Raw genomic sequence first — 47,188 nt, 5'->3', positions numbered from 1 at the left:
GTTAGCCATAAAAGTCTATCATAACATTTTTACAAATAGTTTGGGTTAATAATTTTATATTGTGGTTTTTACCATCGACAGATCATTGTATGACCCGAAGAATAGTGTTTTTTTTATCCGCAATAGGGGTAATTATTATTGGATTAGTTGCTTATCGCCTATTAGAAAATAGTAAGAATAGAAAGTTAGAGACAGCTCGTAAGGAAAGAGGTGCGGCTACGGTGTATGCAACGGTCGCCAAAGGACGGCCTTTTTCAGATTATTTATCGTTGACCGGTGCGATAGAACCGAATGAAGTGGTTGAACTTCGATCAGAAATCTCAGGTATTGTTGAGACGTTAAATTTCACGGAAGGGTCGGAAGTTAGTGCTGGCCAAGTCTTATTGAAAATTAATGATTCAGAGCTACGTGCTCAATTGGGCGAAGCAAATACCAGAAAATCGTTAACAGCCGAAAACGAACGAAGAGCGAGGTTATTGTTGGAAAAAGAAGCTATTAGCCAGGAAGAATATGATTTAGCGAAGGCGGAGTATCAGACTGCACAGTCTCAAATTCAGCTTATAGAAGCACAGCTTAGCAAGACCGTACTGAAAGCTCCTTTTTCGGGAACAATAGGATTGCGAAACATATCGAAAGGCAGTTATATTACACCGACGACCGAAATTGCTCAATTGGTGAATACAAGTAAGTTGAAAGTTGATTTCTCAGTTCCCGAGAAATATGCCACAAAGGTAAAGACAAATACCTTTATCCAGGTTTCTATCCAAGGTGACTCTACGGTCTATGAGGCTCGGATCTACGCGATAGAACCGAAGATCGAGTCCAATACACGGACACTACGTGTCCGGGCTATAGTGGATAATGCGAAACATAATTTGATACCGGGATTGTTTGTCAATATCAATTTTCCATTGGAAACATTAGAAAATGCGATACTTATCCCTACTGAAGCGTTGATTCCTATTCAGAACGGAAAGAAGGTGTTTATCCTCGACTCGGGACGTGCAAGAGAAATCGTCGTTGAATCCGGGGCCAGAACAAATGAAGATGTTTTGATAACCAAAGGATTAAATATCGGAGATACGGTGTTGACATCGGGGATGATGTCATTACGTGACGGTAGTCCAATTCAAGTTTCATTACGCTAATCTACGAGGAATGAGTTTATCTACACTTAGTGTCAAAAGACCTGTATTAGCGATAGTGATGAATCTTATGCTCATCCTATTTGGTATAATAGGATATACATTTTTGGGTGTTCGTGAGTTTCCTTCTATAGATCCAGCTCAGATTTCAGTGCGTACAAACTATACGGGAGCGAATGCAGAGATTATCGAATCCCAGATTACAGAACCGCTCGAGAAGTCTATCAATTCCATAGATGGTATCCGGAATATTTCTTCGTCCAGTAATCAAGGTAGCAGTAGTATTAGCATTGAATTCAATCTGGAAAAAGACTTGGAGGAAGCTGCCAACGATGTGCGGGATAAAGTGTCACAAGCCTTACGTAGACTTCCGCAAGATATTGACGCGCCACCTGTTGTCTCCAAGGCTGATGCTGATTCGGAACCCATCATTACGATGACTGTACAAAGCTCGACCAAAGATGTTCTGGAGCTCTCAGACTATGGGGAAAATGTAATCGCCCAACGTTTGCAGACTATTCCGGGGGTTAGTTCGATACGGATATGGGGGCTGCGTAATTATGCGATGCGGCTATGGATAGATCCGGTGAAATTAGCTTCTTATGGTTTGACGATCTTGGATGTTCGAACGGCCTTAAATGCACAAAATGTTGAACTTCCTTCCGGAAAGTTAACGGGGGCAAATACAGAGTTAGCTGTAAAAACCATGGGTAACCTAGAATCGGAAGAGCAGTTTAATAATATTATCATTCTAACCGAAGGAGAAAAGATTGTCCGGCTTAAGGATGTGGGAAATGCAGCGCTTGAAGCGGAAAATTTTGAGACAAAAATGTCCGATTCGGGTTATCCGATGATTGCTTTGAATATTATACCCCAACCCGGAACAAATTATTTAGATATTGCTAAGCGCTTTTATCAGGAATATGAACGTTTGGAGAAAGAGATACCAAAAGGTTTTGAGCTAAACGTGGCCTTGGATAATACGATGTTCGTCAAGAGATCCGTATTGGAGGTTGTTGAAACGCTTATTATAGCCATTATACTGGTTGTCCTCATCATCTATGTGTTTTTTAGGAATTGGTCCATCGCTTTTCGACCACTTATAGATATCCCCGTATCGTTGATTGCTACATTTTTTATCATGTATTTATGTGGTTTTTCCATTAATGTATTGACCCTCTTGGCAATCGTTCTGGCGACAGGGTTGGTGGTCGACGACGGTATTGTGGTAACAGAAAATATCTTTAAAAAAGTGGAACAGGGGATGTCTCCGATTGAGGCCGCCATTAAGGGATCCAATGAAATTTTCTTTGCGGTCATTTCGATCTCCATTACACTGGCTGCCGTATTTTTGCCTGTTATTTTTCTGGAAGGCTTCGTTGGACGTTTATTTCGAGAATTCGGCGTTGTCATCGGTTCGGCTGTATTGATATCCGCCTTTGTGTCTTTATCTCTTACCCCTATGCTAAATGCGTATCTCATGAAAGGTGGAGAACAACATAAATCGACATTTTACAGCCGGACGGAAAAGTATTTTGAGATTATGAATAAGGAGTATGAAGGGTCACTTAAGAGCTTTTTAAAATTCAAGTGGTTAGCCGTGTTCATCATTCTCTTTTGTTTTGGTTTGACGTATTTGTTTTACCAGATTTTACCGAAAGAGACCGCACCGTATGATGATCGGAGTTTTGTTTCCTTACGTGCCACTGCACCTGAAGGCGTTTCATACGATTATATGGACCGCTTTATGACGGATCTGACGATGCTTATTAACGATTCGATCCCCGAGAAGAAAGTAAGTTTGGTTATTACATCACCTAGCTTTGGATCAGCATCGGTCAATACGGGTATGGTCCGTATGGGCTTGGTTGAACCGGGTGAAAGAGATCGTTCACAAGCTGAGGTTGCCCATTCTTTGTCGCGACTCACCAGACGCTATTCGGAGGCACATATAACGGTTTCCCAACAGCCTACTATCTCTGTCAATAGGCGAGGGGGGCTACCCATACAATATATTATTCAGGCACAGAATTTTGATAAATTAGAGGAGAAGGTTCCGGAATTCATGGAGGAGTTATCCAAAGACAGGACATTCTCGGTGGTCGACGTCAATTTGAAGTTTAACAAGCCTGAAGTATATGTCATGATTGATCGTGAGAAGGCACAAACTTTAGGGGTGTCGGTGATGGACATCGCTCAAACTTTGCAGATGTCACTTTCAGGACAGCGTTTTGGCTACTATATGATGAACGGAAGGCAATATCAGGTTATGGGACAATTTGATAAGCAGGATCGTGCGACGCCAATGGACTTGGCATCGATTTATGTGAAGAATAAGTCCGGTGACCTTATACAATTGGATAATATTGTGAAAGTCGAAGAGCACAGTAGTCCTCCGCAACTGTTTCATAACAACCGGTATATGTCGGCGACAGTTTCGGCTGGCTTAGCGCCGGGGGTTAGTTTGGGAGATGGTATACAAGCAATGGACGCTATCCGGGATCGCGTGTTGGACGATACATTTTCCACAGATCTTGGCGGAGAAGCCCGCGATTTCGTTGAAAGTAGTTCCAATACCATGTTTGCATTCGGACTGGCTGTTTTACTTATATTTTTGATTCTTGCAGGACAATTTGAAAGTTTTGTCGATCCAGTAATTATTTTATTGACCGTACCTATGGCTGTCGGAGGAGCTATGTTTTCATTGTGGTTATTTGGGCAGTCATGGAATATTTTCAGTCAGATCGGTACCATTATGTTGATCGGTTTAGTTACAAAAAATGGAATTTTGATCGTGGAATTTGCCAATCAGCTTCGTGATAGCGGATATGAAAAATATGAGGCTGTTGTTAAAGCTGCAGAGGCCCGGCTCCGGCCGATTTTGATGACATCTTTTGCCATCGCTTTAGGTGCTCTTCCGATTGCATTGTCTTTAGGAGCAGCATCGGTTAGCCGTATAGGTATGGGGGTGGTTATTGTTGGCGGTACAGTCTTCTCGTTGATACTGACGCTGTATGTTATTCCCGCATTTTACTTGATGTTGTCTAGAAAGAGAGTACATAGGCCAGAGTTCGATAATATAGAGGAATGATGAAATTAAAAATTTTAGGAGTTATTTTTTTTGGCTTATATATCGGCATAGGGTATGGCCAAGAAATGCTGACTGTTCGACAAGCTGTTGAAATTGCTTTAGCGAATAACTATGATATCAGGTTAGCGAAAAATGATTTGTTGATTGTCCAAGAAAACGTGACTTATGGAAATGCTGGTATGCTACCGAACGTAACGGGTGATTTTTCGCAAAATAATAATCTCCAAAACTCAACGCAGACCCAAAATACGGGTGTTGTGCGGGCGTTGGATAATGCAAGAAATAACAGTATGACATATGGTGTCAGTGTGGGATGGACGATATTTGATGGGCTCGGTATGTTTTCAAGGTATGAAACATTAAAGGAACTGGAAAAACAGGGCGATATACAGCTTAAGAAGGCTGTTCTGACGCAAGTGTCCGATGTGATAAGTACGTATTATACTATAGTGGAGCAAAACAACCTGTTGCTGGCGCTGGACTCCAGTATAACGATTTCAAAGGAACGGCTACAAACGGCGGAGAATAGGTATATGATCGGTAAAGCATCAAAACTGGAGGTTTTGAACGTTCAGGTGAATTTGAATACAGATCAGACCGCTCGGATTAAACAGGAGGAGATTGTTAAAAATTTAAAGATAACATTGAACAATCTGTTGGCTCGAGACCTCGATATCGAATTTGACGTTGTAGCAGATGTAGATGTGGACGAAAAGCTCATTTTTGCCGAGTTATTGGAGAAATCGAAAAAACACAATCCGGACTTATTGGCCATAGGTATATCGAAACGATTAGCGGAGTTAGAACTTAAAACAATAAAGGCCAATCGTTATCCTACGGTTCGCCTTCGTGGGGGATATAATTTTTCGGAAACGGAATCAAGTTTAGGCTTTGTGGCACAATCCAGCTCCAGGGGCCTTAACTATGGCGTTACAGCTTCGATAAATATTTTTGATGGATTTAACCAAAGGAGGAGCGAGCGTATTGCCAAGTTACGGATCGACAATGCGGATCTGCTTGCATCACAACAGCAAAATTTTGTGGAGACATCCTTAATGCAGGCTTTCCAAAGTTATCAGACCCATGTGGCTCTGTATAAATTGGAAAGGAAAAATGTTCAGATTGCAAAGCAGAACCTCGCGATTACGATGGATAAATTTCGGATAGGAACAATCAGCTCGGTCGAATTTAGAGATGCACAAGAGAATTATCTTAATGCAGTTACACGCTATAATTCATCCAAACTGCAGGCTAAATTATCTGAAACCTATCTCAAGGAAATCGTGGGTGCCATAAGGTTTGGGGCTTAAAGAGGGGTAATGGCCGTTTTTGTTGAAGTCAAACGATTTCGTTTTTAGAACAAACGTTTGCGTTTGTTTTTTATTTTTTTTTATCCCTGATATCGATTAATATTGTGATAGATAAGCGGATGAGTACCGCTATATCGGTAGCCAATAAGCCTTGAAAGTCCAGATTGGTTATATGTAGTGAGAACTGTTTAGTTTGTTTTAAAATAGGTGATTTTAGAGGGGGCTTCATGTCCCCTTTAATTTTTTTGTTACAAGTATTTAAATCTATATTATATTAATAAATTCACCGTATGAATTCCGATAGAAGAGATTTCCTAAAAAAAGTATCGTTGCTATCCGCAACGGCTGTCACTTTGCCAACATTGAATGCAGAAGCAAAGGCAAGTCCAAGGTTTAACATGTCCGGGTATCGGGCCCCGAAATTGGATAAGGTCCGGGTCGCGATCGTAGGGTTAGGAAATAGAGGGTCTGGGGCTGTCGATCGGTATACCTATATCGAAGGAGCAGAAATCGTTGCGTTATGCGATCGGCACGAAGATCGTGCGTTAAAACAGCAGAACCTAGTAACGGGAAGAGGATTGTCGAAACCTGTGATCTATTCGGGAGATAACGGATGGCAGCAGATGCTAAAAGATGTACAGATCGACTTACTATATATCTGTACGCCGTGGGATTGGCATACACCAATGAGTATCGCGGGCATGAAAGCGGGTGCGCATGTGGCCTGTGAAGTTCCTATCGGCCTATCAGTAAAAGATTGCTGGGAAGTCGTAAAAGTATCCGAGCAGACCAAAAAGCACTGTATGATGTTGGAAAATTGTTGTTATGACTTTTTTGAGATGCTGACTTTAAAAATGGCCCGTGAAGGCGTTTTTGGAGAGATAATTCATGCAGAAGGAGCTTACATCCATGACTTATTGGATTTAAACTTCAGTAAGACGTATTACGATGATTTTTGGCGGTTGAAGGAAAATATTAAATACAATGGCAACCTCTATCCGACACATGGTATAGGTCCTGTTGCTCAATGTATGAACGTTAACCGTGGTGATGTAATGACTTCGTTGGTTGCTATGCAGACCGATGATTTTCATATGGCGGAGGAAGCGGAACGGTTGGCCAAAGAGGATGATGTATATGCGCCGTTTGTGGGCAAAAAATACAGGGGTAATATGAATACAACGTTGATTCGTACCCAAAAAGGAAAGACCATCATGATTCAGCATGATGTTACTTCTCCCCGCCCATATTCGCGGATACATTTGTTGAGCGGCACCAAAGGATTTGCCGAAAAGTACCCGAAGCAGGGTATATCATTGAAAAGCTATAAACATGGACATAGTTTCCTGACCGATGACATGGTGGAAGAACTACGCGAGAAATATACACCGGAATTAGTAAAATTTATTGGCCAAGAAGCGAAGAAAGTCGGTGGCCACGGAGGTATGGACTTTATGATGGACTGGCGACTGATCGATTGCTTAAGAAACGGTCTTCCGTTGGATCAGGATGTATATGATGCGGCAGCATGGAGTGCTATTGTGCCATTGAGTGTCGAATCAGTAGGCAAGAACAGTAAGTTGGTTAGCTTTCCGGATTTTACCAAAGGTGCATGGAAGACAAATACACCGGTTGACCTGACTTTGAATGGAGGGGGTAATACCAAAATACGTCCTAAGGTAGATAATAAGGGTAAACAATTGAATGTTTAACCGTTTTGTTTCTGTTTTATTAAAACAAGACCCGGTCTTTCTTGAGGCTGGGTCTTGTTTTTTTTGATACCGGTAATTGTTTTTATATATTTATTGCATGTTAGTGAGATTTTTAGGTTTTCTGTTTCCGTTCTTTTTGGTGTTAGGGTGTACCAATACACAACGACAAGGTGCACACTTGGCGGAAGCGGATTCGGCTGCGAGCTGTGCAATGTCGAGTATTCCAAGTAGATTTAGTCGTGTTGCGAAGTCTGATTCGCTTCACCGCCAGACCGGAGAGGATGAGGCACCCATGGTTTATATTGAAGGAGGAACATTTGTTATGGGATCTAAGAATTTCCCTGATGCGCTTCCTCTTCATGAAGTTGAGGTGTCGTCTTTTTATATGGATGAGCACGAAGTGACCAATGCACAATTTGAAATGTTCGTGAAAGCAACAGGATACATAACAGTAGCTGAAAAAGAGTTAGATCCGAACGAATTTCCAGGAGCTGATCCAGCATTATTGGTGCCGGGATCTGCTGTGTTTTCGGCTCCGGATAATGTGCATGGGCTCCATAACCATTTGCAGTGGTGGAAATATGTACCGGGAGCAAACTGGCGATATCCCGAAGGTCCCGGCAGTTCTATAAAAGGACGGGAAAACCACCCAGTAACACAAGTAGCCTATCAAGATGCCGAAGCATATGCGAAATGGGCAGGTAAGCGTTTGCCAACCGAAGCCGAATGGGAATATGCAGCAAAAGCGGGTAAGCATACTTCGGAAACCTATTATTGGGGCGATCAAAAAACTGAAAAAGGAAAATGGTTGGCCAATATCTATCAGGGAGAGTTTCCACGGCAAAATACAAAAGAAGACGGGTTCGAAACGACATCGCCTGTGAAGTCTTTCCCTGCGAATGCATACGGTTTGTATGATATGGAAGGGAATGTGTGGGAGTGGTGTTCAGATCTTTATACCCCCGATTATTACAACCATAGCCCGAAGGAGAATCCAAAAGGACCTACAACCTCGCATGATCCACAAGAGCCAGGGTTGGTAAAACGAGTGCAACGAGGTGGATCTTTTTTATGTAATGATCAATATTGTGAACGCTATAAAGCAGGTAGCCGTGGGAAAGGTGAAATCAATAGCCCTACGAATAATGTTGGTTTCCGATGTGTGAAGGATATTTAAGTAAAATAAAGGCTTGCCGAAATAAAATGGCAAGCCTTTTCTTATGTAAAAGATAACTTTATTACTGTGCATTCAGGAACATCGATTTCTTCGAAACGAGTTCTCTGAAAAATGGATCCTGAAGATCTTTAATAAAGCGTATCGCCTCACCTGTAGATTTCATCTCTGGGCCCAGCTGCTTGTCTACTTCGGGGAATTTTGAGAACGAGAATACAGGTTCTTTGATTGCCCATCCTTCCAGCTTACGCTCGATTTTAAAATCTTTTAATGTATTGGCACCTAACATTACCTTTGTTGCAATGTTGATATAAGGTACATCGTAAGCCTTCGCGATGAAAGGAACAGTACGTGAGGCACGTGGATTGGCCTCGATTACGTATACCTTCTCATCTTTTATCGCAAATTGAATATTAAGCAAGCCTTTTACATTCAATGCTTTTGCCAACTTGATCGAATACTCCTCCATTTTATCTTGTACGTGTTGGGATAAACTGAAAGGAGGTAATACTGCGGAGGAATCTCCGGAGTGTATACCCGCAGGCTCAATATGCTCCATCATACCGATGATATGTACGTCTTCGCCATCACAGATAGAGTCGGATTCAGCTTCTTCGGCTCTATCAAGGAAGTGGTCGATCAGGATATGGTTGCCTGGCAGCGCGTGTAGTAGATTGACGACTGCTTTCTCCAGATCTTCATCGTTGATAACGATACTCATACCTTGTCCGCCCAATACGTAGGAAGGACGAACTAATACGGGATATCCTACTTCGCTAGCCACTTTAATCGCTTCTTCTGCAGAAGTTGCAACGCCGTATTTCGGATAAGGGATATCTAATTCTTTCAACAAATCGGAGAAGCTCCCGCGGTCTTCTGCAAGATCCATATCATGGAATGACGTTCCGATAATTTTGACACCTAACTGCTCCAGACGTTCGGCCATTTTCAATGCGGTCTGACCGCCTAGTTGTACAATAACACCTTCCGGTTTTTCCAGTTCGATAATCTCACGCACATGTTCCCAAAAAACAGGCTCAAAGTAAAGTTTGTCAGCCATGTTGAAATCTGTAGAAACAGTTTCGGGGTTACAATTGACCATAATCGCTTCGTAGCCACATTCTTTAGCTGCTAATAGTCCGTGTACACAAGAGTAGTCAAACTCTATACCCTGACCGATACGATTAGGCCCAGAGCCTAATACAATAACTTTCTTTTTATCCGATGCGATAGACTCATTTTCGTCTTCAAAAGTAGAGTAATAATAGGGCGTATGTGCAGGGAATTCGGCCGCACAGGTATCAACCATTTTATATACACGGTGAATGCCTAATTCTTTACGACGGTCATAAACTTCGTCTTCCGTTACATTACCGAGTAACCAAGCAATTTGTTGATCTGAATATCCCTTTTGCTTTAATGTCATGAAAAAGTCGCGCGGAATATTCGATAGTTGATAGCGGCGAAGCTCCTGTTCCAGCTGTACCAATTCCTGGATCTGTATCAAGAACCATTTATCAATAAGGGTCGCTTTGCGAATGGATTCCAGGGGAACACCTAATTCAAAAGCATCTTTGATATGGAAAAGTCGGTCTGCACTTGGATGTTCCAGACTATGCATGATTTCCTCGAGGTTACGCAATTGACGACCGTCAGCTCCAAGCCCTGCACGACCGGTTTCTAAGGACTGTGCAGCTTTTTGTAAAGCTTCAATGAATGTGCGGCCGATAGCCATGACTTCACCAACAGCTTTCATCTGTAATCCTAATTCCTTATTGGCACCTTTGAACTTATCAAAATTAAAGCGAGGAACTTTGACAATGACATAATCCAAGGTAGGCTCAAAATAGGCTGAAGTTGTTTTAGTGATCTGGTTCTGTAGTTCATCCAAATTATAACCGATAGCTAATTTAGCGGCGATCTTGGCGATGGGGTACCCTGTGGCTTTGGATGCCAGCGCTGAAGAACGGGATACACGCGGATTGATTTCAATCGCGATGATCTCTTCGTTTTCAGGATTTACAGAGAACTGTACGTTACATCCTCCGGCAAAAGTACCTATAGAGCGCATCATGCGGATAGCTTGGTTACGCATATCCTGATAGCATTTATCCGATAATGTCATCCCAGGTGCTACCGTAATTGAATCTCCGGTATGAATACCCATGGGATCAAAGTTCTCAATGGTACAGATAATGATGACATTGTCATTTGCATCACGTAATAGCTCTAATTCAAATTCTTTCCAACCTAATACGGCTTGTTCGACGAGTACTTCGTGTGTAGGAGAGGCGTGTAAACCCCGATTTAGAGCGGCATCGAATTCATCCTTGTGATGTACAAACCCACCTCCAGTTCCTCCCAATGTATAGGAAGGGCGTATGACTAAGGGATACCCAATTTCTTGGGCTGCTTCCTTGCCTTCCAGAAATGAATTGGCAATTTTGGATTTTGCTACACCGATGCCAATATCTACCATTAATTTACGAAATTCTTCACGATTTTCTGTCTTCTCAATGGCTGCAACGTCTACCCCGATAACCTGGATATTGTATTTTTCCCAAATACCACGGTTAGAAGCTTCAATACATAGATTTAAAGCCGTCTGCCCACCCATGGTAGGTAATACAGCATCAATTTGTTGCTCCTGAAGAATTTGTTCAATACTCTCACAGGTGAGTGGGAGAAGGTAGACATGATCCGCGACAACTTTGTCTGTCATGATCGTTGCGGGATTTGAGTTGATAATGGAAACCTCTATGCCTTCCTCTTTTAGAGATAAGGCAGCTTGAGAACCCGAATAATCAAACTCACATGCTTGTCCGATAATAATAGGGCCGGAGCCGATGATTAAAACGGAATTGATGGAAGAATTTCTAGGCATTATTTTTTTAATTCAAAAAGTTAAAATACTAGATTGTAGTTTGCAAAGCGGGGGAAATGCTTTTTTACGAAGTGATATTCCGACTGCTTTGTCGGAGTGCAAAGTTATAATTTTTATTTCGAAAAATAAAACAAAACATATAGGAGCGTACGTTAAAAACGGGTGAAATTTTAGAAAAAGCTTGAGATAGTAATTTATTGGCCTTTTTTTATAGATTTGTATTATATAAAACTAAACATACATGATGAAAAAATCTACTGGCCTATTTATTGTATTGGGCGCAATGGTTAGCATGACTCAAATTTCGTGCGACGGTGTCAATGATGGTAAGCAAAAAGATGGTAAGCAAAAAGAAGAGATTCATAACCCTGCTTCACAAACAATTCCAGAGGAGGCAAAAGGGCTAATCGGCCGTTGGGATATTACAGTTGATAAAAACGGTAAGCAAGCACCGTCATGGTTGGAGGTTAAGCTTTCAGGCTTTAATGTTTTGGTAGGAGCTTTTGTTTCTGATGCTGGAAGTAGTAGACCTGTATCACACATTAAATTGAACCAGGGAAAGTTTTCTTTTGATATCCCGCCACAATGGGAAGGTGGAGAAGGAGTGTTTACTATCCAAGGAGAACTTGTCGGTGAGGAGATTAAAGGAACTATCCAAACGAATAAAGGAAATACTTTTGCCTTTACCGGGGTAAAGGCACCTTACTTAGTAAGGACTGGTGATGTGGAGTGGGGTGAACCTATAGAACTTTTTAATGGTAACGATTTGACGGGATGGACAACTTCATCCAATGATAATCAATGGATAGTGAAAGATGGTATTTTGATTAACCAGAAAGCTGGAGCTAATCTGATCACAGAGCAAAAGTTCGAAGATTTTAAACTTATGGCCGAATTCCGTTATGCAGAAGGTGGCAACTCGGGAATTTACCTGCGGGGACGTTATGAAGTGCAGATTGAGGATTCGCCGAAGGATAGACATCCAGGCTCCCTCTATTTTGGAGGTGTTTATGGCTTTTTGTCACCGAGTGAGCTGGCTACCTTAGGTGTCAATGAGTGGAACACGTATGAAATTACATTACGGGGGCGTATGGTTACTATAGTTGCTAATGGAAAGACAATTATCAATAACCAGGAAATTCCTGGTATTACAGGTGGGGCTTTAGATAGTAACGAAGGAGAACCGGGACCAATTTACTTGCAAGGAGACCATACAGGTGTCGAATTTAGGAAAATCACCATTGTTCCTGCAAAATAAAAGGATATTTAGTCTGAATTGTGAGGTTATTTGTGTCTTCACAATTCAGACATTTTTTATAATCCAATGACTACAACAACGATATCCTGATTTTGATGAGAAGGGTAGTATCGGACAATCAAACCGCTTTCTTTATAATAGCCTAACTCTTCGTATACAGCTTCGCGGAGTATTCCTTTTCCCTTGCCGTGTATATATCTTATTTCTTGAAATTCCCAATATATAGCAGCATCTAATGTTTCCCGAAGTCGGGTTATTGACTCAGCAAGTAGCTCATTACTATCGTAATCTTCCCAGTCATCCAGAAAGGCATCTGCATGTAAATCTACTGTCTTCGGTGGCTTAGGGAGGGTTCTATTCATACGAAATCTTGCTGGGTTAGTGCAAAGATAGTTAAAACGTGAATATTGTTTTTATTTGTAGTTGACAAAAATGGTTTATATATTTGTGGCCACAAAAAAGGTGATACCTTTCGGGGTGTAGCGTAGCCCGGTATCGCGCCACATTTGGGATGTGGAGGTCGTAGGTTCGAATCCTGCCACCCCGACAAAAAAAGTCTGACGAAAGTCGGACTTTTTTTGTTTGTGGCGGGATGAGAACCGTGGTTCGATCCGCAGGAGCTTTAGGGGGCGAGTCTGGGGCCAGCGGGGCTAAAGCAATCCTGCCACCCCGATCAACAAAAATGAAGCTCTCCGTCCATGACGGAGAGCTTCATTTTTGTTTTCCGATGCGTCGAGTTTACTCGGGCGAAAACATTTATTTTCTTGGGCTGTTTTATGAATAAAGATGTTCTTCTGAAAGGGCCTGACAAACATATATAAACTATATTCTGTCAGGTAGCATTACATCTATAGGTTGCTTTTTAAAATTTTAAAATAATGAATATTATACCTCCCCGTAGCGGAACGGCATTTATCCTGAAAAAAAACGAACGTCTAAAAGTGTACGATATAAAAGGTGAACAGGTCTCGGATTTCATATGCTTTAATCATGCTAATCCGTTAGAATATTTATCTAGTGGGCGGACGATTGATTATGAAGAGACCATTTTTCTAACGCAAGGCAATAAGTTTTATTCTAATTTAAGCAATGTCATGTTTACTATGGAAGAAGATACTGTTGGTAAACATGATTTTTTACTTACTCCTTGTAGCGCGGATACTTTTCGAATTATTTATGGGCATGCCAATCCACATAGGGGTTGTTTCGGTAATCTTAGTGAGGCATTACACCCGTTTGGAATCATGCCAGACCAGATTCCGATCTGCTTTAACATTTTTATGAATGTGTCGGTTGATGGTCTTACGGGCAAAATAGGTGTTCATCCGCCAAGGAGCAAAGCTAATGATTACGTGATATTGCACGCACAGATGGATCTAATTGTAGGAATAACTGCATGTTCGGCCGAAATGTCCAATAACAATTCATTTAAGCCAATAGGTTATGAAATTTTAAATAACGGCGAATAGGAACTGCGCTGCGAATTGGTGCAAAAAATAAGGAAATTATGGCAGATGTGATAAACGCTTTCAAAGAAATGATATCCGATAAAACATTTCCATGTGTGGCCGCTAAAGATGCGCTGAACAAAGATAATATTAAATTTCTAAGTGCAGGGCATATCGCTTGTCCGAAAGATGATGAAAGAATCTTAGAATTTATATATAATTTCACAAGACAATTTCGTAATCGTGAAAAGGGTTTCCACAGTGCGGTCGTTTTATTCCCCTTCACGGAGCCCCTCGACGAGAAACAGTTTGAAATCTTTTTGTTTCAGCGTTTGAAAGCTCTCCGTGCTTTGGACGCTAAGAATTTTGCACACGATAAAAGAGTCAGCGAAGATCCGCAGTCAGAAAACTTTAGTTTTAGTCTGATGCAGGAGGCTTTCTTTATCATCGGCTTACATCCCGGTAGTAGCCGCCCCGCACGTCAGTTTCCCGCTCCCGCAATAGTCTTCAATCCGCATGTTCAGTTTGAAGATTTGAGAAAAAAAGGTCTCTACGACAAGCTGAAGGCCATTGTAAGAAAAAGAGATATGAATTTTTCTGGATCTGTCAACACTATGCTTGCTGATTTCGGCGACCGCTCTGAAATATTTCAGTATAGTGGAAGAGTTTACACCACTGAGGAAAAATGCCCATTTAGCGGGTTATCATTAAAATAAGCTTAACCGCTGGTGGAAAATAGAAAATATTAATAACAAAATAGGTAGCTTTACGGCTGATCTATATAAAGCGGTATGATACGGATAGACCACAACCATTCTTTTTTCCTTGAAAATGTGCTATTTACCTTTGCTTTAGCATCCGAAGCTGCGGATATATTCACAGCATATAACCATTTGATCTGTGGAATTGGTAAGGTTAGTGCAACATACGAGCTGATGAAAGCGATCAGACAGGAAAGACCGCAGCTGATTGTAAATTTAGGCTCGGCAGGAAGCAGCCAATTTCAAAAAGGCGATGTGGTCTGCTGTACCAAATTTATCCAACGGGACATGGACGTGAGAGCCTTAGGGTTTGAACTCTACGAGACGCCCCTTTCCGGTATTCCTACCCTCCTTGAGTATGGTTTACACATGGAAGCACTGCCTGCAGCTATCTGCGGGACAGGGGATAATTTCGAAATGGCCCATGCTGTGCAACATTATAATATCGTGGACATGGAGGCTTACGCCTTGGCTTTGGTGGCCAGTAAAGAAAATATTCCATTTCTCTGCCTCAAATATATTTCGGACGGTGCCGATGACGGCGCAGCAGAAGACTGGACAGTACAAGTGCATAATGCGGCAAATGCCTTTGCGAAAGTGTTGAACTTGCCCGATAAAAATAATATACAATTAGAAACGACCCCTGCTAAGGTTAATATCCCTTCATAGATAGACTAAATGTTGATGTAATAGGAGATGTCATACGAATTTTACATACATATCTCCTACAAAAGCTCTATTATTGCAGGATATGTCGAGACATAACCATACATATAGATTACGGGGCGTGCGAACCTTAACGCGTGTCGTCGCAATGTTGTGTTTGTTGTTATCGTCCTGTGCGGTGAAAGCAAGTATAAAGCAGTTATTGGCTCTACATACCACCGAACAATCGTCAAGTCCACATAAGCAAAACGGAAAACAATATGTTTCCCAAATATGGAATAGCTGCCAATATGAGCAGGTAGTGGATAGCGTAACGATACAAAAAGGCGGCTTTGAGTTTTCCCAAAACATATTAGCTGTATTTTTCTTTCCAGCGTTTCTCTTTTTTCTGTTGAGTTTCCGCTGGGAAAACAAAGAAAACAATCATCCCCTTTATCAGGACAGTAAAAGAATTCCTAAGCCCATTCCTCTCTTCTTGGAATATCGCAAATTGATCATCCCCTTCTACGCCTAGTCTTTTTTCTATGGATGCCGAGAATAAGGGCATCCTCTCAATTGTCAATTAAGATAATCGCAGGTCTAATGACCTTAAAACTTTATTGTAATCATGGTAAAAAAGACTATGGTAAACACGTCTATATGGTTTGCCATGGCTGTTACATCCACATTATACGGACAACAGCCAAAAGAGAATACTTTGGGCTCTCTATGGCCCAAAGTCGAAGAGAACTATCCGGGTATCGGTGTAAAGATGACTGCGATGGATGCCGCAAAGCTCAATGAGCAGGTAGTCAAGAGCAATATGCTCCCACAGGTAAAAGCACAGGCACAGAATACCTATGGTACTTACGAAGGGAGTGCAGGAGCTTTTTTTTCGCAGGCAGGTTTTTTCAATGTAAGCGGTTTATCGGTAGCCATAGACGGCAGTTCTACGGCAGCCAATACCTTTGGTTCTACCATCATTGAATGGGAATTATTTTCTTTCGGGAAGCTGCGCAAGCAAATCGAAGCCGCCGGAGCTTTGTACGATAAATCGGTCAGCGATAAAGATGCCTATATACTCAATCTGAAAAAGACATTATCAGAACGGTATATTACGCTTTTATATAATGATGCCAAACTGATCTGGACGGAAAAGAATGCAGAGCGTTTGGATGATATTCGCAAAATCACTTCGGGCCTATCCGCATCAGGACTTAGACCCGCAGCCGACAGTCTGCTCGCCTCATCGTCCTATATGCAAGCGATGGGCGAAAATAATAAATGGAGTGGCTTTAGAGCGGCTGCTTTGATCAAATTATTGGAGTTGTTCGGCGATGAAACGCTTAATTATACGGCTTCTGCAGAAAGGTTCACTAATCCGTCCGCTATTTATCAAAATACGGAGAACTCCGTTGGTTCTTCGCATCCCATTTTGGATGCACTGGATAAACAATCCGAATATTACACGTTAAGCGGTCAGGCAAAAAAAAGAGCCTCGTTACCTACCATCAGCCTATTGGGAGGTTATGCCCACCGGGGTACGGGCATTGGTCCGAACGGGACGGTATCTGGGGCGTGGAAAGACGGTTTTAGTAATATGACCAACAACTTTTTGGCAGGTATCGGTATCACATGGAATATCACCAGTCTGCATACCACTCGGCTAAAAAGCGAACAGCTTTTTAAAGAAGCTGAAAGTGCCAAATTACTCAAAACGCAGTATAAACAGGCAATGCAGGCAGACTTATCCGCATCACAGACCAAGATCGGGCAACAGTACCAGCAGCTCCGGAAAACAAGGCTTTCCGTAAGGCAGTCTGAAGACGCATACAAGATGTATCTGGCAAGATATAAAAGCGGGCTGATCGGACTGAGCGAACTCTTACAGATCCGCATCTTGCTGGAACAGGCAGAAAATGCCCATATAGAAGCCTCTCGTGATTATTGGATGCTCCTTGCTTACGAGGCGGAACTGACCGCCGATTTTGGTTTTTTGTTTAACAACCTTTAATGATTATCTATGAACCTGATAAGATTTGCGTTAAGAAGGCCAATTGCAATTATGGTTGCCGTATTGGCAATTGGCTTCTTTTCCTATAATACCGTAAAAAAAATAAACGTAGATATATTCCCCGAAGTGGAATTACCTGTGATGTATATCGCCATGCCCTACGGAGGGCTTTCTCCGGCATATATGGACGGGTTTATGGCGAACGAGTTCCAAAAAGTACTCCTGTTCGTCAGTGGTGTGCAAAACATCGATTTCAAAAGTGTACAAGGATTGACCCTGATGAAACTGACCTTTTATCCCGGAACCGATATGGCACAAGCTGCCGGCGAGGTGTCGACGTCAGTTTCCCGAGCAATGGGCTTTCTGCCGCCCGGTGCTGTGCCGCCGATGGTGGTGCGTTTTGATGGGAGCTCGCTTCCCGTCGGACAATTGGTTTTCGAAAGTGACCAGCGATCCGTCAATGAACTGCAGACGTTGGCTATTACGAGGATAAGGCCGATGTTTGTCGAGGTTCCCGGTATTACGGCTCCGGCTCCTTTTGGCGGAAATATACGTTCGATAATCGTGAACATTGACCCTGAGGCGATGCAGGCGAATGGATTAAGTCCGGAAGAGATTACGGTAGCCATTACCAAAAACAGTCTTCCATCCCCTGCGGGAAATATCCGTATAGGAGATGAGAACCTGATGGCACCGATTAATTCGATTGCAAAAGGTCCGGAAGAATTATTGAAAACCCCTATAAAAACAAACGATAACCGTACCGTATATGTGGGCGATGTGGCCCGTGTGGAAGACGGAGCCGACCAGACTGTGGGATATGCCCTTGTCAATGGGAAAAGATCGGTTTATTTGCCTATCATTAAAAAGGCGGATGCGTCTACACTGGAAGCTGTTGAAAACCTGAAAGCCTCCATACCAAAATTGAAAAGCCAATTGCCCGAGGATGTACAGGTCAGTTATGCGTTTGACCAATCGACTTATATCGAACGGGCCCTTTCCAATCTGATTTTGGAGGGTATTTTAGGAGCGGTCTTCACGGGCTTGGTCATATTTTTATTTTTAGGTGATACCCGTGGGGCAATCATTGTTGTATTTACCATTCCGATAGCGATTTTGTCGGCTGTTTCGGTATTGCACCTTTTAGGGCAGACTATCAATATTATGACCCTGAGCGGCCTGGCGCTGTCCATCGGTATCCTGGTGGATGAAGCCACGGTTACGATAGAGAATATCCATCAGCACATGGAGATGGGTAAATCCAAATCACGGGCCATCATTGATGCACTGTATGAAATTTCTATTCCTAAGCTATTGATATTGCTTTGCATCCTTGCAGTGCTGACTCCCGCCTTTATCATGACAGGCATTCCGAAAGATATGTTTATGCCTTTGTCGTTGGCGGTGGCATTTGCCATGATCGCATCTTTTTTAGCCTCACAGACCTTTGTTCCGATTTTAGCAAACTGGATGATGAAGAGCAAGCATAACAAAGAAGCCAATACACCGAGAAAACGGGCATTCTTTGAAAAATTCCGGATAAATTATTCCTACCGTATGCGTACATGGTCAACGAAAGCACTGCCGCTTTTTGCTATCTATATCTTGATTGCGGGTGGCATCGTTGCATTATTGCTGAACGTCGTGGGCACGGATGTTATGCCTGTTTCGAATAATGGCGACTTTCAGATACGTATTCAGGCTCCGCAAGGAAGCCGGATCGAAAAAACCGAGCAGATCGTCAAAGATATTACGGAGGATATCAAAGCAGAACTTCCTGAAAATGGTCTGAACATTACTTCTGCTTTTGTGGGTATGCACCCAGCGGGCTCACCCATCAACCCCATTTTTCTTTTCAGTAACTCTTCCCATGAAGCGGTCTTACAGGTATCCGTCAACCAGGAAGTGTATGAAGGATCGATAGAAGACTTTAAGGAACTGATCCGGAAGAAGATCAATGAGAATCATCCCGAAGTCGCTTTTAATTTTGAAGCGATGGAGCTGACCGAGAAGATCATGGGGCAGGGGGCAATGACGCCCATTGAGGTCAAAGTAGGCTCCAGACAGGTCAAAGGGGCTTATGCGCACGCATCCAAGATTGAGGCCAACCTAAAAAACGTTCCCTATTTACGGGATGTCCGCATTGCGGAACCCATTGATTACCCTACGTTGGAAATCGAGGTCAACCGTGACCTTGCCGGACAGTTTGGGCTGACGATGCAGGATATTACCCGGAGCTTGGTTACGGCCACATCATCCACTCGTTTTACGGACAAGAACCTCTGGATCGATCCGGTATCGGGATTGGTGTTCCAGGTACAGGTGCAGATACCCGAACGGATTATGCAATCCGAAGAAAGACTGCGTTCTTTACCCTTGAAAGCGGGGAGTCTTCGTCCGGTTCTTGAAGATGTGGCGACCATAAGCCGAACAACGGCTCCTGCACAGGTCAACCGTAAAGGACCAAATCGGTACGTTACTGTTGTTGCCAATGTGTATGGGAAAGATCTGGGAACTGCTTCGGCAGCCGTTAATCAGGCCATTGCCGACGCAGGAGAACCACCCCGGGGTACTACGGTCTGGACAGAAGGTACTTTACAGTTATTGGACGATACATTAAGTAGTCTTTTAGCTGGCTTGGGCGTTGCTATTGTTGTTATATTTTTGATGTTGTCCGCATACTATCAGTCCTTTAAAGTGCCATTAGTGATCTTATCTGTATTGCCTGCTGTGGTTGCGGGAAGTCTTACCCTGCTTTTCCTAACGGGAAGCACGTTAAATCTCCAGTCCTATATGGGTATTATTATGTCGCTCGGTGTATCGGTATCGAATGCCGTACTGCTGGTCAATCAGGCAGAATACTACCGCAAACAATTGGCACTTAAGCCTGCGAACGCTTCACGTCTGGCGGCATCCTCCCGAATGAGACCCGTGTTGATGACTGCTGCCGCCATGTTTGCCGGAATGTTGCCAATGGCATTAGGCTTAGGTGACGGAGGGGAGCAGGTGGCACCACTGGGCAGAGCCGTTATCGGTGGGTTGGTCGCTTCCACAGTGACCATACTGCTGTTGGTTCCGCATTTTTTCTCATCTCTAATGTCGAGAACTTCCATTATCAGCCCGTCATTGGATCCGGATGACAACGAAAGCAAGCATTATGTAGAGCATTCAAATAAACAAATGATATTATAAACATTAAAACAATAAGACAATGTATCACAACATTTCAATACATAAAAAATCAGTAGCACTATTGGCTATGGCAGCCTCGTTGGTATTGGTCCTTTCGGCTTGTTCGCAAAAAGCGACCGAAAAAAAACAGCTGCAGACCGAAAAGGTAAAATCGGTTAGTTACCCGACGGCTCCCGTACAGTTCATCAATCCGGAATACGAAATATCGGTTCCGGCAGAACTGAAACCTTATGAGCAGTTATCGGTATATGCAAAGGTGAGTGGATTTGTACAGCGATTGTACGTGGATAGAGGCGACCATGTTCGCAAAGGACAGCTCTTGGCAGTATTGGAAGCTCCCGAAATGGAACAGCAATACCTTTCGAGCAAATCATCGGAACAAAAGGTTTATAACGATTATCTCTACGCCAAGCAGGCTTATGACAGATTGGTTGATGCTTCCAAAACCACGGGAGCAGTTGCGGACATTGAATTGGACAGAGCCAAAAGTGCAATGGAAAGTGCAAAATCGGCTTATGACGCTTCCAAAGCAGGGACGGCACACTCTTCACAGTTACAGCAATATTTGCGTATCACGGCACCGTTTGACGGTGTGATAACGCAGAGGAATGTTTCTGTTGGTGCATTGGTGGGAACGGGAAACAACACGCTTTTGTTTACGATGGCACAGGGCAATAAGCTGCGTCTGACCTTATCCCTGCCTGAAAAACACGCATCATCGGTAAATGAGGATATGATAGCCACTTTTACGGTCAGCTCACAGCCCGGAAAGACATTCGATGCCGCACTTTCACGTACATCGGGCTTGCTCGACCAACAGGACCGCTCTCTTATCTTGGAGTTTGATGTGAACAATCCGAGGGGTGAATTGCAAGGCGGCGATTACGCACAGGTTAAATTGAAATTACAACGTAAAAGCCCCTCGCATTGGGTACAGAGTAGGTCTGTCTTAAATACTCAATCGGGAACGTATGTTTTAACGATGAATAATAGCGAAGTAAAACGGATAGCGGTCAATGAGGGTATACGCCTAGATACCTTAACCGAAGTATTTGGCAATCTCTCACCGGAAGATAACGTTATTTTAAAACCATCAGAGGAAATTAAAGCAGTGATCGTGAGTAAATAAACCTTGCATTTATGAGATGCCCTCCATTCAAAAGCTCAAGGAAACCACCACAGATTATAAAAGCTCTGCGTAAATTGGTAGACGATAAAAAAACTCATGAAAAGAAGCAGAAGAAATAAAAAGTTATGAACAACAACAAAGAAAACTCAAAAGGGAAAATAGCGACAGTTCGACAATACCTTCGGAAAAACGGAACTTCTATACTCATTGGACTTGCCCTCATCGTAATATTGGTCAGTCCGGATGCAAAGTCATGGGCGCTCCGTCAACTTATGAATACGGGGTTTTTCAATGCAAAAATAGAAACAAACAATCTGAAAACCGACAGGTTATCGACCGTGGCTTTTGATTTTGTCGATAGCGAAGGTAATATTCGAAATACGGTATCGCTAAGAGGTAAGGTCGTGTTTATCAATTTTTGGGCGTCTTGGTGCCCACCGTGCCGGGCGGAGTTTCCATCGATTGAAAAGTTGTACGGTAAATTTAAGGATCATCCGGATATTTTCTTTTTAATGATCAACGAAGACAATGACATGGCTATCGCACATCGCTATCTCCAAAAAGAGAAGTATACAGTACCTTTATATCAGACAAAAGGCAAGGTTCCGAGCGAAATTTACACCGGCGTGTTGCCTACGACGGTTGTACTGGATAAGGGTGGTACTGTCAGGTACCACCATACAGGTTTTGCTAATTATGGTTCGGAAAAATTTATGAAGCAAATAAATGAGTTGATAATGGAATAAAAATTTTGTATTTTTTAATAAAACTTTTCGTTAATTTTATAGCTGTTATAAACTTTTGTACACAGTCCACGTAAAATATTACAGTTATGAAAAAGCAGGGTAAAATGATAGGGATGTTCTTATTGGCAACCTTTAGTCTGTATTTTACTTACGGCCAAAAGAAAGCGGAACGCTTCCCTTATAAACAAAGTGGATTGAGTAAAGAACAGGCGGCTATTCACCTGTTGAGTCGATTTACTTATGGATACAACAGTAATGATGTGCGGGATGTGCAGAAGGAAGGATTGGAAAAATGGTTTTTCAAACAGCTGCGTGCTGAACAAACGGACGAAAAATTGGAGCTCTTATTGGAACCCTATGCGGATGTGTTGATGGATAACCAATCCATTGTGCAAAAATATCCGAGGGGGCCGCGTGTACGTCGCATGATGATTAATGATGGATTTATCCCCAAAGATTCAGTGGATAACCGGAGTAAATTTTATAAAGCGGCCTATAAGCAATACATGGAAGAAAAAGGCTACCGGCCAGAAGGGGAGCTGTTTAGAAAATTTATAGCTACAAAGGTATTGCGTGCGGCATTCTCTGCCAATCAGCTACAGGAAGTTATGACAGATTTCTGGTTTAATCATTTTAATGTTTCCTTTACAAAGCCTCAGTCTGCACCCTATATTCCATCCTACGAGAACCACGTTATACGCCCCTATGCATTAGGTAAGTTTGAAAGTCTTTTATTGGCTACGGCAAAATCGCCGGCTATGTTGTTTTATCTGGATAATGCCTCCAGTACAGTAGAGAGACCAAAGTCCAAAAATAAAAAGGGGATCAACGAAAATTATGCGAGAGAGTTGATGGAATTGCATACGCTTGGCGTGGACGGAGGTTATACCCAGAAAGATGTGTCGGAAGCTGCCCGGATATTTACGGGCTGGACGGTTTATCCAATGAACGGATATGGAAATCCGAATATGCTTAAGAGTATGACGGCAACGAATAATAAGATGAAAAATCAGAACATCGTGGATGGAGATTTTATATTCGTCGCTAACAGACATGATAAAGGACGAAAAGTAGTATTAGGACAACAGTTTAACAATGATGGCTATAATGAAGGAGCGGACTTAATCTCGTATTTGTCCAGCAGACCCCAAACGGCCCGCTTTATCTGCAAAAAGATAGCTATTCGTTTCGTCAATGATAAGCCGGATGAAGCTTTGGTTAACAAAATGGCCGATACGTTTCTGAAATCGGGGGGAGATATCAAAAAAGTGTTGACTGTCATGGTCTCTTCGCCTGAGTTTTGGGACAAAAGAAATATGTATGATAAGGTGAAAACACCTTTTGAATTAGCAATTAGTACGGTACGTGCGTTAGATGGACAGATCGAAAATCCGAACCGTCTAGTCAACTGGGTTACCCGGATGGGTGAAAAAAAATATTATTATGTAGCACCCACAGGTTTTCCTGATCAGTCGAGCTATTGGATTAATACCGGCTCTTTATTGAATCGGATGAATTTTGGCTTAGCTTCTATATCCAATAACGCATCGGGTGTAGATATTGATTTGTTGGAGTTGACCAATCATCGGGAGCCTGAAAGTGCGGAAGAGGCCCTGGAAGTATTTGCACGTCTCTTGTTGCCTTCAACAGATATCGCGGTGTTAAAATCCCGGTTATCTCCTCTTTTAACTGCACAGAATTTGCGACAAAAGATAGAAAAATCGTCAGGAGGTACTTTTTATGAGAAAACCGACAAGAAAGAAAATCTTATGGCCAAAGGAAAGAAGTCGAATAATGCGATGCTGGCGCAGGTGGTCGGCTTGATTATCGGTTCTCCAGAATTTCAAAGACGTTAAGTCATGTATACACGTAGAGCATTTTTAAAATCATCAGGATTAGGTCTGTTTGGAATAGGCTTGATAGGTGGCATACCTGCTTTTGTAGCAGAAGCCGTAGCACGTGAAAAAAACAATCCTTTATATAGTAAAAGAAAAGTCATTGTTTGCATTTTTCAACGAGGTGCTATGGATGGTTTAATGGCGGTAAGTCCTTTTGAAGATCCTTATTTCAGGGAGGCGAGACCCACATTATTTATGGATGCCGCTAAAAGTGGTTCGGGGAATAATTTAATCGATCTGGATGGACGCTTTGGATTGCATCCCGGTATGAAAGCTTTTGAAACTGTATTTCGTGAAAAACGGCTGGCTATAGTGCATGGCATTGGGTCTCCCAATACGACACGATCGCATTTCGATGCACAGGATTATATGGAATCGGGAACTCCTTTCCGGAAAAATACAACCAGCGGTTGGTTAAACCGTGCTGTTGGTTTGTTGGGACATGATAATGTAACTACTCCTTTTTCGGCTGTAAGCTTGACACCTTCCTTGCCAAGATCGTTATACGGAGATCAAGCTGCATTAGCTATCAATGATTTAAAGAATTTTAAAATTCAGGGTCGGGGAGAGATATTGAATCAAAATGCAAAGACTTTTGAGGATCTATATGATAAGACGAAGAATGATCTTTTACGAGATACCGGAAAGGAAAGCTTTGAAGCGATGAAGATGCTACAGCGTAATCTGGTTAAGAATTATAAACCCGCCAATAATGCTGTTTATCCGAATAGTAGTTTGGGTAATTCATTAAAGCAGATTGCGCAACTTGTTAAAATGGATGTTGGATTGGAGGTGGCATTTACGGAATCTAATGGTTGGGATACACATTTCAATCAAGGAAAGGATACTGGTATTTTTGCACGGAATGTTGGAGACCTGTCTAAATCTATCATGGCCTTTTGGAATGATATTGAAGCTTATCAGGACGATGTCTTGGTCATGACAATGACAGAATTTGGACGAACAGTACATCAAAACGGGACGAATGGAACGGATCACGGGCGTGCATCGTGTAACTTTATATTAGGTAATCACGTAGATGGTGGTAAGGTTCATGGTGCTGTTGATATGTTGGCCAAAGAAAATCTGGAAGATGGTCGCGATTTGCGCGTAACCACGGATTTTCGAGCTGTCTTCTCTGAAGTAGCCACATCACATCTAAAACTAAAAGATAACAAGATGCTTTTCCCCGATTGGGACGGCAAGGGGATAGGAGTGATGAAAGGATAAATTTAAAAAGCACCTATAATGGTGCTTTTTAATTATTATTCAAAAAATCAAAATATAATATCGTTAGCAATACTCATCAAAAGCAGCTACAAGGTTGTCCGCAATCATCTGTGCAGGCCTCCCTTCGATCATGTGTCTTTCAATCATATGTACAAGCTTACCATCTTTGAAAAGTGCCATTGCTGGTGAAGACGGTGGATACGGCAACATATATTGACGTGCTTTCTCTACGGCATCTTTTTCCATTCCTGCAAAAACCGTAACCAATTTACTCGGATGTTTTTCGTTGTTAACGGCCGCTTTAGCAGCGGGACGGGCATTTGCAGCAGCACATCCACATACAGAATTTACAACAACAAATACAGTTCCTTCAGAAGGAATTGCAGAATCTACTTCTTCCGGAGTCTTTAATTCTTGGAAGCCCGCATCAACTAACTCTTGACGCATCGGTGCTACTAAATATTCTGGATACATCTCTCTTTAAATTAAAAAGTTAAAATTCAAAAGTAAAAAATAGTCATTCTCTCTCTTTGAGGAATAGGACAAAGATAGGGGATTTAGGTTCTTTCATCAAGATGTTATCCTCAAGATAATGTCACTTTTAATACAGAAAGCAGATCGAATGTTTTGAATTGACTTGGCTTTCAAGTAATTTTGTGGTTTAAAAAATAGAAAGAATTATGTCATCATTAGAAACCACGTACGTACCCTACAAAGTAAAAGATATTTCTTTGGCAGAGTGGGGACGTAAAGAAATAGAATTAGCAGAGGCAGAGATGCCGGGATTAATGAGCCTGCGAAAAGAGTTTGGTGCTTCAAAGCCGCTGCAGGGAGCGCGTATCGCGGGGTGTCTGCACATGACGATCCAAACTGCCGTTTTGATCGAAACACTAGTAGAGCTTGGTGCTGACGTGTCCTGGTCTTCCTGTAATATTTTTTCTACGCAGGACCACGCTGCGGCAGCTATTGCAGCAGCAGGAATACCGGTTTACGCATGGAAAGGCATGACAGAAGAAGAATTCAATTGGTGTATTGAGCAAACACTCTTTTTTGGCGAAGAACGTGAGCCTTTAAATATGATACTGGATGACGGTGGAGATTTGACCAATATGGTATTTGATCAATTTCCGGAATTGATTTCTGGTATCCGGGGACTTTCCGAAGAGACAACAACGGGTGTCCACCGTCTGTACGAGCGGTATAAAAAAGGAACATTGCATTTGCCTGCTATCAATGTCAACGATTCGGTGACGAAGTCCAAATTTGATAATAAATATGGATGTCGTGAGTCGTTGGTCGATGCTATTCGTAGAGCTACCGATCTTATGTTGGCGGGTAAGGTCGCTGTAGTCGCCGGTTATGGTGATGTGGGGAAGGGGTCAGCAGAATCACTTCGTTCCGCAGGCGTTCGCGTCATCGTGACGGAGATAGATCCCATTTGTGCATTGCAGGCTGCAATGGAAGGTTTTGAAGTAAAGCGAATGGCTGATGCAGTGAAGGAAGCTAATATTGTCGTCACAACGACAGGTAATAAAGATATCATTCGTGCTGAGCATTTTAAAGCGATGAAGGACAAAACTGTGGTATGTAATATTGGCCATTTTGATAATGAGATTGACGTAGCGTGGCTAAATACGAATTATGGCAATACAAAAGTTGAAATTAAAGCGCAGGTCGATAAGTATACCATTGATGGTAAAGATATTATCCTATTGGCTGAAGGACGGCTGGTTAATTTGGGATGTGCAACCGGACATCCATCTTTTGTGATGTCCAATTCCTTTACAAACCAAACGTTGGCACAAATTGAACTTTGGACGAATACGGATAAATACGAAAAGAAAGTATATACGCTGCCGAAACATCTGGATGAAAAGGTGGCCCGTCTACATTTAGCACATATTGGTGTTGAGTTGGAGACTTTGACGGAAGATCAGGCATCCTATATCGGTGTGACCGTAGAGGGGCCTTATAAGGCTGAGGCTTACCGTTATTAAAATATTTAAAAGTAATAAAACGTCTTTTCTGGTCTACAGGGAAGGCGTTTTTTAATGTTCGCTGTTTAAATTCCTAATATGAAGTTATCTACCGCATGCCAGCCACGCTCTAATCGATCTTCTCCTAATCCAGAGATAATCTGATAGCGTCCTTGGATGGCATGGAGCTCCTGCTTCCACACTTGCATAAAATATTCTCGTTGTTCGGGAAAATCCCGCAGCGGATCGTCTTCCCAGGGCAGATCGATATCCATAAGCAGATAGAGATCATATTTCCTATTGAGGATTTCTTGTTGTACTTCTCGAGGTGTGTCACCAAAAAGGTAATCGCACCATATTTTGATCGTCATTATTGTCACATCACAGATCACAATATTATTTTGTGCTAAGGGAAGCAAAGCATCTTCTAAAGCGAGCTGGCCATAGAACATATTAATTTCGTCCTGAAGAGTATATTGGTTGTGAAGATTATGACAATAATAGCGGGCGTATTCCGGTATGCACACGGTATTGAATTTATCAGCCAAATAGGTTGCCATTGTCGATTTCCCTGTCGACTCGGGACCTATTACTGCTATTTTTAACAAGTCGTTCCTGTTTTCCCTACTGTACATATCAGGACAATAATACTGAAAATTTTGTGGGATAAAGGAAAAATAGCCCTTTTATTGTACGAGTTTGTTGGCGCAATTTGTGCTGGCAAACGACTCGGGCTTAGCTTTAAAACAAAACCCCATGCCTAAGATATATCCCATAGCATCTTTTAGCGCGACATGTGATTCAAATGTGGGGTTCGTGTTAATATCTGCATGTACTTCGAGGTCAATATGATATTGTTCCAGAAGAGGGCAGAGCTGATAGGCGGTATCGATGGATTTTTGTACTTCGAGGAGCATGCGTTCCTTAATACTCATGTTATGGTTCTTGCGGTCTTTGTGGATAAACATAAAACCGCCTTTGTGCTGTCGGAGAAAAACGATGACGGTAGCGAATTCGACAACACCACGTTTGACCTGGGAATCTGTTCCGATGAAAACCTTAAGAAGATTTCCTTGTTTCTTTTCTCGTAGGATTGCCGCTTCAACAGCATCGGCGATAGATAACCGCAGGTATTCTCCATTGTATTTTTGCCACTCCATAATTCATTTGATTTTTAATTGAATTTCGTGTTATAATGTTCATTTTCTGTTAATTTCGTTTTATGTTTTTAATAATTTCCTGTTTTCTCCTCACCGATCTGCCTTTCTTTCCCTTATTCGATATTCATTACTCCTTATTCCCAAAAGCAAGGTCGCCCGCATCACCAAGTCCAGGGACAATAAAGGATTTACTGGTCAATTCATTGTCAACATCGCCTGTCCATATATGTGCTTCGGGGATATACGCCCGGATATGCTGCATCCCTTCTTCGGTAGCTATAATGGAGGCAATATGGAGTTCTCTGATGTTATATTCACTAAGTATTTCCTTACATGTGAGAACCAAACTTTTACCTGTAGCAATTAATGGGTCGCTGATGATGACCGTTTTTTCGTCTAATGGTGGGATGTTACTATACTTTTTGCGGATCTCAAATTCCCCACTTTTTTTTGTGTGTCTAAAAGCTGCTATAAATCCGCTGTCGGCACGATCGAATACATTCAAAAAACCTTGATGAAAAGGTAGCCCCGAGCGGATAATAGTGACTAATATAGGTTGTTCCTCCAAGGTGCTCATTGATGCTATGCCCAAGGGTGTTTCAATATCTTTTTTAGCAAAACCCAATGTTTTGCTGATTTCATAAGCCATAGCCGCCCCTACTCTTTCTAAGTTTCTACGAAATCTAAGTCTGTCCTTTTGGATATTCACATCACGCAATTCTGCGATAAAATCATTGACAACGGAATTTTGCTTGGAGAGTATAGTAATCATCTTTTATAGATTTTGTTACCCCCAATTTACTAAAAAAATATCACAAAAAATAGTAACTTTATCCTTTTGCGGGAGCTTCATGGAATTTCAACTTACTTCAGAATATAAACCCACCGGAGACCAACCCCAAGCTATAACGGAGTTGGTCGCAGGTATTCGTCAGGGTGAACAGTATCAGACACTATTAGGCGTTACAGGATCGGGAAAGACCTTTACCATTGCTAATGTTATTCAGCAGACACAGAAACCAACATTGGTTTTGAGCCACAACAAAACATTAGCGGCGCAACTATATGGTGAGTTTAAACAGTTTTTTCCAAATAATGCAGTCAATTATTTTGTGTCCTATTACGACTATTACCAGCCGGAGGCTTTTATTGCGTCGTCGAATACATATATAGAGAAAGACCTTGCGATAAACGATGAGATTGAAAAATTAAGATTAGCCACTACCTCGGCGTTGATGTCCGGCAGGCGAGACGTTATCGTTGTATCCTCCGTGTCTTGTATCTATGGTATGGGAAATCCAGAAGATTTCTCACGTTCTATCTTTCGGTTTGGCGTAGGTACGGTCATTTCCCGCAATGCTTTTTTACATCGTCTAGTAGAAATTTTGTATGCACGGACCACTTCGGATTTCAAGCGTGGCACTTTTCGTGTCAAAGGTGATACGGTGGATATTTATCCGGCATATTTAGATAATGCATATAGGATCTCGTTTTTTGGAGACGAAATCGATGAATTGAGTGAAATAGATCCGATGACGGGTAAGACTATTCTCAAGCATGAGGCTTTGTCACTGTTTCCTGCCAATCTCTTTGTAACACCTAAAGAAAAGTTTACACAGTCTATATGGGCGATTCAGGATGAGCTTGTACAACGAAAAGTACAGTTGGAGGAGGAAGGTAAGTTGTTGGAGGCTAAAAGGCTGGAAGAGCGTGTTAACTACGATCTGGAAATGATGCGCGAACTGGGATACTGTTCCGGGATCGAAAACTATTCCCGTTTTTTTGATGGCCGGAGTCCGGGAATGCGGCCTTTCTGTTTGTTGGATTATTTTCCAGATGATTATCTGCTTGTCATTGATGAAAGTCATGTGACTTTACCTCAACTACGGGCGATGTATGGGGGAGACAGATCACGGAAAATATCATTAGTAGAGCATGGGTTTCGCTTGCCAGCAGCATTGGATAATAGACCATTGAATTTCCCTGAATTTGAATCTTTGACCAATCAAACCATATATGTATCCGCAACGCCGGGAGATTATGAACTGCAACAAACCGAAGGGGTCGTCGTCGAACAAGTCATCCGTCCGACCGGCCTGTTAGATCCCGTGATTGAAGTGCGTCCTGCGATAAATCAGGTAGACGACTTTCTGGAAGAGGTTGAGATAGCCATAAAGGGAGGTGGGCGTATATTAGCTACGACGCTGACGAAGAGAATGGCAGAGGAATTGACCAAATATATGAGTCGTCTAAATATCAAAGTCCGATATATCCATTCGGAGGTGAAGACTTTAGAACGTGTCGATATTTTGCGTGGTCTCCGGCTAGGGGAATTTGATGTATTGGTGGGGGTCAACTTGCTGAGGGAGGGCCTCGATTTGCCGGAAGTGACTTTGGTAGCCATTCTGGATGCCGATAAAGAAGGTTTTTTGCGGTCAGAACGTTCTCTTATACAGACTATCGGTCGTGCTGCACGGAACGATAAAGGACGCGTTATTATGTATGCCGATAAGATGACGGATAGTATGCGTGTGACGATAGACGAAACCAACAGAAGACGGGAGAAACAACTTGCATATAATGAGGAGCATGGTATTACACCTCGTACCGTAGGGAAAACACGTGAAGAGATATTAGAACAGACGGCCGTTGCGGACTACAGACCGGGAGAAGCAAAAATGTATGTAGAACCGGATCCGACAACCTCTATTGCCGCCGACCCACTCATTGAATATATGAGTGAGAAAGAGTTAAAAAGAGCAATCGATACGGTGCGGAAGAAAATGGAGAAAGCCTCCAAAGACATGGATTTCCTGGAAGCTGCAAAACTTCGGGACGAAATGTTCTCGTTGGAAAAAGCTTATAAGGAACGCTTCTAGTAAACGGGAGCTACATAATAGGTTCTTGATAAAGCTTTGTGTCGTTGAGACTCAGCGTCCAGCAATGATCCTCTTTTGTCAGATTGAAATTTCCATTGGAATAATTCTGAGCTGACATTTGTTTTAGGAGAATGCTGTTTTGATCTTCTGCCATAAATACCTCAGCTTCTCTTTGGATGGAATCCACAACAACATAAGCCGCGGTCTGAAACGACGACGAGGTGTTCATAACGCGAAGTTCGATTCCCTCTTCCCAGGGCCGGATACACGTCTTTTTGATTTGAGACCAGATATATCCGGCTGATCCTTTACAACCCAGCGAATCAGTGTCGCTGCCGACAGCCGTCGAGGTCATTAGCGTATCCGCAGTTGCGGAAGAGGTCGTATTCGTAGATTGGCATCCAAAGGTGAAAATGCCAAATGTCCATAATGGGATTAGATGTATCGCTTTCATAACGGGTAGAATTTTATTTTATTGATAACATTGCCTATTTTTACGTTATTAAAAGTGTGAAATTTCTCTTTGTTAAATTTTAAATTGAAACCTGCATGAATGCCATAAAAGAAAAATAACTAATTCTTGCAAGCTTCATCGCATGAAGAAATAATAATTACGATGAAAAAACCAGTTCTTGTTATCAAATTCGGCTCGGCATCTGTTACCTCGCAAGGAGAAATTGATGAACGCATCATACTGGAAATCGCCCGTCAGACTTCTATATTACAATCGAATTATAATATTGTTTTAGTTTCCTCCGGTGCAGTAGCGGCAGGTAAAAAATATATTCCCAAATACAAGGGAACATTGGCTGAACGTAAGGCTGCGGCAGCTATTGGGAATCCATTGTTGGTGCGTAAATATGCAACATATTTTAAGCCGTTCGGGATTGCACTTGCACAGAGCTTATGTGAACGACATCATTTTTCAAATAGAGGTCAATTTTTGCAGTTGAAAAGCACGTATGAAACGCTGTGGAAAAATAATGTCATTCCAATTGCAAATGAAAACGATGTGGTAAGTAACAAAGAGTTAAAATTCTCAGATAACGATGAGTTAGCAACTTTAATTGCTGTAGGTTTTGGTGCGGAACAATTACTTTTATGCACCTCTGTCCCGGGTGTATTGGATGAAAAAGGTGAAGTGATAGCAGAAATCAAAGAAATTGATAAATCAACATTGTCACTAGCCCGAAAGGAAAAATCTACTGCAGGATTAGGGGGAATGATATCGAAATTGAATTTTGCTCGGTTGGCTACGCAGATGGGAATAAAAGTAGTCATTTTTAGTATGCAAACGGAAAATGGTATTTTGAAAGCTTTGAACGGTGAGACGGGAACTGTTTGTTTGGCGCAAAAGAAGAAAGTTTCATCTCGCCAAAAATGGTTGGCCAGTGGAAGTTTGATTACGGGGTTGGTAGAAGTAGATAAAGGTGCCATTGATGCTTTAAGAAGAAGGAAGAGCCTGTTGGCAGTCGGTATCGCGCAGGTCGTTGAAGGGTTTGAAGTCGGTGAGGTGTTTCACATTGCTGACGAAGACGGCATTATACAGGCGGTTGCGAAGTCAAAAGTTGATTCTGCCCTATTAAAAAATGGCCATAAAACAAAAAATGTAGAAATAGCGCATGCGGATGATATCGTGTTGCTATGAATGTAAATAAATTTGGAAGAACTTATTAATACCATGCAAAATATCCAGTCACAATTGTTAAATGCGCGGAAGGCAAAACAAGCCGTCCGCATGCTATCCCGGGAGGATAAGAAAAATATCCTGAATAAAATAGCGAAGGGACTACTCGATCACAAAGAAACTATTATCCAGGAAAACAAAAAGGATTTGGAAAGGATGGACCCTACAGATCCAAAATTTGACCGACTTAAACTGACCGATGAAAGAATAAACGGGCTTGCACAAAGTATTATTGATGTTGCTAACCTGGAAGACCCTACCGGTCAGATACTGAGTTCAAAGATTTTGGATAATGGATTGAAGATTGAGAAAAAGACAGTTGCATTGGGTGTTGTAGGCGTTATCTACGAGTCTCGTCCGAATGTTACGGTAGATGTTGCAGCATTATGTCTACAGTCGGGAAATGTTTGTTTGTTGAGAGGAGGATCGGATGCATGGTTTACTAATTCTTATTTGGTTGACATGATCAGGGATGCTTTTACTTCTTTTTCTATAGATCCAAATATTGTACAGCTTCTTCCCACAGACCGCGAGTTTGTTCAGGAATTGCTGACGGCTACAGATTTTGTCGATATTATCATTCCCCGTGGTTCGCAATCATTAATAGACTTTGTGCGTGATAATGCGAAGGTGCCTGTAATCGAAACCGGCGCTGGTGTATGTCATACCTATGTCGACGAAACGGCAGATTTGGATAAAGCAGCAAAGATTGTTGCCAATGCCAAAATTTCTAGGCCTTCGGTATGTAATGCTTTGGATACGGTGCTGGTTGACGCTGCGGTTGCCGATGCTTTCATACCTAAATTGCTGCCGCATTTTGAGGAAGCTAAAGTGGAGGTCTATGCTTCAGCTGAACTATATGGTCTATTGGCACAGCTCGGCTATCCTTTCCTTAATCAGGCAAAGGAATCGGATTTTGGTAAAGAGTTTTTAGATCTAAAATGTTCTATCAAAACGGTTGATGGATTAGCGGATGCATTGGAGCATATTGCAACTTATTCTTCGAAGCATTCGGAGTGTATTGTGTCTAACGATCCGGTACATATTGCGGATTTCATGAACGCGGTAGATGCGGCAGCAGTATATTCCAACGCTTCCACCCGTTTTACAGATGGCGGAGAATTTGGTTTAGGGGCAGAAATAGGTATTTCGACGCAGAAGTTACATGCACGGGGTCCTTTTGCATTGGAAAAGCTGGTGACGGAGAAGTGGTTTGTAACTGGAGATGGACAGGTGAGGTAGAATATGGGCATTCGTTACGAGAAAGATACAATCTTGAATTGGATCAACGAGATGGGGAAGTTCCTCCGTCTCTTGGTAGATAAGTGGGAGGGCAGTTTAGAAGAAGAGTCCACACCAATAGATATAGAGAGTGGGTACAAAGAGTACTTCCGACAAGATAGATCCTACTTGATTGGATTAGATAATGGTGAGCTCGAACTTTTTATATCTACGCTCGAACCTGAGCAAATTCGCCCATTGGCACAGCTTTTTATGTACGATGGATTGCTATCTGATGATCGCGGCCTTTTGAAAAAAGCAAAATTTCTGTTTGAGCTTAATATGCGTCAAAGTGGGAGCTTCTCATTTGAGGATTATGGGTTTTTAGCAAAGATTGATAACGAACTGAAATTTTAGAAATATAATTCTCTTAATCATGAGTAACACAGTCGCCCAAGGGGATATGTCATAGAATAATTAAAAAATATTGTATAATTTGATATATAAAATTTAATCTACTACATTTGTAGACTAATATATTTTTTAACATTAATCATTAACGATATGAGTTTAAGATTAGGCGATGATGCGCCAAATTTTCAGGCCAAGACCTCGGTAGGGGACATTGATTTCTATGACTTTATTGATGGTAGCTGGGCAGTTTTATACTCGCACCCATCAGATTTTACACCCGTTTGTACAACGGAATTGGGGCGTACAGCACAATTAAAATCGGAATTTGAAAAGCGTAACGTTAAAGTATTGGCGTTAAGTGTTGATAGTGTTCCCGATCACTTAGATTGGATAAAAGACATTAATGAAACGCAAAATACAAATGTCGAATTTCCGATCATAGCAGATGAAGACCGTAAGGTTGCACAGTTGTACGATATGATTCATCCCAATGCGTCAGCCACAGCAACGGTAAGATCGGTGTTTGTGATAGGGCCAGATAAGAAAATTAAACTTACACTGACCTATCCAGCATCAACAGGACGTAATTTTAATGAGATTTTGCGTGTAATTGATTCATTGCAATTGACAGCTGATTATTCTGTTGCTACTCCAGCAGACTGGAATCAGGGAGAGGACGTTATTATATCGACGGCTATTCCAACAGCGGATATTCCTGCAAAATTTCCAAAAGGATTTAAAGAGATCAAGTCCTATTTACGTACTACCCCACAGCCAAATAATTAAGGTATTTAGACTGTATTATTTAATAGAAAAGCCAGCTGTTTAGTTGGCTTTCTCTTTATATTCGTTTTTCTTTTTTCGTAGGGTATAAGAGGCAATTAGAGCTATCAATGTGATAATAACTATTTGGCCTAGCCCGTGTAGGAAGTCTAAGTTGTATTGATCTGTGCCAAAAAGATAAAGGAAAGCTTGTGTCAAGACCGACAAACACAAAAAGATAAAAAAATATATCCAAAAGGTCCGCATAAGATTGCCTAAAGTTAATGATTAATTTTCTGATTATCAAAGCCTATCTTTTACATAGGCCAACCTGAAAAAGAGAAAGTATCCATTAAAATACTTTGACAATATAGATATAATCTTGTAATTTCTTGATTTGCTCTGTCCGAGGCAGGTTAGCTAACGTATTTTTATTATTCAATACAATATTTCCTTTCAGGGAGTCGGCAGGTATCCGATTCAAGGTTTCTATTAATTCTTTTGTTTTAATAGCGAAGGCTGCCCCATCGATACCTTTTTGTTTACCCGATATTATTCCGATAATATTCCCTTGGTTATCCAATACGGGGCCACCACTATTCCCTGGATTGACCGGTATAGAAATCTGATAGGCTATAGTATCGCCGACATATCCTGTATTAGAACTTAAATAGCCTTGACCATATACGGCCTCGTCGCGTGGAAAACCAATTGTATAGATATCCTCTCCGAGTTCAGATTTTTGCTTTTTGAAGGTGTAAGGCACGTTTTTGAGCGGTTTAAAACCGGTATCGTCAATATGGAGGATTGCCAGATCCTTGATGGCATCTGAATACACAATTTTCGCGCGAAACGATTGTCCCTTACTGTTTTGAAGATGTACCGAATCTGCACCGTTAATGACATGGTTGTTGGTTACTACATATCCGTCTTTTGTTAGCATAAAACCTGTCGCACCAAAGTGTATGGGTGTTGTGTTTTTTGTTTTATTATTGTTAATATCCCGGATGACCTTGTTTTGTTCATTTACATTTCTCTTTACCGAATTCATTTCTCGGCGTAAAGCACTGTAATCTGTCGTGGCTTTCTTGATGTTTGTAAAATATCCTGTCAACCATAATGTAGAAAATACGGACACTAATGCAACGGTTGCTGCAACAGCCGCATTAATCTGTAAACGGCTCCACAATGAAAGTATTTTCTGACTGGAAAAAAGAGAAGAATTTGATTTAATATTTTTACCTTCCTTAGCCAGTGCAAGACGAAGTGCTTTTCTTTCCTCTGTATCTTTCCAGAGTTTTAAGAACGAGGTATGTTCTTCTAGCAATACAGTTATTTCAGGATGTTCTTTGCAATATTCTTCAAATGCAATCTGGTCTTCTTTTGATAATTCCCCTCTCATGTATTGGTCTGCCCAATCCAAAAAATCTTGTCGCCTCATGACTACTTGTCTAATTTACTTGTATTAAAAAACAGTTTTTTGAGCCGCTGCAAGCACTTGTACTTTTGTGTCTTTGCGTTGTCGGTAGTCGTATAACCAAACTTTTCCTTGATTTCTTGCATAGACATATTTACTATATAAAAGTCATGTAGTAAAGTCTTGCAAGGTTCACCAAGCTGTTCTAATGCAAAACTCATTTGTCTAAAGTTGCTCTCAATAATTTCGTGTCGTTCGACATCATCCTCTATTTTTAGAATATCCTCAAAATCTGATATATCCGATGTTTTCGAGGTTACTCCTTTCCGGGTAAGGTGCTTCAACCACAGTCGTCTACTGACAGCATACAAAAAAGTACTAAGCTTACTATTTAGCTCAAATTTACCTTGAGTAAGTCTGTCATATAAAACCATCACAGCATCCTGAAATATATCCTTTGCTTCATCGTCAGACCCGTTGTTGTTGATAATCATACGAGATATCGACGGGAAGAAGAATTTATACAATTTATTGATAGCCCTACTATCACCTTGTGCTATTCCCGTTATCAATTCTTGATCGGAAACTTCATATGGTAATATATGCTTTATCTTACTCACTTGTTAATACCTTAAATATGGAAATAGTAACCCTTAATATCTCAAATTTAATATATGAAATTCTTTATTCAAACGTAATAGTATTTTTAAACAATTGCCATAAAAAAGTTGTGTTTTTTAGTTGTGTCAGTAATTGAGAAGGAGACATGAAACAGATGGAAAATAAAAAAGGTGTCGACAGTTTTGTGACACCTTTTGTTAGCGGTCTGGACGGGACTCGAACCCGCGACCCCATGCGTGACAGGCATGTATTCTAACCAGCTGAACTACCAGACCTATTATTATTATGTATTTTGTAAGAGAATTTTAGCGGTCTGGACGGGACTCGAACCCGCGACCCCATGCGTGACAGGCATGTATTCTAACCAGCTGAACTACCAGACCTAAATTCCTCTTTACTTCCTTCTTTTAAGAAGGTGTGCAAATATAGTTCTTATTTCTATATTTTCTAAAAAAAAGTAAAAAAACCTTAGTCTACAGCGCCTTCTTTCATCTTTTCGGCATTCTCGGCAAACTGTAAAGCATCTATAATTTCCTGAATATCACCATCCATAATGGCAGGTAAATTGTACATGGTCAAGCCGATGCGATGTTCGGTAACACGACCTTGCGGATAGTTGTAGGTCCTGATTTTGGCAGAACGGTCGCCTGTAGACACCATTGTCTTTCGCTTGGCAGCAACATCACCGTGCTTCTTCTGTACTTCCAGCTCATAAAGCTTGTTACGAAGCATCTCCATAGCTAATTCCCGATTTGCCAGCTGAGATCGTTCAACCTGGCATACGACGACTATGCCCGATGGCTTGTGCGTTAATTGTACCTTCGTCTCTACTTTATTAACGTTTTGTCCTCCGGCACCGCCAGAACGAGACGTCTGCATCTCAATATCGCCTGGGTTGATGTATACATCAACCTCTTCCGCTTCAGGCAATACGGCAACAGAAGCAGCCGAAGTATGTACACGCCCTTGAGTCTCGGTGTCCGGAACACGTTGTACCCGATGTACACCCGATTCATATTTTAGCTGTCCATATACGTCTTCTCCGATAACTTTTAAGACAACTTCTTTATAACCGCCTGAGGTTCCTTCCGTTACGTCCATGACTTCGTTGCGCCACCCTTTCGTCTCAAAATAACGAGTATACATCCGATAGAGATCTCCTGCAAAGAGAGCCGCTTCATCACCCCCAGTACCTCCTCGGATTTCAATAATGGCATTTTTGGCATCTTCCGGATCCTTTGGAATCAGCATAAGCCGTATTTCATCTTCCTTTTCCTCTTTTTGTACGTATAAAATGTCAAGCTCTTCTTTTGCCATTTCACGCAGCTCTTGGTCTTTTTCATTGACCAAAATATCTTTATTAGCATCAATATTGCTAACTATATTTCTATAAATATGATATTGCTCGACGATTTTGGCAAGGTCTTTATACTCCTTGTTTAGTTTTGCAAAGCGTTTCATGTCGCTGATGGTATCCGGATTGCTCAATTCCGCTTCGACCTCTTCCCATCGTTCCTTAATAGCTTGTAGTTTTTCTAACATAATTTTACAATCAACAAAGCCTATTTGCCTTGAAGAGTACAAAAGTACTTAAAATTTATGTTTCCTCCAGTTTGAAAAGAAGCTTTTTTGCTAATGACTGGATACTGTTTTCAAGCCCACAATGGAGGCGATTAATGTGAAAATGAAGAAAATGCGCCAGAAATCTGTTGGCTCTTTAAAGATTACAATTCCCATTAAGACCGTACCTACTGCACCAATTCCCGACCACACGGCGTAGGCAGTTCCTAATGGCAATGTCTGCGTTGCTTTGATTAAAAGCCCCATGCTTATACTTACTGAAAGTAGAAAAGCTAAATACCAGAGATACATTTCTGTACCGTTTGTTTCTTTTGCCTTACCGATGCAAAAGGTAAACACGACTTCAAACAAGCCACCGATAACCAAGATAATCCAATTCATTTTTATTAATTATAGGTTTTAAAGTTCTTCATTTTTAATTCTTCCCCGTTCCAGACCGCATATGTAAAATAATTAATCCATTCTCCGAGGTTAATGATGCGACTATTTTTACCTAATGGAAGATCATAAGGAAGGTGGCGGTGGCCAAAGATAAAATAATCGTAATGCGTGCTCTGGAGTATACTTTGCGCATATTGAATCAGCCATTCCCGGTCTTCCCCTAAAAATTCTTCCTTCACGAGATTTGCTGCGCGGCTGTGTTTTGACCATTTTCGGGCGATGCTAATACCGAGGTTAGGATGCAGACGTGCAAATAGCCATTGGCACAAACGACTGCGAAATATTTTTTTGAGCAACCTATAGGACTTGTCACCGTCACCCAATCCATCACCATGATGGATGTAAAAGGATTTGCCATGATCGATGAATATAAACTCATTATCAACGATACGAGCATTCAACTCTTCTTCAAGATAGCCAAACATCCACATGTCATGGTTACCCTTGAAAAGTGTGATTTTTATACCCCTATCTGCCAGCTCCGCCAATTTGCCGAGGAAGCGAATATACCCTTTGGGCACGACCGTTTCATATTCAAACCAAAAATCGAAAATATCTCCTACCAGATAGAGTTCCGCGGCATCATCTTTTATCGAATCCAACCAAGCGACAACCGTCTTTTCGCGAAGGCCGGATTTGTCGTACGGAAACGAGCCTAAATGAAAATCCGAGGCAAAGTATATTTTATCTCCCATGGCACAGGATACAAAAGTATATAATATCTCTTAAAATTCGCGAAAAAGCCTTACTTTGGTGCTTGATCGAAAACTTAGGCTATGCATAAAAAATGGAGTATTGTTATTTTAGCACTCGGGCTTATAGGATGTAATCGGGAGAAAATGATTGAAGCTAATCCACAAATGAAATTAAAACCTTATCCGGAGACGGAGAAAATAGCGCATACGGATGTTTATTTTGGTGTGACCATAGATGATCCCTATCGATGGTTAGAGGACGATCTATCCGCTAAGACAAAAGCTTGGGTTGCGGAAGAAAATAAGGTTACCGAAGACTACTTATCACAGATACCCTTCCGGGAAGCCATTCGATCGCGGTTGGCGAATCTATGGAATTATGAGCGTTATTCCGCACCTTTCAAAGAGGGCGAGTATATCTATTTTTATAAAAATGACGGATTGCAAAACCAAGCCGTGCTTTATCGAAAAAAAGGAGAAGAGGGAATTGAAGAGGTGTTTTTGGATCCCAATAGCTTTTCGGAGGACGGTACGACGTCGCTTGCTGGGGTCTCCTTTAGCAAAGACGGTTCCTTGGTCGCTTATCAAATTTCAGAAGGCGGATCAGACTGGCGTAAAGTCATTGTACGGCAGACCGCCGATAAAAGTATAGTTGGAGACACTCTTGTCGACGTGAAGTTTAGTGCATTAGCATGGCACGGAAATAACGGATTTTACTATAGTTCATATGATAAGCCGGAAGAAGGTTCCGCTTTATCGGCTATGACAGACCAACACAAGCTGTATTTCCATCGCTTAAATACTTCTCAGTCTGCCGATGAGCTCGTTTTCGGTGGGACAGCGATGCCGCGCCGATATATAAATGCTTATCTGACAGAAGATGAGCGTTTTCTTGTGGTGTCCGCAGCGAATACGACTTCCGGAAATGAATTATATATCAAGGATTTATCCGATATATCGTCTTCTTTTGTTGCGATAGTTGATAATTTCGAGAAAAACCACGATATCTTGGGAAATGAGGGCTCACGGTTGTTTATATATACAGAATTAGGAGCACCTAATGGTAAAGTCGTCACAACAACTATTGCAGACCCTCGCCCGACAACATGGGATAATCTTATTCCGGAGACACAAAACGTACTAAGCCCTTCCTTGGGCGGCGGCAAGCTCTTTGCATCTTATCTGCAAGATGCGATTTCGGTCGTGAAGCAATTCGACCTGTCAGGCCGGTTAGAACGCGAAATCGAACTTCCTGGGATAGGTACGGCATCCGGATTTGACGCAAAAAAGGAGGAAAAATATTTGTATTATACGTTTACGTCATACATCCATCCAGGTACCATTTATAAATATAATATTGCAACGGGCGTATCCGAACGCTATAAAAAATCCGGTGTCAAATTTGATCCGTCACGCTATGTGTCCAAACAGATTTTCTATACCTCGAAAGACGGTACGAAAGTTCCAATGATTATTACCCATCGAAAAGGAATAAAAACAGATGGTACGAGTCCTACCTTATTGTACGGCTATGGTGGATTTAATATTAGTTTAAGACCGGCATTTAGTACGGCCAATATTATTTTATTAGAACAGGGAGGTATTTATGCTGTAGCAAATATCCGTGGAGGTGGTGAATATGGAGAGACGTGGCATATTGCAGGAACAAAAATGAATAAACAAAATGTATTTGACGATTTCATAGCTGCGGCAGAATATCTCATCCATGAAAAATACACCTCATCAGAAAAGCTGGCTATCGCAGGCGGCTCAAATGGTGGCCTCCTCGTCGGGGCATGTATGACGCAGCGGCCCGAATTGTTTAAAGTTGCATTTCCGGCTGTGGGCGTATTGGATATGCTACGTTATCATCAATTTACTGCAGGAGCGGGTTGGGCGTTCGATTACGGTACGTCAGCAGATAGCAAAGATATGTTTGAATACTTACACAGTTATTCTCCTTATCACGCCTTAAGACCTAAGACGGCTTATCCGGCAACATTAGTGCTCACGGCCGATCATGATGATCGCGTCGTCCCGGCCCATTCATTTAAATTTGCTGCGCGGCTACAAGAATATAATACGGGTGACAATCCTGTACTTATCCGTATCGACACGAAAGCAGGACACGGGGCTGGGAAATCGACCAACATGGTGATTGCAGAGTACGCCGATAAATGGGCTTTTATGTTGCAGAATATGGAAATGGGATATATTACGCATCATGATTGATAGGCTTATACAACATATTAACGGTATAATGCGACTGACGGAGCAAGAAGAGCTGACTGTTAGAGAGCTGGTCCGTGAAAAAACGTTGAAGAGAAAGCAGTTTTTACATCGAGTTGGAGAGGTCGCCCAATATTCAGCTTTTGTCGTTGATGGCTGTTTGCGATCCTATGCCATTGATCAGAATGGATTTGAACATATTTTACAGTTTGCCCCAGAGAATTGGTGGATTTCAGATATGTATAGTTTTGTCAAAAATCAGCCCAGCGAGTTGAATATCGATGCATTATTGCCCACTAATGTATTACTACTGAGTCGTTCGTGTCAGTTAAGTATCTTTGATCGGATCCCCAAATTGGAGCGGTATTTTCGGATATTGACGGAAAATGCCCTAGCTTCCAGTAATCATCGTACAATAGATTATCTCAGCTTACCGGCTAAAATCAGATATCAGAAATTCTGTACTTTATATCCTACTTTGATTCATACCATTCCCCAGAAGTATATAGCGTCATATATCGGCATTACTCCCGAATTCCTGAGCAAGCTTCGCTCGGAATATTAAGGCGCTATTACGTTTTTCTTAAGTTAGGTTAAGAATTGCAAACAGACAAGCAGCTATCTTTGTAGTATAAATTAATGGAGGACTTAAAATGAAAATAGTATTGCATAAGGCACACACCAGAGGCCACGCTGATCATGGATGGTTGAAGAGCTTTCATACCTTTAGCTTCGGAAGTTATTTCAATGCAGAGCGGATTCAATTTGGTGCATTGCGTGTGTTGAATGATGATTATGTTGCAGGAGGGCAGGGATTTGGGATGCATCCTCACCATGATATGGAGATCATTTCTATTCCCCTAGAGGGAGAGCTCGTACACCAGGATAGTATGGGCAACAGAGGAACTATTCGTCCAAATGAAATTCAGGTAATGAGTGCTGGGACAGGAGTACATCATAGCGAATTCAACGGAAGTGCAGATCATGCTGTGCGGTTTTTACAGATATGGATATTGCCTAATGAGCAACAGGTCACGCCTCGTTATGATCAGATTGTGTTAGAACCGGAAGATAGAAAAAATAAATTCCAACAAGTTGTTTCTCCAGATCCGGATGACGACGGAACGTGGATACATCAGCAAGCATGGTTTCATTTGGCGGATATGGAGGGAGGCGTTTCCGTAGATTATGAATTGAAAGATTCTACGAATGGGATTTATGTTTTTGTATTGGAAGGAAGTGTTAGTGTAGCGGGAGAGATACTGGAACGGAGAGATGCCATCGGGATAACCGATGTTACGACCGCAAACTTTCAGGCAAAAACAGCAACTTCTTTGCTGTTAATAGAAGTTCCGATGGAGAAATAGTAATTTTGTTTCATGTCTATCACTCCGCTTAAACTTATTTTATTATGGGTTTTAATTCACCAATTTTCTGTGATTGCTGCTTCGGTACCTTCTTTCCCAGACAGCAGTCACATAGAGAATATAGAGATAGACACGGTAGTCCAACAGGAAAAATTTGATCCATATCGGGAGAAAAAAATTTGGAGAGCAGGGACGGAATGGTTTTTAGCACAAGCTATTCCAGCCTCTTTTAATCGGTTCATTACACAGGACCCTTATTCTTATATCACTTTTCCAAATTTTATTGATCACCAGCGCATAAGCGCATGGGATTGGGATGATAATCAGTTCACGACGAATCAGATCGATCATCCTTATCACGGACAACTGTATTTCAATGCTTTTCGGAGTAATGGATATAACTTCTATCAGTCCAGTGCAGCGGCCGTATTAGGAAGTTATATCTGGGAGACTGCTGGGGAAACACAACACCCGGCAATCAATGATTTTGTCAATACAACTTTCGGTGGTATTATTTTGGGTGAGATGACGCACCGAGTGTCGCGAAATATTTTAGCGAGGAGCAGGAATGGTCATAATAAAACAGGCAATGAGATCGTCGCTTTTCTGGTCAATCCGGTTAATGGATTAAATAGGTTGTTGGATGGGAAGTGGGGTAAACATATCGATGATTACTATGCCGTGGATTCGTCTATCATTACAGCGGAGTTTGATGCTGGGTTTCGTCGCTTCGACGCCAGAGAAGGTGATTTTTTGCAAAAAGGAAAAAATTCACTTTATAGCCGGCTACGCTTTAGATACAGCAATGGCGATCACAATTACAAACGGCCTTTTGATCAGTTCTCGGTAAATTTTGAGGTAGGAAGTGGGGACAGTACCTTTATTAATGCGGTCAATGTTCATGCACTGTTAAGTGGCGCAGAGTTTTTTAAATCAAAAAGGGGCACACATTACGGTACACTGAATGCACATTATGACTTTTATAACAATGATGCCTTTTTTTACGGTGCACAGAGTATAAATTACAACTGGCTTTCCGAATTTAGCTATAAACGGGAGAATAAATTGAATATAAGTGTGGGTGCTGGAGCAGTTCTTTTGGCAGCTGTACCGGATCCGTATCTTTTATATGGAGAAAGTCGTAATTATAATTACGGTTCGGGAGCTTCCTATCGCTTCCGGGGAGAACTGAGTTTGCTAAATCGACTTCTTTTTACAACAGATTATAACGGAGGGGTATTTTATACGATAAGTGGCACAGATTCGTACTATGTCTTACATGTTTTAGGTCTCGAAGCAAGCCTACGGATATTCAAACGCTTCTCGGTTAATTTAGCTTCGGGATATTTTGCTTTGAAAGGCGAATTTGAAGAGGAGCAATATCCCGATTTTCAACGGGATTTTCCCTATGGCAGAATTTCTTTAGGCTATAATATTCAATTTTAAACAAACAAAAAAGGTTAACATGACTGCTAACCTTCTTTCTTGTTTTCCGTATGTTGTTTTATTTGCTATCTAATTTTTCGAATTTATCGTAGTCAATTTTTTTAGATTTTATTTTGACGACCGATTTCAAATGGTCAAATACCTTCAAAGCTTTGACTTCTTCGAATAGCCGATTGGCCTGCTCTTTATCAGAAAGTAACTGCATAGCAAATTGACCAAGCTGTTCATCAGTAGGCTCGTCGCCACTGTTGTACATTTTGATCTGTGCGTAGATACGCTCTTTTGCAAGGCCCATGACTTCATCATACTTGACTTCCAGATTGTTTGCCGTAATGATACGGTTTTCAATAATGGTCCATTTTAAATTGCTTACAAAATCAGCAAAGCCCTCTTCGATTTCTTCTTCCGAGAGATTAGGGTTTGTGGCTTTTAACCATCTTTTCAAAAAGTCTTCTGGAAATTTGACATCAACTTTGTCCATTCCAAAAGTATACATATCATTTTGCAACTTTTGAACAGCGTTTTGTTTAAAAAGAGATTCAACTTCTTCTTTCACCTTCTCGTTGAACTGCTCTTCGGTTGTAACATCGCCAGCTGGGAAGATTTTATCAAAAAACTCTTGATTTAGGTCAGCCTCTTCCAAACGGTTGATATTCTTGACGGTTATCTCGAATTTAGTTACATCCAGGCTTTCCGCTTCATCCTCATTTATTCCTAAAATACGAGCTATATCAGCCACTTTAAAAGCTTTCTTGATATCTATCGTAATCGTATCGTCCTTTTTTAGGCCAGTCAATGATTTCTTTATTTTTGCATCTTCGACAAGATCTGTACGTAGGGAAGTTGTTTGCTCTATTCCACCTTCTTTATCTTGCTTCAGCGTTGCGTAAAGCACATCGCCTTCTTCCGAAACCTCAGGATTTGTCATTTTACCATAGCTGCGACGTAAGTTTTTGATGCGCTCTGCTAAAGTCGCATCGTCAGCTTTGATCGCGTATTCGATGAACTCCGTCTCATTGCTAAAAGGAATATCAAATGCAGGGGCTAAGCCTATTTCATAATTGAATTTGAAATTATCCTTGAAATCCCAAGCGTATGAGGAATCCTGATCACTGTCAATAGGTAACGGCTGACCCAACACTTCAAACTTTTCGTCAGAGATATAAGTTGCAATCTTGTCGTTGATTATACGGTTGATTTCGTCAAATAAAATAGACTTACCATAGGTGCGTCTGATATGTCCCGCAGGAACCATTCCTGGGCGAAATCCTGGTAGTTTAGCTTTTTTTGCTTGTTCTTTAATTGCTTTATCGACAGCTGGGTTGTAATCTTCAGGAGCTAATTCTACGGTAATATTAGCATTGACATCGTCGATTTTCTGGTGTGAAATATTCATACTTTTCTTCGCGTTATTTTCGCATTATAAATAAAAATCCTCCCGATATATTTTGGTCGGGAGGATATCAAGTGCGGAAGAAGGGACTCGAACCCCCACGCCTTGCGGCGCCAGATCCTAAGTCTGGTGCGGCTACCAATTACGCCACTTCCGCAGTTAGGATTTTTATAGTGTCACAAAGATAAGGAACTGGAATGATATATGTCAAGTTTTTTTTAGAAAATAAAGATAGATGTTGCTAACATTAAGGTAACGGTTT

Annotated in this window: 39 protein-coding genes and 4 tRNA genes; 27 read left to right on the top strand and 16 right to left on the bottom strand. The window is 41.6% G+C overall.

Annotation, left to right across the window (positions count from 1 at the left end):
- The first annotated feature begins 89 nt into the window (after window positions 1-89).
- The 5 genes from G5B30_RS13040 (at window position 90) to G5B30_RS13020 (ending at window position 8,435) form a co-directional block, all read left to right on the top strand.
- The gene (locus tag G5B30_RS13040; RefSeq protein ID WP_165320431.1) at window positions 90-1,148 is read left to right on the top strand and encodes an efflux RND transporter periplasmic adaptor subunit; all 1,059 of its coding nucleotides are present in this window, start codon (window positions 90-92) and stop codon (window positions 1,146-1,148) included.
- Between the two features lie 10 nt (window positions 1,149-1,158).
- Window positions 1,159-4,236: an efflux RND transporter permease subunit gene (locus tag G5B30_RS13035; protein WP_165320430.1), complete on the top strand. Its 3,078-nt coding sequence runs from the start codon at window positions 1,159-1,161 to the stop codon at window positions 4,234-4,236.
- Entirely contained in the window at window positions 4,233-5,546 is a 1,314-nt protein-coding gene (locus tag G5B30_RS13030) for a TolC family protein (protein ID WP_206367118.1), read from the top strand. The genes G5B30_RS13035 and G5B30_RS13030 overlap by 4 nt, the downstream gene beginning before the upstream one ends.
- 290 nt (window positions 5,547-5,836) lie before the next feature.
- The gene (locus tag G5B30_RS13025; protein ID WP_165320429.1) at window positions 5,837-7,258 is read left to right on the top strand and encodes a Gfo/Idh/MocA family protein; all 1,422 of its coding nucleotides are present in this window, start codon (window positions 5,837-5,839) and stop codon (window positions 7,256-7,258) included.
- Window positions 7,259-7,355: 97 nt separating this feature from the next.
- Window positions 7,356-8,435: a formylglycine-generating enzyme family protein gene (locus G5B30_RS13020; protein WP_165320428.1), complete on the top strand. Its 1,080-nt coding sequence runs from the start codon at window positions 7,356-7,358 to the stop codon at window positions 8,433-8,435.
- 61 nt (window positions 8,436-8,496) lie between these two features.
- Here the strand turns inward: G5B30_RS13020 and carB are convergent, their stop codons facing one another.
- Window positions 8,497-11,316, bottom strand: coding sequence for a carbamoyl-phosphate synthase large subunit (gene carB, locus G5B30_RS13015; RefSeq protein WP_165320427.1), 2,820 nt, complete (start codon window positions 11,314-11,316; stop codon window positions 8,497-8,499).
- A gap of 241 nt (window positions 11,317-11,557) precedes the next feature.
- Here carB and G5B30_RS13010 point away from each other — a divergent pair, with 241 nt between their 5' ends.
- Complete coding sequence (locus tag G5B30_RS13010) at window positions 11,558-12,574, top strand: DUF1080 domain-containing protein (RefSeq protein ID WP_165320426.1); 1,017 nt, start codon at window positions 11,558-11,560, stop codon at window positions 12,572-12,574.
- A gap of 56 nt (window positions 12,575-12,630) precedes the next feature.
- Here the strand turns inward: G5B30_RS13010 and G5B30_RS13005 are convergent, their stop codons facing one another.
- Entirely contained in the window at window positions 12,631-12,936 is a 306-nt protein-coding gene (locus G5B30_RS13005) for a Smr/MutS family protein (protein ID WP_165320425.1), read from the bottom strand.
- Between the two features lie 111 nt (window positions 12,937-13,047).
- Here G5B30_RS13005 and G5B30_RS13000 point away from each other — a divergent pair.
- The 11 genes from G5B30_RS13000 to G5B30_RS12950 all read left to right on the top strand — a co-directional run bounded on the left by G5B30_RS13000 (window position 13,048) and on the right by G5B30_RS12950 (window position 25,637).
- Window positions 13,048-13,121, top strand: a tRNA-Pro gene (locus G5B30_RS13000).
- Between the two features lie 331 nt (window positions 13,122-13,452).
- Entirely contained in the window at window positions 13,453-14,043 is a 591-nt protein-coding gene (locus tag G5B30_RS12995; RefSeq protein ID WP_165320424.1) for a DUF1989 domain-containing protein, read from the top strand.
- The gene (gntA, locus tag G5B30_RS12990) at window positions 14,040-14,738 is read left to right on the top strand and encodes a guanitoxin biosynthesis heme-dependent pre-guanitoxin N-hydroxylase GntA (protein WP_317164348.1); all 699 of its coding nucleotides are present in this window, start codon (window positions 14,040-14,042) and stop codon (window positions 14,736-14,738) included. Before G5B30_RS12995 ends, gntA begins: the two co-directional genes overlap by 4 nt.
- A gap of 75 nt (window positions 14,739-14,813) precedes the next feature.
- Window positions 14,814-15,452, top strand: coding sequence for a 5'-methylthioadenosine/S-adenosylhomocysteine nucleosidase (locus tag G5B30_RS12985; protein WP_165320422.1), 639 nt, complete (start codon window positions 14,814-14,816; stop codon window positions 15,450-15,452).
- An 82-nt stretch (window positions 15,453-15,534) separates the two neighbouring features.
- Window positions 15,535-15,963 (top strand): hypothetical protein, encoded by a 429-nt coding sequence (locus tag G5B30_RS12980; protein WP_165320421.1) that lies wholly within the window; start codon window positions 15,535-15,537, stop codon window positions 15,961-15,963.
- Between the two features lie 93 nt (window positions 15,964-16,056).
- Window positions 16,057-17,442, top strand: a complete 1,386-nt coding sequence (locus G5B30_RS12975) for a TolC family protein (protein ID WP_165320420.1) — start codon at window positions 16,057-16,059, stop codon at window positions 17,440-17,442.
- Between the two features lie 9 nt (window positions 17,443-17,451).
- Window positions 17,452-20,634 carry an efflux RND transporter permease subunit gene (locus G5B30_RS12970; RefSeq protein WP_165320419.1) on the top strand — a complete coding sequence of 1,061 codons (3,183 nt, stop codon included), beginning with the start codon at window positions 17,452-17,454 and terminating at the stop codon, window positions 20,632-20,634.
- A gap of 19 nt (window positions 20,635-20,653) precedes the next feature.
- Entirely contained in the window at window positions 20,654-21,763 is a 1,110-nt protein-coding gene (locus tag G5B30_RS12965; protein ID WP_165320418.1) for an efflux RND transporter periplasmic adaptor subunit, read from the top strand.
- 125 nt (window positions 21,764-21,888) lie between these two features.
- Window positions 21,889-22,509, top strand: a complete 621-nt coding sequence (locus tag G5B30_RS12960; protein WP_165320417.1) for a TlpA family protein disulfide reductase — start codon at window positions 21,889-21,891, stop codon at window positions 22,507-22,509.
- An 86-nt stretch (window positions 22,510-22,595) separates the two neighbouring features.
- On the top strand, window positions 22,596-24,365 hold the full coding sequence (locus G5B30_RS12955) for a DUF1800 domain-containing protein (protein WP_165320416.1): 1,770 nt from the start codon (window positions 22,596-22,598) through the stop codon (window positions 24,363-24,365).
- Between the two features lie 3 nt (window positions 24,366-24,368).
- A complete protein-coding gene (locus G5B30_RS12950; RefSeq protein ID WP_165320415.1) occupies window positions 24,369-25,637 on the top strand; it encodes a DUF1501 domain-containing protein in 1,269 nt (422 codons plus the stop codon).
- 63 nt (window positions 25,638-25,700) lie between these two features.
- Here G5B30_RS12950 and G5B30_RS12945 read toward each other — a convergent pair whose 3' ends face one another.
- Window positions 25,701-26,111, bottom strand: a complete 411-nt coding sequence (locus G5B30_RS12945; RefSeq protein ID WP_165320414.1) for a BrxA/BrxB family bacilliredoxin — start codon at window positions 26,109-26,111, stop codon at window positions 25,701-25,703.
- Window positions 26,112-26,317: 206 nt separating this feature from the next.
- Between G5B30_RS12945 and ahcY the strand changes: the two genes are divergently transcribed.
- On the top strand, window positions 26,318-27,634 hold the full coding sequence (gene ahcY, locus G5B30_RS12940) for an adenosylhomocysteinase (protein WP_165320413.1): 1,317 nt from the start codon (window positions 26,318-26,320) through the stop codon (window positions 27,632-27,634).
- Window positions 27,635-27,699: 65 nt separating this feature from the next.
- On the opposite strand, the gene G5B30_RS12935 is transcribed toward ahcY, so the two are convergent.
- From G5B30_RS12935 to upp, 3 genes are all read right to left on the bottom strand, one after another.
- Window positions 27,700-28,248 (bottom strand): AAA family ATPase, encoded by a 549-nt coding sequence (locus G5B30_RS12935; RefSeq protein WP_165320412.1) that lies wholly within the window; start codon window positions 28,246-28,248, stop codon window positions 27,700-27,702.
- Window positions 28,249-28,299: 51 nt separating this feature from the next.
- Window positions 28,300-28,773 (bottom strand): ribonuclease H-like YkuK family protein, encoded by a 474-nt coding sequence (locus tag G5B30_RS12930; RefSeq protein ID WP_165320411.1) that lies wholly within the window; start codon window positions 28,771-28,773, stop codon window positions 28,300-28,302.
- Window positions 28,774-28,900: 127 nt separating this feature from the next.
- Window positions 28,901-29,545 (bottom strand): uracil phosphoribosyltransferase, encoded by a 645-nt coding sequence (gene upp / locus G5B30_RS12925; RefSeq protein WP_165320410.1) that lies wholly within the window; start codon window positions 29,543-29,545, stop codon window positions 28,901-28,903.
- A 79-nt stretch (window positions 29,546-29,624) separates the two neighbouring features.
- Between upp and uvrB the strand changes: the two genes are divergently transcribed.
- Window positions 29,625-31,652: an excinuclease ABC subunit UvrB gene (uvrB, locus tag G5B30_RS12920; RefSeq protein ID WP_165320409.1), complete on the top strand. Its 2,028-nt coding sequence runs from the start codon at window positions 29,625-29,627 to the stop codon at window positions 31,650-31,652.
- A 10-nt stretch (window positions 31,653-31,662) separates the two neighbouring features.
- Here uvrB and G5B30_RS12915 read toward each other — a convergent pair whose 3' ends face one another.
- Window positions 31,663-32,106: a hypothetical protein gene (locus G5B30_RS12915; RefSeq protein WP_165320408.1), complete on the bottom strand. Its 444-nt coding sequence runs from the start codon at window positions 32,104-32,106 to the stop codon at window positions 31,663-31,665.
- A gap of 162 nt (window positions 32,107-32,268) precedes the next feature.
- Here G5B30_RS12915 and proB point away from each other — a divergent pair, with 162 nt between their 5' ends.
- From proB to G5B30_RS12895, 4 genes are all read left to right on the top strand, one after another.
- Window positions 32,269-33,300: a glutamate 5-kinase gene (gene proB, locus G5B30_RS12910; protein ID WP_165320407.1), complete on the top strand. Its 1,032-nt coding sequence runs from the start codon at window positions 32,269-32,271 to the stop codon at window positions 33,298-33,300.
- 33 nt (window positions 33,301-33,333) lie between these two features.
- Window positions 33,334-34,581: a glutamate-5-semialdehyde dehydrogenase gene (locus G5B30_RS12905; RefSeq protein WP_165320406.1), complete on the top strand. Its 1,248-nt coding sequence runs from the start codon at window positions 33,334-33,336 to the stop codon at window positions 34,579-34,581.
- Between the two features lie 33 nt (window positions 34,582-34,614).
- Window positions 34,615-34,977, top strand: a complete 363-nt coding sequence (locus tag G5B30_RS12900; RefSeq protein WP_165320405.1) for a hypothetical protein — start codon at window positions 34,615-34,617, stop codon at window positions 34,975-34,977.
- Between the two features lie 147 nt (window positions 34,978-35,124).
- A complete protein-coding gene (locus tag G5B30_RS12895; RefSeq protein WP_165320404.1) occupies window positions 35,125-35,760 on the top strand; it encodes a peroxiredoxin in 636 nt (211 codons plus the stop codon).
- Between the two features lie 328 nt (window positions 35,761-36,088).
- Here G5B30_RS12895 and G5B30_RS12890 read toward each other — a convergent pair whose 3' ends face one another.
- The 7 genes from G5B30_RS12890 to G5B30_RS12860 all read right to left on the bottom strand — a co-directional run bounded on the left by G5B30_RS12890 (window position 36,089) and on the right by G5B30_RS12860 (window position 40,491).
- The gene (locus tag G5B30_RS12890) at window positions 36,089-37,177 is read right to left on the bottom strand and encodes a S1C family serine protease (protein WP_165320403.1); all 1,089 of its coding nucleotides are present in this window, start codon (window positions 37,175-37,177) and stop codon (window positions 36,089-36,091) included.
- 2 nt (window positions 37,178-37,179) lie between these two features.
- Complete coding sequence (locus tag G5B30_RS12885; protein ID WP_317164345.1) at window positions 37,180-37,773, bottom strand: sigma-70 family RNA polymerase sigma factor; 594 nt, start codon at window positions 37,771-37,773, stop codon at window positions 37,180-37,182.
- A gap of 202 nt (window positions 37,774-37,975) precedes the next feature.
- Window positions 37,976-38,049: transfer RNA gene (locus tag G5B30_RS12880), tRNA-Asp, on the bottom strand.
- A gap of 34 nt (window positions 38,050-38,083) precedes the next feature.
- Window positions 38,084-38,157: transfer RNA gene (locus G5B30_RS12875), tRNA-Asp, on the bottom strand.
- Window positions 38,158-38,242: 85 nt separating this feature from the next.
- Entirely contained in the window at window positions 38,243-39,316 is a 1,074-nt protein-coding gene (gene prfA / locus G5B30_RS12870; protein ID WP_165320402.1) for a peptide chain release factor 1, read from the bottom strand.
- A 90-nt stretch (window positions 39,317-39,406) separates the two neighbouring features.
- Window positions 39,407-39,736 carry a DMT family transporter gene (locus G5B30_RS12865; protein ID WP_165320401.1) on the bottom strand — a complete coding sequence of 110 codons (330 nt, stop codon included), beginning with the start codon at window positions 39,734-39,736 and terminating at the stop codon, window positions 39,407-39,409.
- Between the two features lie 5 nt (window positions 39,737-39,741).
- A complete protein-coding gene (locus G5B30_RS12860) occupies window positions 39,742-40,491 on the bottom strand; it encodes a UDP-2,3-diacylglucosamine diphosphatase (RefSeq protein WP_165320400.1) in 750 nt (249 codons plus the stop codon).
- Between the two features lie 81 nt (window positions 40,492-40,572).
- On the opposite strand from G5B30_RS12860, the gene G5B30_RS12855 reads away from it, so the two are divergent.
- The 4 genes from G5B30_RS12855 to G5B30_RS12840 all read left to right on the top strand — a co-directional run bounded on the left by G5B30_RS12855 (window position 40,573) and on the right by G5B30_RS12840 (window position 45,533).
- Window positions 40,573-42,723 (top strand): prolyl oligopeptidase family serine peptidase, encoded by a 2,151-nt coding sequence (locus G5B30_RS12855; RefSeq protein ID WP_165320399.1) that lies wholly within the window; start codon window positions 40,573-40,575, stop codon window positions 42,721-42,723.
- Window positions 42,716-43,285, top strand: coding sequence for a Crp/Fnr family transcriptional regulator (locus G5B30_RS12850; protein WP_165320398.1), 570 nt, complete (start codon window positions 42,716-42,718; stop codon window positions 43,283-43,285). Before G5B30_RS12855 ends, G5B30_RS12850 begins: the two co-directional genes overlap by 8 nt.
- 88 nt (window positions 43,286-43,373) lie before the next feature.
- Window positions 43,374-44,087, top strand: coding sequence for a pirin family protein (locus G5B30_RS12845; protein WP_165320397.1), 714 nt, complete (start codon window positions 43,374-43,376; stop codon window positions 44,085-44,087).
- Between the two features lie 12 nt (window positions 44,088-44,099).
- Window positions 44,100-45,533, top strand: coding sequence for a DUF3943 domain-containing protein (locus G5B30_RS12840; RefSeq protein ID WP_165320396.1), 1,434 nt, complete (start codon window positions 44,100-44,102; stop codon window positions 45,531-45,533).
- 58 nt (window positions 45,534-45,591) lie between these two features.
- On the opposite strand, the gene G5B30_RS12835 is transcribed toward G5B30_RS12840, so the two are convergent.
- The gene (locus G5B30_RS12835; protein ID WP_165320395.1) at window positions 45,592-46,929 is read right to left on the bottom strand and encodes a trigger factor; all 1,338 of its coding nucleotides are present in this window, start codon (window positions 46,927-46,929) and stop codon (window positions 45,592-45,594) included.
- Between the two features lie 72 nt (window positions 46,930-47,001).
- A tRNA-Leu gene (locus tag G5B30_RS12830) sits at window positions 47,002-47,083 on the bottom strand.
- Window positions 47,084-47,188 lie beyond the last annotated feature (105 nt).

The organism is Sphingobacterium sp. SGG-5 (assembly GCF_011043525.1).
Classification (GTDB): Bacteria; Bacteroidota; Bacteroidia; order Sphingobacteriales; family Sphingobacteriaceae; genus Sphingobacterium.
The sequence above is the reverse complement of the archived record's forward strand: the minus strand, read 5'-3'. Positions and strand labels throughout refer to the sequence as shown.

What these genes read in the sequence shown, in the direction of transcription:
- G5B30_RS13040 (WP_165320431.1), top strand. Translation starts at nt 90, where the DNA reads ATGACCCGAAGAATAGTGTTTTTTTTATCCGCAATAGGGGTAATTATT.
- G5B30_RS13035 (WP_165320430.1), top strand. Translation starts at nt 1,159, where the DNA reads ATGAGTTTATCTACACTTAGTGTCAAAAGACCTGTATTAGCGATAGTG.
- G5B30_RS13030 (WP_206367118.1), top strand. Translation starts at nt 4,233, where the DNA reads ATGATGAAATTAAAAATTTTAGGAGTTATTTTTTTTGGCTTATATATC.
- G5B30_RS13025 (WP_165320429.1), top strand. Translation starts at nt 5,837, where the DNA reads ATGAATTCCGATAGAAGAGATTTCCTAAAAAAAGTATCGTTGCTATCC.
- G5B30_RS13020 (WP_165320428.1), top strand. Translation starts at nt 7,356, where the DNA reads ATGTTAGTGAGATTTTTAGGTTTTCTGTTTCCGTTCTTTTTGGTGTTA.
- carB (WP_165320427.1), bottom strand. Translation starts at nt 11,316, where the DNA reads ATGCCTAGAAATTCTTCCATCAATTCCGTTTTAATCATCGGCTCCGGC.
- G5B30_RS13010 (WP_165320426.1), top strand. Translation starts at nt 11,558, where the DNA reads ATGATGAAAAAATCTACTGGCCTATTTATTGTATTGGGCGCAATGGTT.
- G5B30_RS13005 (WP_165320425.1), bottom strand. Translation starts at nt 12,936, where the DNA reads ATGAATAGAACCCTCCCTAAGCCACCGAAGACAGTAGATTTACATGCA.
- G5B30_RS12995 (WP_165320424.1), top strand. Translation starts at nt 13,453, where the DNA reads ATGAATATTATACCTCCCCGTAGCGGAACGGCATTTATCCTGAAAAAA.
- G5B30_RS12985 (WP_165320422.1), top strand. Translation starts at nt 14,814, where the DNA reads ATGATACGGATAGACCACAACCATTCTTTTTTCCTTGAAAATGTGCTA.
- G5B30_RS12980 (WP_165320421.1), top strand. Translation starts at nt 15,535, where the DNA reads ATGTCGAGACATAACCATACATATAGATTACGGGGCGTGCGAACCTTA.
- G5B30_RS12975 (WP_165320420.1), top strand. Translation starts at nt 16,057, where the DNA reads ATGGTAAAAAAGACTATGGTAAACACGTCTATATGGTTTGCCATGGCT.
- G5B30_RS12970 (WP_165320419.1), top strand. Translation starts at nt 17,452, where the DNA reads ATGAACCTGATAAGATTTGCGTTAAGAAGGCCAATTGCAATTATGGTT.
- G5B30_RS12965 (WP_165320418.1), top strand. Translation starts at nt 20,654, where the DNA reads ATGTATCACAACATTTCAATACATAAAAAATCAGTAGCACTATTGGCT.
- G5B30_RS12960 (WP_165320417.1), top strand. Translation starts at nt 21,889, where the DNA reads ATGAACAACAACAAAGAAAACTCAAAAGGGAAAATAGCGACAGTTCGA.
- G5B30_RS12955 (WP_165320416.1), top strand. Translation starts at nt 22,596, where the DNA reads ATGAAAAAGCAGGGTAAAATGATAGGGATGTTCTTATTGGCAACCTTT.
- G5B30_RS12950 (WP_165320415.1), top strand. Translation starts at nt 24,369, where the DNA reads ATGTATACACGTAGAGCATTTTTAAAATCATCAGGATTAGGTCTGTTT.
- G5B30_RS12945 (WP_165320414.1), bottom strand. Translation starts at nt 26,111, where the DNA reads ATGTATCCAGAATATTTAGTAGCACCGATGCGTCAAGAGTTAGTTGAT.
- ahcY (WP_165320413.1), top strand. Translation starts at nt 26,318, where the DNA reads ATGTCATCATTAGAAACCACGTACGTACCCTACAAAGTAAAAGATATT.
- G5B30_RS12935 (WP_165320412.1), bottom strand. Translation starts at nt 28,248, where the DNA reads ATGTACAGTAGGGAAAACAGGAACGACTTGTTAAAAATAGCAGTAATA.
- G5B30_RS12930 (WP_165320411.1), bottom strand. Translation starts at nt 28,773, where the DNA reads ATGGAGTGGCAAAAATACAATGGAGAATACCTGCGGTTATCTATCGCC.
- upp (WP_165320410.1), bottom strand. Translation starts at nt 29,545, where the DNA reads ATGATTACTATACTCTCCAAGCAAAATTCCGTTGTCAATGATTTTATC.
- uvrB (WP_165320409.1), top strand. Translation starts at nt 29,625, where the DNA reads ATGGAATTTCAACTTACTTCAGAATATAAACCCACCGGAGACCAACCC.
- G5B30_RS12915 (WP_165320408.1), bottom strand. Translation starts at nt 32,106, where the DNA reads ATGAAAGCGATACATCTAATCCCATTATGGACATTTGGCATTTTCACC.
- proB (WP_165320407.1), top strand. Translation starts at nt 32,269, where the DNA reads ATGAAAAAACCAGTTCTTGTTATCAAATTCGGCTCGGCATCTGTTACC.
- G5B30_RS12905 (WP_165320406.1), top strand. Translation starts at nt 33,334, where the DNA reads ATGCAAAATATCCAGTCACAATTGTTAAATGCGCGGAAGGCAAAACAA.
- G5B30_RS12895 (WP_165320404.1), top strand. Translation starts at nt 35,125, where the DNA reads ATGAGTTTAAGATTAGGCGATGATGCGCCAAATTTTCAGGCCAAGACC.
- G5B30_RS12890 (WP_165320403.1), bottom strand. Translation starts at nt 37,177, where the DNA reads ATGAGGCGACAAGATTTTTTGGATTGGGCAGACCAATACATGAGAGGG.
- prfA (WP_165320402.1), bottom strand. Translation starts at nt 39,316, where the DNA reads ATGTTAGAAAAACTACAAGCTATTAAGGAACGATGGGAAGAGGTCGAA.
- G5B30_RS12865 (WP_165320401.1), bottom strand. Translation starts at nt 39,736, where the DNA reads ATGAATTGGATTATCTTGGTTATCGGTGGCTTGTTTGAAGTCGTGTTT.
- G5B30_RS12860 (WP_165320400.1), bottom strand. Translation starts at nt 40,491, where the DNA reads ATGGGAGATAAAATATACTTTGCCTCGGATTTTCATTTAGGCTCGTTT.
- G5B30_RS12855 (WP_165320399.1), top strand. Translation starts at nt 40,573, where the DNA reads ATGCATAAAAAATGGAGTATTGTTATTTTAGCACTCGGGCTTATAGGA.
- G5B30_RS12850 (WP_165320398.1), top strand. Translation starts at nt 42,716, where the DNA reads ATGATTGATAGGCTTATACAACATATTAACGGTATAATGCGACTGACG.
- G5B30_RS12845 (WP_165320397.1), top strand. Translation starts at nt 43,374, where the DNA reads ATGAAAATAGTATTGCATAAGGCACACACCAGAGGCCACGCTGATCAT.
- G5B30_RS12840 (WP_165320396.1), top strand. Translation starts at nt 44,100, where the DNA reads ATGTCTATCACTCCGCTTAAACTTATTTTATTATGGGTTTTAATTCAC.
- G5B30_RS12835 (WP_165320395.1), bottom strand. Translation starts at nt 46,929, where the DNA reads ATGAATATTTCACACCAGAAAATCGACGATGTCAATGCTAATATTACC.